Annotated in this window: 56 protein-coding genes and 1 pseudogene (1 of these 57 only partly in view); 31 read left to right on the top strand and 26 right to left on the bottom strand. The window is 71.7% G+C overall.

The genetic code is table 11. From position 1 onward, the window contains the following. Positions 1 to 602: part of an alpha/beta fold hydrolase coding region (locus tag CW362_RS25390; RefSeq protein WP_103551845.1), annotated on the top strand (this coding region is incomplete at its 5' end). Its footprint begins 249 nt before the window's first position; the window shows 602 of its 851 annotated nt. Here CW362_RS25390 and CW362_RS25385 read toward each other — a convergent pair. From CW362_RS25385 to CW362_RS25370, 4 genes are all read right to left on the bottom strand, one after another. After that, entirely contained in the window at positions 571 to 1,155 is a 585-nt protein-coding gene (locus CW362_RS25385; protein WP_103551844.1) for a TIGR04222 domain-containing membrane protein, read from the bottom strand. The genes CW362_RS25390 and CW362_RS25385 overlap by 32 nt on opposite strands. Positions 1,156 to 1,345: 190 nt before the next feature. Further along, entirely contained in the window at positions 1,346 to 1,594 is a 249-nt protein-coding gene (locus CW362_RS25380; RefSeq protein WP_240658032.1) for a hypothetical protein, read from the bottom strand. 219 nt (positions 1,595 to 1,813) lie between these two features. Beyond that, on the bottom strand, positions 1,814 to 2,707 hold the full coding sequence (locus tag CW362_RS25375) for a 2-hydroxy-3-oxopropionate reductase (RefSeq protein WP_103551842.1): 894 nt from the start codon (positions 2,705 to 2,707) through the stop codon (positions 1,814 to 1,816). 64 nt (positions 2,708 to 2,771) lie between these two features. Further along, entirely contained in the window at positions 2,772 to 3,611 is an 840-nt protein-coding gene (locus tag CW362_RS25370; protein ID WP_103551841.1) for a TIM barrel protein, read from the bottom strand. A gap of 227 nt (positions 3,612 to 3,838) precedes the next feature. Between CW362_RS25370 and CW362_RS25365 the strand changes: the two genes are divergently transcribed. From CW362_RS25365 to CW362_RS25340, 6 genes are all read left to right on the top strand, one after another. Then, on the top strand, positions 3,839 to 4,099 hold the full coding sequence (locus CW362_RS25365; protein ID WP_103551840.1) for a YkoF family thiamine-binding protein: 261 nt from the start codon (positions 3,839 to 3,841) through the stop codon (positions 4,097 to 4,099). Next, a complete protein-coding gene (locus CW362_RS25360; RefSeq protein ID WP_103551839.1) occupies positions 4,096 to 4,464 on the top strand; it encodes a helix-turn-helix domain-containing protein in 369 nt (122 codons plus the stop codon). The genes CW362_RS25365 and CW362_RS25360 overlap by 4 nt, the downstream gene beginning before the upstream one ends. Positions 4,465 to 4,721: 257 nt before the next feature. After that, positions 4,722 to 5,252, top strand: a complete 531-nt coding sequence (uraD, locus tag CW362_RS25355) for a 2-oxo-4-hydroxy-4-carboxy-5-ureidoimidazoline decarboxylase (protein WP_103551838.1) — start codon at positions 4,722 to 4,724, stop codon at positions 5,250 to 5,252. A 50-nt stretch (positions 5,253 to 5,302) separates the two neighbouring features. Continuing rightward, positions 5,303 to 5,710, top strand: a complete 408-nt coding sequence (gene uraH / locus CW362_RS25350) for a hydroxyisourate hydrolase (RefSeq protein WP_103551837.1) — start codon at positions 5,303 to 5,305, stop codon at positions 5,708 to 5,710. A 5-nt stretch (positions 5,711 to 5,715) separates the two neighbouring features. Then, positions 5,716 to 6,663: a factor-independent urate hydroxylase gene (gene pucL / locus CW362_RS25345; protein ID WP_103551836.1), complete on the top strand. Its 948-nt coding sequence runs from the start codon at positions 5,716 to 5,718 to the stop codon at positions 6,661 to 6,663. A gap of 179 nt (positions 6,664 to 6,842) precedes the next feature. Next, positions 6,843 to 8,219, top strand: coding sequence for an 8-oxoguanine deaminase (locus tag CW362_RS25340; RefSeq protein WP_103551835.1), 1,377 nt, complete (start codon positions 6,843 to 6,845; stop codon positions 8,217 to 8,219). 130 nt (positions 8,220 to 8,349) lie between these two features. On the opposite strand, the gene CW362_RS25335 is transcribed toward CW362_RS25340, so the two are convergent. Next, positions 8,350 to 9,171, bottom strand: coding sequence for a chitosanase (locus tag CW362_RS25335; RefSeq protein ID WP_103551834.1), 822 nt, complete (start codon positions 9,169 to 9,171; stop codon positions 8,350 to 8,352). 233 nt (positions 9,172 to 9,404) lie between these two features. Here CW362_RS25335 and CW362_RS45345 point away from each other — a divergent pair, with 233 nt between their 5' ends. Next, positions 9,405 to 10,049 (top strand): TMEM175 family protein, encoded by a 645-nt coding sequence (locus CW362_RS45345; RefSeq protein ID WP_103551833.1) that lies wholly within the window; start codon positions 9,405 to 9,407, stop codon positions 10,047 to 10,049. A 15-nt stretch (positions 10,050 to 10,064) separates the two neighbouring features. Here the strand turns inward: CW362_RS45345 and CW362_RS25325 are convergent, their stop codons facing one another. From CW362_RS25325 to CW362_RS25310, 4 genes are all read right to left on the bottom strand, one after another. Further along, positions 10,065 to 10,487: an acyl-CoA thioesterase gene (locus CW362_RS25325; RefSeq protein WP_103551851.1), complete on the bottom strand. Its 423-nt coding sequence runs from the start codon at positions 10,485 to 10,487 to the stop codon at positions 10,065 to 10,067. Positions 10,488 to 10,564: 77 nt separating this feature from the next. Continuing rightward, positions 10,565 to 11,218, bottom strand: a complete 654-nt coding sequence (locus CW362_RS25320; RefSeq protein ID WP_103551832.1) for a hypothetical protein — start codon at positions 11,216 to 11,218, stop codon at positions 10,565 to 10,567. A 54-nt stretch (positions 11,219 to 11,272) separates the two neighbouring features. Then, positions 11,273 to 11,923 carry a histidine phosphatase family protein gene (locus CW362_RS25315; RefSeq protein WP_103551831.1) on the bottom strand — a complete coding sequence of 217 codons (651 nt, stop codon included), beginning with the start codon at positions 11,921 to 11,923 and terminating at the stop codon, positions 11,273 to 11,275. Positions 11,924 to 12,026: 103 nt separating this feature from the next. Beyond that, on the bottom strand, positions 12,027 to 13,244 hold the full coding sequence (locus CW362_RS25310) for a pyridoxal phosphate-dependent aminotransferase (protein ID WP_103551830.1): 1,218 nt from the start codon (positions 13,242 to 13,244) through the stop codon (positions 12,027 to 12,029). An 85-nt stretch (positions 13,245 to 13,329) separates the two neighbouring features. On the opposite strand from CW362_RS25310, the gene CW362_RS25305 reads away from it, so the two are divergent. Next, positions 13,330 to 13,968: a winged helix-turn-helix transcriptional regulator gene (locus CW362_RS25305; RefSeq protein WP_103551829.1), complete on the top strand. Its 639-nt coding sequence runs from the start codon at positions 13,330 to 13,332 to the stop codon at positions 13,966 to 13,968. Between the two features lie 151 nt (positions 13,969 to 14,119). On the opposite strand, the gene CW362_RS25300 is transcribed toward CW362_RS25305, so the two are convergent. The 3 genes from CW362_RS25300 to CW362_RS25290 are packed head-to-tail and all read right to left on the bottom strand — an operon-like array spanning position 14,120 to position 17,796. Then, on the bottom strand, positions 14,120 to 14,968 hold the full coding sequence (locus CW362_RS25300) for a hypothetical protein (protein ID WP_103551828.1): 849 nt from the start codon (positions 14,966 to 14,968) through the stop codon (positions 14,120 to 14,122). Continuing rightward, complete coding sequence (locus CW362_RS25295; protein ID WP_103551827.1) at positions 14,968 to 16,230, bottom strand: VWA domain-containing protein; 1,263 nt, start codon at positions 16,228 to 16,230, stop codon at positions 14,968 to 14,970. Before CW362_RS25295 ends, CW362_RS25300 begins: the two co-directional genes overlap by 1 nt. A gap of 54 nt (positions 16,231 to 16,284) precedes the next feature. Beyond that, positions 16,285 to 17,796: an IucA/IucC family protein gene (locus tag CW362_RS25290; protein WP_103551826.1), complete on the bottom strand. Its 1,512-nt coding sequence runs from the start codon at positions 17,794 to 17,796 to the stop codon at positions 16,285 to 16,287. Between the two features lie 93 nt (positions 17,797 to 17,889). On the opposite strand from CW362_RS25290, the gene CW362_RS25285 reads away from it, so the two are divergent. The 3 genes from CW362_RS25285 to CW362_RS25275 are packed head-to-tail and all read left to right on the top strand — an operon-like array spanning position 17,890 to position 20,656. Beyond that, positions 17,890 to 19,419, top strand: a complete 1,530-nt coding sequence (locus CW362_RS25285) for an IucA/IucC family protein (protein ID WP_103551850.1) — start codon at positions 17,890 to 17,892, stop codon at positions 19,417 to 19,419. A 41-nt stretch (positions 19,420 to 19,460) separates the two neighbouring features. Next, positions 19,461 to 20,375, top strand: a complete 915-nt coding sequence (locus tag CW362_RS25280) for a HipA family kinase (protein WP_103551825.1) — start codon at positions 19,461 to 19,463, stop codon at positions 20,373 to 20,375. After that, positions 20,372 to 20,656 carry an Rdx family protein gene (locus CW362_RS25275; protein ID WP_103551824.1) on the top strand — a complete coding sequence of 95 codons (285 nt, stop codon included), beginning with the start codon at positions 20,372 to 20,374 and terminating at the stop codon, positions 20,654 to 20,656. The genes CW362_RS25280 and CW362_RS25275 overlap by 4 nt, the downstream gene beginning before the upstream one ends. Before the next feature lie 6 nt (positions 20,657 to 20,662). Here CW362_RS25275 and aceB read toward each other — a convergent pair whose 3' ends face one another. Continuing rightward, positions 20,663 to 22,297, bottom strand: coding sequence for a malate synthase A (gene aceB / locus CW362_RS25270; RefSeq protein WP_103551823.1), 1,635 nt, complete (start codon positions 22,295 to 22,297; stop codon positions 20,663 to 20,665). Positions 22,298 to 22,603: 306 nt separating this feature from the next. Further along, on the bottom strand, positions 22,604 to 23,203 hold the full coding sequence (locus CW362_RS25265) for a nucleotidyltransferase family protein (protein ID WP_103551822.1): 600 nt from the start codon (positions 23,201 to 23,203) through the stop codon (positions 22,604 to 22,606). A 237-nt stretch (positions 23,204 to 23,440) separates the two neighbouring features. On the opposite strand from CW362_RS25265, the gene CW362_RS25260 reads away from it, so the two are divergent. Then, on the top strand, positions 23,441 to 23,737 hold the full coding sequence (locus CW362_RS25260) for a DUF5955 family protein (RefSeq protein WP_240658035.1): 297 nt from the start codon (positions 23,441 to 23,443) through the stop codon (positions 23,735 to 23,737). An 82-nt stretch (positions 23,738 to 23,819) separates the two neighbouring features. Here the strand turns inward: CW362_RS25260 and CW362_RS25255 are convergent, their stop codons facing one another. Then, positions 23,820 to 24,623: an IclR family transcriptional regulator gene (locus CW362_RS25255; protein ID WP_103551820.1), complete on the bottom strand. Its 804-nt coding sequence runs from the start codon at positions 24,621 to 24,623 to the stop codon at positions 23,820 to 23,822. Positions 24,624 to 24,988: 365 nt separating this feature from the next. Between CW362_RS25255 and allB the strand changes: the two genes are divergently transcribed. Both allB and alc read left to right on the top strand, forming a co-directional pair. Further along, positions 24,989 to 26,329: an allantoinase AllB gene (gene allB, locus CW362_RS25250; protein ID WP_103551819.1), complete on the top strand. Its 1,341-nt coding sequence runs from the start codon at positions 24,989 to 24,991 to the stop codon at positions 26,327 to 26,329. Positions 26,330 to 26,495: 166 nt separating this feature from the next. After that, positions 26,496 to 27,659 (top strand): allantoicase, encoded by a 1,164-nt coding sequence (gene alc / locus CW362_RS25245; protein ID WP_103551818.1) that lies wholly within the window; start codon positions 26,496 to 26,498, stop codon positions 27,657 to 27,659. Between the two features lie 253 nt (positions 27,660 to 27,912). Here the strand turns inward: alc and CW362_RS25240 are convergent, their stop codons facing one another. Then, positions 27,913 to 28,662: a 3-oxoacyl-ACP reductase family protein gene (locus CW362_RS25240; RefSeq protein ID WP_103551817.1), complete on the bottom strand. Its 750-nt coding sequence runs from the start codon at positions 28,660 to 28,662 to the stop codon at positions 27,913 to 27,915. A gap of 232 nt (positions 28,663 to 28,894) precedes the next feature. Between CW362_RS25240 and CW362_RS25235 the strand changes: the two genes are divergently transcribed. Beyond that, positions 28,895 to 29,188 (top strand): hypothetical protein, encoded by a 294-nt coding sequence (locus CW362_RS25235; RefSeq protein ID WP_103551816.1) that lies wholly within the window; start codon positions 28,895 to 28,897, stop codon positions 29,186 to 29,188. A gap of 496 nt (positions 29,189 to 29,684) precedes the next feature. Here CW362_RS25235 and CW362_RS25230 read toward each other — a convergent pair whose 3' ends face one another. Then, on the bottom strand, positions 29,685 to 30,599 hold the full coding sequence (locus CW362_RS25230) for an aldose 1-epimerase family protein (protein ID WP_103551815.1): 915 nt from the start codon (positions 30,597 to 30,599) through the stop codon (positions 29,685 to 29,687). 314 nt (positions 30,600 to 30,913) lie between these two features. On the opposite strand from CW362_RS25230, the gene CW362_RS43470 reads away from it, so the two are divergent. The 9 genes from CW362_RS43470 (at position 30,914) to CW362_RS25185 (ending at position 42,689) form a co-directional block, all read left to right on the top strand. Further along, positions 30,914 to 31,087, top strand: a complete 174-nt coding sequence (locus CW362_RS43470) for a hypothetical protein (protein ID WP_162684221.1) — start codon at positions 30,914 to 30,916, stop codon at positions 31,085 to 31,087. Next, entirely contained in the window at positions 31,084 to 32,427 is a 1,344-nt protein-coding gene (locus CW362_RS25225; protein WP_240658031.1) for an NAD(P)/FAD-dependent oxidoreductase, read from the top strand. The genes CW362_RS43470 and CW362_RS25225 overlap by 4 nt, the downstream gene beginning before the upstream one ends. Before the next feature lie 82 nt (positions 32,428 to 32,509). Then, on the top strand, positions 32,510 to 33,991 hold the full coding sequence (locus tag CW362_RS25220; RefSeq protein ID WP_103551813.1) for a cytochrome ubiquinol oxidase subunit I: 1,482 nt from the start codon (positions 32,510 to 32,512) through the stop codon (positions 33,989 to 33,991). Then, positions 33,988 to 35,031, top strand: coding sequence for a cytochrome d ubiquinol oxidase subunit II (locus CW362_RS25215; RefSeq protein WP_103551812.1), 1,044 nt, complete (start codon positions 33,988 to 33,990; stop codon positions 35,029 to 35,031). Before CW362_RS25220 ends, CW362_RS25215 begins: the two co-directional genes overlap by 4 nt. Positions 35,032 to 35,065: 34 nt before the next feature. Next, entirely contained in the window at positions 35,066 to 36,886 is a 1,821-nt protein-coding gene (locus CW362_RS25210) for a glycoside hydrolase family 15 protein (protein WP_103551811.1), read from the top strand. After that, positions 36,887 to 37,810: a cyclase family protein gene (locus CW362_RS25205; protein ID WP_376452252.1), complete on the top strand. Its 924-nt coding sequence runs from the start codon at positions 36,887 to 36,889 to the stop codon at positions 37,808 to 37,810. Between the two features lie 842 nt (positions 37,811 to 38,652). Then, a complete protein-coding gene (locus CW362_RS25195; protein ID WP_103551809.1) occupies positions 38,653 to 40,233 on the top strand; it encodes a GMC oxidoreductase in 1,581 nt (526 codons plus the stop codon). 29 nt (positions 40,234 to 40,262) lie between these two features. After that, positions 40,263 to 41,639: a glucose-6-phosphate dehydrogenase gene (zwf, locus tag CW362_RS25190; protein WP_103551808.1), complete on the top strand. Its 1,377-nt coding sequence runs from the start codon at positions 40,263 to 40,265 to the stop codon at positions 41,637 to 41,639. 99 nt (positions 41,640 to 41,738) lie between these two features. Further along, positions 41,739 to 42,689, top strand: coding sequence for a DUF389 domain-containing protein (locus CW362_RS25185; protein WP_103551807.1), 951 nt, complete (start codon positions 41,739 to 41,741; stop codon positions 42,687 to 42,689). Between the two features lie 46 nt (positions 42,690 to 42,735). On the opposite strand, the gene CW362_RS25180 is transcribed toward CW362_RS25185, so the two are convergent. After that, entirely contained in the window at positions 42,736 to 44,523 is a 1,788-nt protein-coding gene (locus CW362_RS25180; protein ID WP_103551806.1) for a cation:proton antiporter, read from the bottom strand. A 437-nt stretch (positions 44,524 to 44,960) separates the two neighbouring features. On the opposite strand from CW362_RS25180, the gene CW362_RS44775 reads away from it, so the two are divergent. Then, positions 44,961 to 45,371 carry a hypothetical protein gene (locus tag CW362_RS44775; protein WP_240658030.1) on the top strand — a complete coding sequence of 137 codons (411 nt, stop codon included), beginning with the start codon at positions 44,961 to 44,963 and terminating at the stop codon, positions 45,369 to 45,371. A 467-nt stretch (positions 45,372 to 45,838) separates the two neighbouring features. Here the strand turns inward: CW362_RS44775 and CW362_RS25170 are convergent, their stop codons facing one another. Together CW362_RS25170 and CW362_RS25165 are read right to left on the bottom strand one after the other, a co-directional pair. Further along, positions 45,839 to 46,258 (bottom strand): DUF6578 domain-containing protein, encoded by a 420-nt coding sequence (locus CW362_RS25170; protein WP_103551805.1) that lies wholly within the window; start codon positions 46,256 to 46,258, stop codon positions 45,839 to 45,841. 116 nt (positions 46,259 to 46,374) lie between these two features. Next, positions 46,375 to 46,965: a hypothetical protein gene (locus CW362_RS25165; protein ID WP_162684220.1), complete on the bottom strand. Its 591-nt coding sequence runs from the start codon at positions 46,963 to 46,965 to the stop codon at positions 46,375 to 46,377. Positions 46,966 to 47,301: 336 nt separating this feature from the next. Between CW362_RS25165 and CW362_RS43465 the strand changes: the two genes are divergently transcribed. The 3 genes from CW362_RS43465 (at position 47,302) to CW362_RS25150 (ending at position 50,114) form a co-directional block, all read left to right on the top strand. After that, complete coding sequence (locus CW362_RS43465; RefSeq protein WP_162684219.1) at positions 47,302 to 47,847, top strand: hypothetical protein; 546 nt, start codon at positions 47,302 to 47,304, stop codon at positions 47,845 to 47,847. A gap of 1,086 nt (positions 47,848 to 48,933) precedes the next feature. Continuing rightward, entirely contained in the window at positions 48,934 to 49,200 is a 267-nt protein-coding gene (locus tag CW362_RS25155; protein WP_103551803.1) for a DUF6959 family protein, read from the top strand. A 99-nt stretch (positions 49,201 to 49,299) separates the two neighbouring features. Beyond that, positions 49,300 to 50,114 (top strand): IS5 family transposase gene (locus tag CW362_RS25150; RefSeq protein WP_162684222.1). Its coding sequence is split into 2 segments (ribosomal slippage): positions 49,300 to 49,642 and positions 49,642 to 50,114, totalling 816 coding nucleotides; the frame shifts between segments, so codons are not numbered across the junction. Between the two features lie 65 nt (positions 50,115 to 50,179). On the opposite strand, the gene CW362_RS25145 is transcribed toward CW362_RS25150, so the two are convergent. Continuing rightward, positions 50,180 to 51,094: a transposase family protein gene (locus CW362_RS25145; protein ID WP_206301056.1), complete on the bottom strand. Its 915-nt coding sequence runs from the start codon at positions 51,092 to 51,094 to the stop codon at positions 50,180 to 50,182. 353 nt (positions 51,095 to 51,447) lie between these two features. Here CW362_RS25145 and CW362_RS25140 point away from each other — a divergent pair, with 353 nt between their 5' ends. After that, entirely contained in the window at positions 51,448 to 51,621 is a 174-nt protein-coding gene (locus tag CW362_RS25140) for an SMI1/KNR4 family protein (protein ID WP_206301054.1), read from the top strand. A gap of 175 nt (positions 51,622 to 51,796) precedes the next feature. Here the strand turns inward: CW362_RS25140 and CW362_RS44770 are convergent, their stop codons facing one another. From CW362_RS44770 to CW362_RS25120, 3 genes are all read right to left on the bottom strand, one after another. Continuing rightward, entirely contained in the window at positions 51,797 to 52,060 is a 264-nt protein-coding gene (locus CW362_RS44770) for a DUF6083 domain-containing protein (RefSeq protein ID WP_103551846.1), read from the bottom strand. 360 nt (positions 52,061 to 52,420) lie between these two features. Then, entirely contained in the window at positions 52,421 to 52,714 is a 294-nt protein-coding gene (locus CW362_RS43455) for a hypothetical protein (RefSeq protein WP_162684217.1), read from the bottom strand. A gap of 1,022 nt (positions 52,715 to 53,736) precedes the next feature. Next, positions 53,737 to 54,540: a DUF1963 domain-containing protein gene (locus CW362_RS25120; protein WP_103551799.1), complete on the bottom strand. Its 804-nt coding sequence runs from the start codon at positions 54,538 to 54,540 to the stop codon at positions 53,737 to 53,739. A gap of 471 nt (positions 54,541 to 55,011) precedes the next feature. On the opposite strand from CW362_RS25120, the gene CW362_RS25115 reads away from it, so the two are divergent. Next, a complete protein-coding gene (locus CW362_RS25115) occupies positions 55,012 to 55,257 on the top strand; it encodes a hypothetical protein (RefSeq protein ID WP_103551798.1) in 246 nt (81 codons plus the stop codon). A gap of 44 nt (positions 55,258 to 55,301) precedes the next feature. Here CW362_RS25115 and CW362_RS25110 read toward each other — a convergent pair whose 3' ends face one another. Further along, the gene (locus CW362_RS25110) at positions 55,302 to 55,550 is read right to left on the bottom strand and encodes a DUF7660 family protein (protein ID WP_103551797.1); all 249 of its coding nucleotides are present in this window, start codon (positions 55,548 to 55,550) and stop codon (positions 55,302 to 55,304) included. Between the two features lie 658 nt (positions 55,551 to 56,208). Next, positions 56,209 to 56,313, bottom strand: a pseudogene (locus CW362_RS25100) (IS5/IS1182 family transposase); the annotation flags it as partial.

Raw genomic sequence — 56,313 nt, 5'->3', positions numbered from 1 at the left:
GCGTGCGGGAGGTCGCCGTGCTCGGCAACAGCGTCGGCGGCTATGTCGCCTGCCGTCTCGCCGAGGGCCCCCGCGCCGCGTCGCTCACCGCGCTCGTCCTGATCGGCCCGGCGGGCTTCACCCGGCACACCGCGCTCACCCGGTGGTTCTGCCGCGAGGTGATGGGCCGCCCCGCCCGTGCCCGTCGGCTCGTCGTCCCGCTGGCCCGCGCCTATCTGGGCCGGCTGGGCACACCGAGCGCGCGGGGGACGTACGCCCGCGCGCGCGGACTGCCGCACGACGAGCGGAGGCTGGCGGTGCACTGCGCGCTGTGGCGAGGGCTCGTGGACCCGGACTTCGGCCTCGTGGACCCCGCTGCCCTCGATCTGCCGATCCTGCTCCTGTGGGGGCGCCGCGACCCGGTCGTCCCCGCGTTCCTCGACGGCCGGCGCGCCCGGCGCGTCCTTCCCGCGGGGACGCCGAGTGTCCGGCTGCCCACGGCCCACGAGCCGTACAACGAACGGCCGGGGCTCTTCCTCCGGCACGTCCTGCCGTTCCTGGAGGATCCGCGGGCGGTCACCGCACGCGGCCTCAGGCCTCCCAGCCGCCCGCGCAGCCGGTGAAACCGCCGCCCTCCCCGCCGCTCCAGGACGGTCCGCGTTCCTGGCGCCCGCCACGGCCCGTCAGTCCGGCGGCCGCGGTGAAGCGCGGCGCCAGCACGGTCAGGGCGGTGTCGCCGTGCAGGGCGACCGCGAGCAGGACACCGGCGGTGGACAGGCCCTCCGGTCCGGCGGGCGGGGGGAACGAGGCGCGCAGCTCCCTGAGAGCGCGCCGGGCGGCGCGCGTCCGGTGAGGGGGCAGGCGGTGCAGCAGTCCGGCCGCGGCGGCCTCGCCCCGCAGCTCCGCCAGCGCGCGCCGCACGCGCGGCCGCTCCGTCAACTCCCGTATTCCCGCAGGGTTGTAGAGGGAGCCGTACACGGCTCTCTCCAGGGTGATCCCCGACTCGGAGGACCTTCCCACGGCCGGGCCCGAGACCCGCACCGTGCCCGGCCGTCCCGCGGCCACGGCGCCCCGCAGATGCAGGGCGAGCACAGCGACCTGCACGGCCGCGCGGGGCCCGCCACGCAGCAGCGCGACGGTCTGAGGCCCGAGCCCGACCGCCGCGCTCCCGCTCATGGTGCTACCCCCGTGTACCCCCGTACCCCCCGTTCGGGACCCGCCGCCCCCGTGCCGGCGGGACCCGTGTGCCGAGAATGTGCCTCATCCGGCGGGAGGTGAAGCCCCCCGGGCGGTGTTCAGAGGTTGATTTGAGGGTTCCGTAGGCGCTCTACGCCCACTTGTGTACGGCCGGAGTCCGGCCGCAGCCTCATCCGTCCGTGTGCTCCGGGTGGACCGTGTGCTCGGAGAGGCCGGGCCAGTCGTCCGGACCGCCGCCCTGCCACTCGATGATGTCGCTCTCCTCGACCTCGATCGCGTCGAGGTCGACGTCCGCCTGGCGCAGGATCTCGACCACGTCGTCGAGGTGGTAGGCGATGCCGAGCACCCGGTCGCCCTCGGTGACCCGCCGCGACCCGTCCAGCCCCGGTGTGTGCACCACGATCCTGGGGAATTCCATGCCGTCAGCCTCCATGCTCCAAGGCTGCTGGCCGCGGCCGGAATCCGCACCCGGAGCCCGTACGGCCGGCTGCCGTCCGACGGAGCGAGGCCGGGCGCGACGGCGGGTCCGTGCCGCCGGACGGGGATCCGGGCCGCGGCGGCGCCTGGGCGCGACAGGACTTGTCGGCGCCGCCGCGGCCCGGACGTCTCGCACGGCCGGGCGGAGCCCCGCCGTGGTTCAGACCCGGGTGCCCGAGAGGCGTTCGACCGCGCGCAGCAGCGCGGAGTGGTCCAGGCCGCCGTCGCCCTGTGCGCGCAGGCCGGCGACGAGCTGGGCGACCACGGCGCCCACGGGCAGCACGGCGCCCACCGCGCGGGCGGCGTCCGTGACGATGCCCATGTCCTTGTGGTGCAGGTCGACACGGAAGCCCGGCTCGAAGTCACGGTTCAGGAAGTTGTCCTTCTTGCGGGCCAGCACGGTGGAGCCCGCGAGGCCGCCGCCGAGGACGTCGAGCGCGGCCCCCAGGTCCACCCCGGAACGCTCCAGGAAGACCACGGCCTCGGCGCACGCCTGGATGTTCACGGCGACGATCAGCTGATTGGCCGCCTTCACGGTCTGGCCCGAGCCGTGCGGACCGCACAGGACGATGGTCCTGCCGAGCGCCTCGAAGACGGGCTTCGCCTCGTCGAAGACGGCCCGTTCACCACCGACCATGATCGACAGCACGGCCTCGACCGCTCCGGCCTCGCCGCCGGACACGGGGGCGTCCAGCACCCGGACACCCTTCTCGGCACCGGCCCTCGCGAGGTCCACCGAGGTCCCCGGGGTGATCGAGGACATGTCGATCAGCAGCGCGCCGGGCCGCACGTTCTCCAGGATGCCGTCGGGGCCGTACGCGACGGCCTCGACCTGCGGGGAGGCGGGCACCATCGTGATCACCACGTCGGCGTCCCGTACGGCCTCGGCGACCGAGGCGGCGGCGGTGCCTCCCGCGGCGGCCAGGCGCTCCAGTTTGTCCCGCTCCAGCGTGTGACCGGTGACGTCGTAACCGGCCTCGATCAGGTTCTCCGACATGGGCGAGCCCATGATGCCGAGGCCGATCCATGCCACCTTGGGGAGGTTGTCGCTCATGAGGATGCCTCTCCGGAATCTCGGTCACGTCGTCGAAATCCCCGTCGCCGCACCGGGGTGCCGTTCAACGGGCGGCCCGGGCCGTGGCGGGCAGCCAGTCGAAGGCCCCCGCGCTCGGCCGGTCGCCAGGCCTGTACTCCAGGCCGATCCGGCCTTCGTAACCGGCGGCGGCGAGCCGGTCGAGGAGCTCCTCCAGGGGGAGCGTGCCGGTGCCCGGCGCGCCCCGGCCGGGGCTGTCCGCGATCTGCACGTGACCGGTCCGGCCGGCGTGGGCGGCGATCACCCCCGGCAGGTCCTCGCCGTTCATGGCGAGGTGGTAGAGGTCCATGAGGAACCTGGTGTTGCCGAGGCCGGTCGCCGCGTTGACCTTGTCGACGACGGCGACACCGGCCGCGGCGCTCACCAGCGGATAGTCCGGCGACTCCCGCTCGTTGAGGGTCTCGACGAGGAGGACTGCGCCGATCCGGTCCGCGGCCCGCGCCGCGAGGACCAGGTTCTCCAGCGCGAGCGCGTCCTGCTCGTCCGGGTCCACGCCGTCGACGCGGTTGCCGTACAGGGCGTTGAGCGCCGTGCAGCCCAGCGACCCGGCGAAGCCGGTGGCCACGTCGATGTTGGCCCGGAACCTCGCGGACTCCTCCCCGGGCAGGGACAGGGCGCCCCGGTCCGGACCGGGCAACCGTCCGGCGTAGAGGTTCAGGCCGGTCAGCCGGACGCCCGCGGCCTCGATCGCGGTCCTCAGGGCGTCGAGTCCGGACGGCTCGGGCGTGGGGGAGGCGGGCCAGGGCCACCACAGCTCGACCGCGGTGAAGCCCGCCGCCGCGGCCGCCGCCGGACGCTCCAGGAGCGGGAGTTCCGTGAAGAGGATCGACAGATTGACGGCGTAGCGCTGGTCCGCGAATCCCATGGGGTCGGCGCTCCCTTCCGTACGGGCGGCCGTGCCGTCGGCCGGACCGGTGATCGAGGGTTCTCGCGTAGCAATTCCGCATTGTGGAAACTTGTTTCTGCTCAATGGAAGATTGCCGTCGGGGTGCGAGGGTTGTCAAGGGGGTGCCGACGGAAAGCCGAGGCCGTGGCCCGATCGGTCCGCAGGGGGCTTGCCGGGGCGTCCGCGGCGCGCAGTAGGTTGACCCCGTGCGATTGAGAGTGGAGTTCACGACCGAGCCCTTCGATCTCGACGAGGCGCCCCGGCACGCGCTGGTCGCCCGTGAGGTCATCGGGGCGGCCGAGCTGGACGCCGTGGACGTCGGCCCGTTCGGCAACACCGCGGAAGGCGGCGCGGAGGCCGTGCTCGCCGCCGTCGACACGCTTCTGCGCAAGGTCCTGGAGGCGGGTGCCACCCGGGTCTCGCTCCAGCTGAACGTCGTGGGCGGGACCGGGGAGGGCGACAGTTGACCGGGTTCGCGGACGACCCCTTCGTCGCGGCGGTCAAACCGCTGGTCGACGCCATGGGCGGGGAGATGCTGCCGCCCGAGCGGGCCGGGGCCGACGACGTCGTCCTGGCCTGGGAGGGTACGGACGTCGTCGCCGTGCGCCTGCCCCAGCTCGCCGACTCGCTCGACCGCATCCTCGCCACCCTGGAGCGCAGGAGCGGCAGGCCGCTCGCGGAGCTCGACCGCAAGGCCAAACAGGAGATCGTGCGCATACTGGAAGCCCGCGGGGCCTTCTCCGTGCGGCACGGCGTGGAGACCGTGGCGAGCGCGCTCGGCGTCAGCCGGTTCACCGTCTACAACTACCTGAACCGCGAGAAGGACGCCTGACCGGCGGCGGCCGGAAGATGCCTGGCCGACGGCCGGAAGGCGCCTGGCCGGCGGTCGCGGGAGGGCGCCTGGCCGGCGGGAACGCGCTTCGGGCCGGTGGGGTTCCGCCGGTCGCGGGCCGCCGCCGTCCGGAGCCGCGGGGCGGTGGTCCCCGTGATCTCCCGTAACCCGAAGTTTTCAACAAAGTGTTGACGTGGTTGTCGCCGAGGGCGTTAGCTGTGCGCAGCCCGTCCCGCACAAGGCCACGGAGGCTCCTCATGACGTCGAGCAGGGCATCCGGCGGCCTCGCCCGCTTCAACGCCCTCGAGGAGGGCGCGGCCCGCGCCGTCCTCCACGAGGTGTGCGCCTCCCGCGCCTGGGCCGAGCGGCTGCTGGCCGCCCGCCCCTACGCCGGCGCCGACGACCTGTACGCCGAGAGCGACGCCGCCACGGCCGGCCTCACCACCGCCGACCTGACGGAGGCGATGGCGGGGCACCCGCCCATCGGACGGCCGAAGCCCGGGGACCCGACCTCGTCCCGCGAACAGCGCGGGATGGCCGGCGCCTCCGCGGAGCTGAGGGAGGAGATGCTCGCACTGAACCTGGCCTACCAGGAGAGGTTCGGCCACGTCTTCCTCATCTGCGCCACCGGCCTGACCGGCGAGCAGATGCGCGACGCGGTCAGGGAGCGGATCGGCAACTCCGCCGAGCGGGAGCGCGAGATCGTCCGCGTGGAACTGGGGAAGATCAATCGCATCAGGCTCGGCGGCCTCGTGCGGGACGGGTCGTCCGGCGCGGAAGGCGGCTGACGGCCACGCACGCAGGACGTGACCGCCGGCCCCGTACAGGAGGAAGAGGCATGAGCACCGACAGCACGGCCTCCGTGTCCACCCACGTCCTGGACACCAGCGTGGGACGCCCCGCCCGGGGCGTCCCCGTCCGGCTCGCCGCCCGCGCGGGGTGCGAGGACGACTGGCGGGCGCTCGGCGGCTCCGCGACCGACGCGGACGGCCGGTGCAAGGACCTTCCGGAGCCCCCGGAGGGCACGACCCACGTACGGCTCGACTTCGAGGTCGAGCGGTACTTCGAACAGGATCCGGCGACAACGGCACAGCGAGCCGAGGCGCGGCAGGACGCCCCCGCGAACCGGGACGGCGAGACGTTCTTCCCCGAGGTGGCCGTCACCTTCGCCGTCAGGCCGGGCGAGCACTACCACGTACCGCTGCTGCTCAACCCGTTCGGCTACTCCGTTTACCGAGGGAGCTAGCAGAGATGACCGAACCTTCCCGCGAGGGCCGCCCGGTGCTCCTGGGCCAGAACCAGTACGGCAAGGCCGAGACCCGCGTCGTCCGGATCACCCGCGACGGCGCCACGCACCACATCAAGGACCTGAACGTGTCCGTCGCGCTGAGCGGCGACATGGAGGAGGTCCACCTCTCCGGCTCCAACGCCAACGTCCTGCCGACCGACACCACCAAGAACACGGTGTACGCCTTCGCCAAGGAGCACGGCATCGAGTCCGCCGAGCGGTTCGGCATCCACCTCGCCCGGCACTTCGTGACCAGCCAGGAGCCGATCGAGCGGGCCCGCATCCGCATCGAGGAGTACGCCTGGGAACGCATCGAGGTCCCGGACACCGGGTCGCGGGCCCCGGGCGCGGACGAGCCGAGGCACTCCTTCGTCCGCAAGGGCCAGGAGACCCGCGTCACCCAGATCACCTACGACGGCGGGGCGTGGGAGGTCGTCTCGGGTCTGAAGGACCTCGTCGTGATGAACTCGACGGACTCCGAGTTCTGGGGCTACGTCAAGGACCGTTACACGACGCTGCCCGAGGCCCACGACCGCATCCTCGCCACCCGGGTCTCCGGCCGCTGGCGCTTCAACTGGACCGGCGACGAGCGGTCGATGCCCGACTGGGACACCTCCTACGAGCAGGTCAGGAAGCACATGCTCCAGGCCTTCGCGGACACCTACTCCCTCTCGCTCCAGCAGACGCTCTACCAGATGGGCGCGCGGATCATCGACCACCGCGACGAGATCGACGAGGTCCGCTTCTCGCTCCCGAACAAGCATCACTTCCTGGTCGACCTGAAGCCGTTCGGCCTGGAGAACGACAACGAGGTCTACTTCGCCGCCGACCGCCCGTACGGGCTCATCGAGGCCACTGTTCTGCGTGACGGCCGCGAGCCGCGCATCCCGGTGGACCTCACGAACCTGTAGAACCGCACCCGGCGGTCCCGCCCGGACCGCCCCCGCGGTACCGCCGCCCCGGCGCGGGCGCCGGTGTCGTGTTTCCGGGGAGAGCGGGGTACCCGCGCAACCACACAGCACCACGGACCCGGCCGTCACCCCGCCCGGCCCCCGGGTCCGTCCGCCGACGGGAAGAACGAGGAACCGCAGTGGCAGTCCAGCGCATCGTCATCGAGAACTGCGCCGTCGCGACCGTGGACGCGGGCGACACGGAGCACGCCTCGGGCCACGTCGTCGTCGCCGACGACCTGATCGAGTCGGTGGGTGCAGGAAAGGCCCCCGACGGCCTGGAGAACGTGGTCCGCCGCGTCGACGGCACCGGACATCTGGCCACACCCGGTCTGGTGAACACCCACCACCACTTCTACCAGTGGATCACCCGCGGCCTCGCCACGGACCACAACCTGTTCGACTGGCTCGTCGCCCTGTACCCGATCTGGGCGCGCATCGACGAGCAGATGGCCTACGCGGCCGCGCAGGGCTCCCTCGCGATGATGGCCCGCGGCGGCGTCACCACCGCCATGGACCACCACTACGTCTTCCCCGAGGGCTCCGGCGACATGTCCGGGGCGATCATCCGGGCCGCCCGCGAGACCGGCGTCCGCTTCACCCTCGCCCGCGGCTCCATGGACCGCAGCGAGAAGGACGGCGGACTGCCGCCGGACTTCGCCGTCGAGACCCTCGAAGGGGCCCTGGCCGCCACCGAGGCGACCGTCGACGAGCACCACGACGCCTCCTTCGCCAGCATGACCCAGATCGCCGTCGCGCCCTGCTCGCCCTTCTCCGTCTCCACCGAACTCATGCGTCAGGGAGCTGAGTTGGCCCGCCGCAAGGGAGTGCGGCTGCACACGCACGGTTCCGAGACCGTCGAGGAGGAGCAGTTCTGCAAGGAACTGTTCGGCATGGGACCGACCGACTACTTCGAGTCGACCGGCTGGCTCGGCGAGGACGTGTGGATGGCGCACTGCGTCCACATGAACGACTCCGACATCGCCGCCTTCGCCCGGACGGGGACGGGGGTCGCCCACTGTCCCTCCTCCAACGCCCGGCTGGCCGCGGGCATCGCCCGGGTCCCCGACATGCTCGCGGCCGGCGTCCCGGTCGGCCTCGGCGTCGACGGCACCGCCTCCAACGAGTCCGGCGAACTCCACACCGAACTGCGCAACGCCCTGCTCGTCAATCGGCTCGGCGCCCACCGCGAGGCCGCCCTGAACGCTCGTCAGGCACTGCGTCTCGGCACCTACGGAGGGGCCCAGGTCCTGGGCCGGGCGAGCCAGATCGGCTCCCTGGAGGCGGGCAAGCTCGCCGACCTCGTGCTGTGGCGGCTGGACACCCTGGCCCACGCCTCGATCGCCGACCCGGTGACGGCGCTGGTCTTCGGCGCCGCCGCCCCGGTCACCCTCTCGCTCGTGAACGGCCGCCCGGTCGTCGAGGACGGTCACCTGCTGCACGTCGACGAGGACGCCGTCGCCCGTTCCACCCGGGACGAGGCACGGCGCCTCGCGAGGATCGCCGGACAGGCCTGACCGCCGGGGAACTCCGGCCGAGGGGGACGGCCCTCGGCCGGTGGCCGCGGACCCGAGCGGGGTCCGCGGCGGCCGCCTCCGGGGCGCGCGCGTCCGCGCGCGCCCCGGAACGGTCCTTCCGCCGCGCTTCTCAGCCGATGTGGTAGCTGTCGCCGTAGACCTTCCAGTCCAGCGGCGTGTCGAGGTTCAGGTTCCGCTTGCGCACGAAGACCCGTTGCTCGGTGTCCACCCGGGTGGTGTCGGAGTGGGCCTCCTCCTGCTTCATGGCCCACACCCGGGCGTCGAGGAAGGCGTTCAGGTACGTCACCTCGTCGCCGCCCTGGGCCGGCGGCTTGGCCTTGGAGAGGGCGCGCCGCCGGATGCTGCCGAAACTGGTGCCGTCGTCACCGTTGCCGTGCATCACGATGGCGTCGTAGTAGGTGAACTGGCCGAGGGTGCCGATGCCGTCGGCCTTGCCCTGCTGGACGGCGGGGTTGAAGTAGACACGGTCCCGCTCGTCGTTCTGGGCCTGCTGGAACGCCGTGTCCTGGGCCGCCCGGCGCCAGTCGGCCGGGAAGCCGGGGTCCAGGCCCTCGTGGGAGTCGCTGCCGTTCACCTCGCGCAGGGCCGGCAGGTACTTGGCCAGGACGTTGCCGGGCTTGCGCCGGCCGTACAGCTCGACGAGGTCGAGCATGTCTCCCGTGCCCGAACAGAAGCCGATGATCCCGGCGGTGTAGCCGCGCCCGTCACCGATGTCCTCGATGTACTTGTACTGCGCCTTCCAGTCCAGCGAGGAGTTCTCCGCGCTGGAGACCAGCTTCATGGCGATCTCCTTCTTCGCCGGGTCGTCCAGACCGGCCGGCGAGGCGGTCGCGGCCTGGGAGGCGATCAGGGGGGCTGCGCCTGCCACCAGTGAGGCTCCGATCAGGGTGAGCAGGGTGCGACGCGAAGTGCGTATGTGGGGGGTGTGCACGGTACCTCCGGTTGGGGGAGCGGTGTTGCCGCGTACTGTTAGGAAAGTTTCCTACCAGAGTTCGGAGGCGACGTACACCCGTTGAGTCAGGGCGAGTTGGCGCTTCGAGCCCCACTGCCGAACCGCGCTGGGCTACGGTCTGAGCGCATGCGGGGCACATGGGGCACACGGGTCGCGCGGTGTGCGCGTGCGGAAACCGGGACGAGGACGCGGCCACGACGGGGGAGTCGGTCATGAACGAGTCGGGCCGTGTGGAGGCCTTCAGCGACGGCGTGTTCGCCATCGCGATCACCTTGCTGATCCTGGAGATCAAGGTCCCCGAGGCCGGTGAGAACGGCGGGCTGTGGCACGCGCTCGGAGAGCAGTGGCCCTCCTACGCCGCCTACGTCGTCAGCTTCCTGGTGATCGGCATCATGTGGGTCAACCACCACCAGGTGTTCAGCTACGTCGCGCGGGTCGACCGCGCCCTGATGTTCCTGAACCTGCTCCTGCTCATGGTGGTGGCCGCCATTCCCTGGCCGACGGCGATGGTCGCGGAGTACCTGCGTGAGGGAAAGGCGTCTCATGCCGCCGCCGCCGTCTACAGCCTGCTCATGGTGGCCATGGCCCTCGCGTTCCAGGCGGTGTGGTGGCATCTGACCCGCACCGGACACCTCTTCGACAGCCGCGTCGACGTGGAAGGCGCCCGGCGCACCCGGGTCCGTTTCGCCCTCGGCTCCCTCGCCTATCCGGCGACCGTCGCGCTCTCCTTCGTCTCGGCGCCGCTGACCCTCGCCGCGCACGGGATGCTGGCGCTCTACTACGGCTTCAACCAGGTGCCGGTGCCGGTCCGTGCACCTGACGGGGTCGGGGCCGGGGCGGGAGAAGGAGAGGCGTGAGGAGGCCCGGCCGGATCAGAGGCCGAGCGGCCCGGGGTCGGCGGCCAGTGACGTGAAGGCGTCCCGTGCCCCCGGCACCAGGCGGCGCTCGGTGAGGTCCATCAGCCCGCCGACCGCCGTGATCTCGGCGGACACCGTGCCGTCGGTCTTCCTGACGGTCTGCTCGATGCGGAAACTCCTGCCCTCGCCCCAGAGGAAGGCGCACGTCACCTCGACCTCGTCACCGGCCCGCAGTTCGCGCAGGTAGCGGATGGTCGTCTCCAGCACCACCGGGCCCACCCCGCGCGCCGCCAGCTTCGCCTGGCTGATCCCGGACGCGTGCAGCAGCGACCAGCGGGCGTGCTCGGCGTACTGGAGGTAGACGCTCTGGTTGAGGTGGCCCTGCACATCGGTCTCGTACCCACGAACGGTCACGGGGACGGAGAACGGCTCTGTCACGACTTTCCCTTCGACGACTGCTGACTGCTTCTCGACGGCGGTCGCCGGGGCGACCGCGGCGCCCGGCGCCCGCGGGCTCACGTCCGCCGGGGCGAGGCCAGGACGTACCGGACGCCCGTGCGCGGCTGCGTGTGTTCGCCGGCCTGCCAGCCCGCCTCCTCCAGGGTGGCCGCACAGGCCCGCAGCGCCGCGGGGTCCGGCTCGTGCACGGCCACGGCCTCCGGCTGCGGTGTCGCCCGTACCCGGTACCCGCCGCCCTCGGCCCTGGCGGGCCGGTGCCCCGCCGCCTCCAGCGCGAGCGCGGCCGCCTGCACCAGATGCGTCCGCTCCCAGGCGCACGGAAGACCGGTCGCGCCGTCCGGACGGGTCATCCGGCGCAGTTCCAGGAGCCCTTGCCAGGCACTGCGCACCTCCCTGCGCCGCGCGGGTCCCTCCTCGGCCGCCTCCTCGCCGCCGATCCGCGCCGCGAACACCCCGGCCGCCGCCGGAGCCGATGCCCTCGCGTCCCCGGCCGGCCCGGGGGCCCCGGCCGGCCCGGGGGTCCCGGGATCCTCGCGCAGCCGGTGCCCGGCCGGTGTCAGGAAGTGGTCGCGCGGGGGGCGCGGATGGCGGAAGGCGAGTCCCCGCTTCACCAGGGCGGCGAGCTGCGCCTCCGTACCCCTCAGCCGCCCGGTCACGGGGTCGGCCGCGTCGACGATGCGCCGCTGCGCGGCGGTCGGCGGTCGTGTCACGGAGCGCTCCCTCCACCACCCGGTGATGCCACGGCGCTCCGGCCCGGCCGCGGCTCAGTGTTCCTCCGGCCCCTCTTCCGCCGGGGAGAGGGAGTCATGGGAACAGTACGCGTCGGGTCTGACATTCCAGCCGGCCACCACGTGTCGGCGGTGCTCCGTGCTCAGCCGGCTCATCGTCCCGGTGCCGAGCTGGAAGAGGGCGCCGGACCGGGCGGTCAGACCGAGCCGCCGCGCGGTCAGCACCCGCAGGAAGTGGCCGTGCGAGACGACCACCACGCTGCCCTCCGACTCGGCGAGCGCCGCGTCGATCCTGGCCAGCACCCGCTCGGCGCGCACCCCGACCTCGTCCGGGCTCTCACCCGGGTGCTCGGGCGGCCCGGGGGCGACACCGTCGGTGAACAGGAACCAGTCGGGCCGCTCCCGGTGGATCTCCAGGGTCGTGACCCCCTCGTACCCGCCGTAGTCCCACTCGCGCAGGTCCGCGTCGACGCGGGCGTGGCCGATCCCGGCCAGTTCGGCCGTCTCGCGCGCCCGGCGCATCGGGCTGACGAACGCCGCCGCGATGTGGTGCCGGGCGATCAGCGGACGCAGCCGCCGCGCCTGTTCGCGGCCGTTGTCGGTCAGCGGGACGTCGGTCGACCCCGTGTGCCGCCCCGACATCGACCATTCGGTCTCACCGTGCCGTACGAGGAGCAGGTCACCCATCGCCGCGCCCCTTCCGTCCCCGTGTCCGCCGCCGTCCCTCGTACGGTGACACCGGGTGGGCGCGGCCGCAGCACCGGATCCTCCGGACGGCCCACCCGGCGCCTCAGACCTTCTCCTGCCGGTACCCGCTCAGGAACCGTCCGATCCGGCTGATCGCCGCGTCCAGGTCGTCGGCGTGCGGGAGGGTGAGGATGCGGAAGTGGTCGGGGTGCGGCCAGTTGAAGCCGGTGCCCTGGACGACCTGGATCTTCTCGCGCAGCAGCAGGTCGAGGACGAACTTCTCGTCGTCGTGGATCGGATACACCGCGGGGTCGATGCGCGGGAACGCGTACAGCGCGCCCTTGGGCTTGACGCACGAGACGCCGGGGATCTCGTTGAGCTTCTCCCAGGCCCGGTCGCGCTGTTCCCGGAGCCGGCCGCCGGGCGCGGTCAGCTCGTGGATCGACTGGCGGCCGCCGAGCGCGGCCTGGATGGCGTACTGGGCCGGGGCGTTGGCGCACAGCCGCATCGAGGCCAGCATCGTCAGCCCCTCCAGGTAGTCGCGCGCGTGCTGCCTGGGGCCCGTGACGACCAGCCAGCCGGAACGGAAGCCGGCCACGCGGTACGTCTTGGACAGCCCGCAGAAGGTGAGGACCACCAGGTCGGGGGCGAGGGCGGCGGCCGAGTGGTGCACGGCGTCGTCGTAGAGGATCTGGTCGTAGACCTCGTCGGCGAGGACCATCAGGCCGTGGCGGCGGGCGAGATCGAGGATGCCCTCGACGATCTCCTTCGGATAGACCGCGCCCGTCGGGTTGTTGGGGTTGATGATGACGACGGCCCGGGTCCGGTCGGTGATCTTCGCCGCCATGTCCTCCAGGTCCGGGTACCAGTCGGACCGCTCGTCGCAGAGGTAGTGCACCGCCTTGCCGCCGGCGAGGGTGGTGACCGCCGTCCAGAGCGGGTAGTCCGGTGCGGGGACGAGGACTTCGTCGCCGTCCTCGACCAGCGCCTGTACGGCCATGGAGATCAGCTCCGAGACGCCGTTGCCGAGGAAGACGTCGTCCACGCCGACGTCCAGGCCCCGGTCCTGGTAGCGCTGGGCCACGGCTCGGCGGGCGGACAGGATGCCGCGCGAGTCGGTGTAGCCGTGCGCCCGGGGCAGCATCCGGATCATGTCCTGGAGGATCTCCTCCGGCGCCTCGAACCCGAAGAGGGCGGGGTTGCCGGTGTTCAGGCGCAGCACGCTGTGGCCCGCCGCCTCCAGTGCGTCGGCGTGCTCGATCACCGGGCCGCGGATCTCGTAACAGACCTCGTTGAGCTTGCTCGACTGCCGGAACTCCATGCGCTGCGCCCCTCCGGTTGTGGTGTTGCTTGGTTTTACCAAGCAGGAGCTTGGAAAGTCCAACAAGATAGCTAGACTGCGTCACATGTCACCGCGCCGAAGCTACGACCAGTACTGTTCCGCCGCCCGCGCCCTCGACGCCGTCGGAGACCGGTGGACCCTCCTGATCGTCCGCGAACTGCTCGGCGGACCGCGCCGCTACACCGACCTGCACGCCGATCTGCCGGGTGTCAGCACCGACGTCCTCGCCTCCCGGCTCAAGGACATGGAGCGCGACGGGCTGACCGCCCGCCGGCGCCTTCCGCCTCCGGGCGCGGCCTACGTGTACGAACTCACCGGCCGCGGAAGGGATCTGCTGCCCGTCCTGCAGGCGCTCGGGGAGTGGGGCGCTCCCGCGCTGGGCGAGCGGCGGCCCACCGACGCGGTGCGGGCCCACTGGTTCGCGCTGCCGCTGCTGCGCGGTCTCGACACCGCCGGGGTGGGGGAGGGACTGGTCGAAGTCCGCCTGGACGAGGGCCTGTTCCATGTGTGGCTGGGCGCCGGGGAAGGACCGCTCTACGGGGACGGGCCCGCCCCGCGGGAGCCGGACGCCCGTCTGGCCCCGGACGCGCGGACGTGCGAGGCCCTGAACCAGGGCGCGTTGACGCTGCTCGACGCGCTGCGCGGGCGGAGCGTGGACGTGACGGGCGAGGGGCCGCTCGCCGAAGCGCTCCGCGAGGCGTGACGCCCCCGGGGCGGGCGCCCGATCGCGGGGCGCACGGGTGTCCTTCCGGCCCCGACCGCCGCACGGGGCCGCCGTGCCCCGCACCACGAGCGAGAGGCCCGCGCCGCCCCCCGACGGGGAGCGGCGCGGGCCTCGGTCCACGGCCTTCGGGTCAGGCGCCCGGCGGAATCCGCGAGGGACGTCCGCGGCCCCGCGTCAGCGAGTAGCCCCAGATGCCGGCGAGCGCCGCGAGGACGCCGCCGAGCGCGGTCCACACCCAGCGGTCGGACCACCAGGCGGAGGTGTCGGGCCGCAGCGAGGACAGCGTCGCCGTCTTCGAGTCGGACGCGTCGTCGGAACCGTCCTCCTCGGAGTCCGCGGACGTCACGGCGATGCCCGGGACCAACGGCTTGGCGAGCGAGCCGTCGACCGCCGCCGAACCGCCGATGTCCTTCGAGTCCACCTGGAGCTGCGCGCTCATCGGCAGACCCAGATCGGCCGTCCCCAGACCGGTGGCGGTCAGCCGGACGTAATAGGTGCCCGGCAGCGGGTCGTTGGCCCAGGTCTCCGACCAGGCGCGAACGGTGCGCAGGGTGCAGGACAGCTCCACGGAGGACGCGTCCGCGCCCGCCGTCCGGGTCTGCGCCCCGTACTGGCAGGCCTGACGGCGCCGCAGCCCGTCGTACACGTCGATCTGCCAGGTCTCGGAGGCGGCGCGCTTGGACGCCTCGGGCAGCTTCACCGTCGCCTTCACGGTGGGCTGCTGTCCCGCGTCCGCGGGGAACTGCCAGTACAGGTAGTCACCCGTGGAGGCGCCGGCGGTGGCCTGCGTGCCCTGCTCGACCTCGGTCGCCGTGCGGAACGACGTACCGGCCTCGGTGGGCGCGGAGTCGTCACCCGAGGGGCTCGCGGACGGCGAGGAGTCGGCGAGGGCCGGGAAGGCGGCCGCGCCGAGCAGCGCGGGCGCCGCGGCGACCCCCGCGAGGAGGGCCGTGGTGCTCAGTACACGTCGGATACGCATCAGTTGGTCCTCCAGACCGAGAACCGCCAGCGGGAGATCCAGCCCCACAGCAGACCCGCGAGGAAGCCGGTCAGCACCAGGGCGCCGAGCAGCCACCAGCCGCGGCCGAGGCCGAAGGAGGCCACGTCGCTCGCCTGGTCCGGCCCGTCGACGACGTCGACCGTCAGTTCCAGGGGCATTCCGGGCGTGGTCTTCACGCCGGGCGCGGCCGAGAAGGAGTTGGACACCTGGAGGCACACGACCTCGGCGGGCGCGTCCTCGTCGTCGCTCTCGGGCTTCGGGTAGCGCAGACCGGTCGAGACGAGGTCGGTGCGGCCGGTACCGGCCGACTCGCCGCGCACGATCTCCCGGCCGTGCACGGTGACGGCACGCAGCAGCACCCCGTAGTCGGGGTGGACCTGACGGTCGGCCGCGATGCTCACCGAGGCGCGCAGCTCCTTGCCGGGCGCGACCTCCACGCGGTACCAGCGGTGCTGGGAGAACTCCTCGCGGTCGGTGTAGAAGCCCGACTTGACGACGGGCGCGTCGGTGCACGAGTCGGCGCCCTTCACGGCCACCGGCTTGACCACCGGATCGGCGGCGCGGTCCACCAACTGGTTGACGCGGTCGCTGAGCTGCTCCTTGTGCTCCACCGAGGTGTACGAGCCACCGGTGGCCTCGGCGATGCAGCTGAGCTGCCTGCTCACCTTGAGGTTGGGGACCAGGCCCAGGGTGTCGATGGTCAGGTCGATGCCCTTGGCCGCGATCTCGCGGGCCACCTGGCACGGGTCGAGCGGCTGGCAGGTGTCCTCGCCGTCGCTGATCAGCACGATGCGACGGGTGCCCTCACCGCCCTTGAGGTCGTCGGCCGCCTTGAGCAGCGCGGGGCCTATCGGGGTCCAGCCGGTCGGGCTGAGGGTCGCGACCGCGGTCTTGGCCTCGGTGCGGTCCAGCGTCCCCACCGGGTACAGCTGGGCCGTGTCCTTGCAGCCCGTCTTGCGGTCGTCCCCCGAATAGTTGGCGCCGAGGGTGCGGATGCCGAGCTGCACCTCCTGCGGCGTCGCGTCGAGCACTTCGTTGAACGCCTGCTTCGCCGCGGACATCCGCGACTCGCCGTCGATGTCCCGGGCCCGCATCGAACCGCTGACGTCCAGCAGCAGTTCGACCTTGGGCGCGGTCGCCGAGATTTCGTCGGCGACCGCCCCGGCCGGGAAGGCGATCCCGGCGGCCAGGAAGGCGAGCAGGGCGCAGACGCCCGCCGCCAGCCGTTGTCTTGTGATCATCGGCGGATCCTATTGATCAAAGGTGCCGATCGTAAAAACGAGAGGTGTCCCGCGTCATGACGAGCCGGGTCCCGCGAGCGGCCGGGGCAGCCGTGTCCACAGGTCACCGGGGGTTCCGGGGGAGAGCCGCATCAGGGTCAGCGCCTTGGCGGGGACCGGCTCGCCGAGGAGCGCGGGGAGGTCCGGCGTGCGCGGGAGATCCGCCGCGACGCTCGCGAGGGCCTCGCGGAGCGCGGCCGCCGAGCCCGCCGTCGCGCCCAGCGCGCCGCCGACGAGGGAGCCGAAGAGCTTGCGGCGCAGGGCCCTCTCGTCGTCGGTCACGATGCGCCCGGACAACTCCGGGACCGGGACGCCGTGGAGGGCCAGCCGGGCCGGACTCACCCGGATGTCGGCCAGGTCGCGGTAGACGAGCCGGACGGGGGAGCCCGCGCGGTCGAGGATCACGAGCAGGTTCTGGCCGTGCGCCTCCAGGGCCACCCCGAGCTCCAGCAGCCGCAGCCCCACGGTGAGGACGAGCCGGGTGAACTCCGCCAGCCAGGAAGCCTTCCCGGGCAGCCCGGTCAGCGGAAGCGCGGCCACCGGGACGCACCGCTCGCCCTCGCCCGCGTACCCGTCCGGGGACTCCCGCACCACCGCCGCGAGATCGGGGGAACCGGCGGTGGCCGCGCCGAGGGTGCGGGTGATGTGCAGCGGCGCGCCCAGACGGGCCGTCGTCTCCTCCATGAACGCCGAGACCGTGTCCGCAGTCCGCACGGAGTACTCCGAGATGTCCCGCACCGACGAGGTCAGCCGGGCGCTCAGCGCCGTCTTCACATGGGTCCCGTCCGGCACCGCCAGGGTGCGCAGGGACATCAACGGGCGGGCGGCGAAGCCCTCCTGGACCGACGCGTCCAGCACGTGGGCGGCCTGCCAGGGATGCACCGGGACCAGCACCCGCTCCCCGTCCCGCAGCCACTTCGGCCACCGGCCCGTGACGAGGACGTCGTCCACCGCCACCAGGCCCAGCCGCACCGACGTCCGGTGCTCCGGCCCGTACGCGAGCTGCTCGGCCACCGAGAACCCGGGCCGCGCACGGCAGTTGGGGTGGTACGGATGCCCGTCGACGACCCGCTGCTCCCACGCCCAGCTCGCCCCGGACGCCCCGGGAAGGTCCTCGGACGTCCGGTTCGCCCGAGACAGCGCCAAGGAGGCCACGCTGTTCCCGAGTTCGGCCGAGAAGGCACCACCGTTCGGCACGCCGAGAGCACCGACGACCGCCTCCGGACGGTCGTACGCCCGCTCGCCGAGCCGCACTTCGGTGACGTAGGCGGAGGTGGCGTACGGGTCCGGAAGCGGTCCGCGCAGCCGCCGGCCGTCCGCGAGGCGGAGCGTCAGCCCCTCACGGTCCGCCTCGCGCCGGGCGATCCAGGGCAGCGGCTCGTACGCCAGCGCGCGCCACAGCCGGGTCAGCACGGCGGCCCGGGCACCGGGCAGGGCCAGCGCGTACGGCGCCGACAGCCCGGGGCGTACGACGCTCAGCTCCTCGGCGAACGCGGCCTCGGTGTCGGGCGTGGAGGGACGGGGCACAGGCGGGCTCCTTGTGTACGGGGACTGCGTCGTGACCGTCCGCCGCGGCGGACATACTGATCACCAGTGCACCGTACGAATCGAATGGACCGGATGGATCGCGTGGACTTCAAGCCGACCGTGTTCTCCCAGCTCACGGCGGGCGACACGGACGAGGCCGCCGACGCGTACGCCGCCGCGCCGTTGCTCAATTGTCTCCTTCGCGAACTGGCGGAGCCCACGGGACGGCTGGACGTCCACCGGCTGCGCGCGAGCGGCCGGGAGCTGCGCGTCCGGGGGAGCCGGCGCCCCTTCGCGCCCGAGGTGCACACCGACGGGGCCTGGCACCGGCTCGCGCACCGGGAGCTGGTCGAACTCGCCGCGGACGAACTGCGCCTGGCCACCGGAGTGGACAACACCCGCCTGCCCGCGGAGATGACCGACAGCCGGGAGGTGGTCGCGGCCCTCCTGCGCGCCCGCGCCGCCGCGCCGCCCCCCGAGGACCCGTACCTGCGCTCCGAACAGTCCCTGATCATGGGGCACCCGTACCACCCGGCACCCAAGACACGCGGCGGCGGCCCGGCTGCCGGCTGGCTGCCGTACGCCCCCGAGGCCCACACCCGCTTCCCGCTGGAACTGCTCGCCGTGCGCGAGGACACGGTCGTCGAGGAGGGCGACACCCGGGCGCTCGACACCCTGGGCCGGGCCCCCGACGGTTACCGGCTGCTGCCCGCGCACCCCTGGCAGCTGGCCCTGACCGGGGACAGCCCGGCGATCCGGGACGCCTTCGCGGACGGCAGGCTCCTGCGCCTCGGACCCACCGCCCGCCCGCTGTGGCCGACCGCCGCCGTGCGTACGCTCCACGCCCCCGAGGACGACCTGTTCCTCAAGTTCAGCCTGGACGTCCGCATCACCAACGACATTCGCCGGCTGTGGCGGCACGACCTGCTGAAGGCGCGGGCCACCGACGCGGCCGCCGCCGCCGCGTTCGCCGCGCAGGACGGGCCCGCCGCCTGGCTGAGCGACCGCGGCTGGCGCACCGCGGGCTTCGCCTTCGAGGAGCTCGCCGTCCTGGTCCGCGACGGACTGCGCGGCCACCTCGTCCCCGGCGCCACCCCGCTGCTCGCCGCCGCCCTGGTGGAGGGCTTCGAGGGCAGTCCGCTCGACCGGCTCACCGACCCCTCTTTCTGGTGGGCCGCCTACCTCCGCCGGACGGTGCCCCCGGTGCTGGAGGCGTTCGCCCGCCACGGAGTCGTCGTCGAGGCCCATCTGCAGAACACGCTGGTGGCCGTGGACGCGGACGGCACGCCCGTCCAGGCCCTGTTCCGGGACGCGGAGGGCGTGAAACTGCTGCCGTCGGTGACCCGCGCGGCCGGCTGGGAGCGGCTCGTCTACTGCCTGGTCGTCAACCACCTCTCCGAGCTGGCCGCCCTCCTCGCCGAACGGTTCCCCGGCACGGACCCCTGGCCCGCCGTACGACAGGAGCTCCACCGCTGCGGCGAGGACCTCGGCCTCCCCGAGACCGCCGCGCTGCTCTCCTCGCCCACCCTCCCGGGCAAGACCAACCTGCTGCTCCGCTGGACGGACGCGGACGGGGCCGACGCCCGCTACGTACCCCTGCCGAACCCGTTGGCCGGTACATGACGCCGGTGAGCCGGAGGACGGGTTGTCCTACAGTGTGACCTGTGCTCCGCGACGTGACCGCTGTTCGATACGTGACCCCGCTGACGGCGGGCGGCTCCGTCCCCGGAGTCGTCGAGGCCGACGACCTGGGGACCTACGTCGTGAAGTTCACGGGGTCCGCCCAGGGCCACAAGGCGCTGGTCGCCGAGATCATCGTCGGCGAGCTGGCCCGGGCCCTCGGACTGCGCTTCCCCGAGCTGGTCCTCGTCCACTTCGACCCGGCCGTCGGCGGGCACGAACCCCACCAGGAGGTCCAGGACCTGCTCAGGGCCAGTGCCGGGCTCAACCTCGGCATGGACTACCTGCCGGGCGCGAAGGACTTCACCCCCGAGGTCGCGCGGACGTTCCCCGTCGACCCGCTGGAGGCGGGCAAGGTGGTCTGGCTGGACGCCCTCACCGTCAACGTGGACCGCACGGTGCACAGCTCGAACCTGATGGTCTGGCCCACCCTCGGCGTCGCGCCGCCGCGCCTGTGGCTGATCGACCACGGCGCCGCCCTCGTCTTCCACCACCGCTGGGACGCCTCGGCGCCGGAGAAGGCCTACGACTTCAGGAACCACGCGCTCGGCGGCCACGGCCCGGACACCCGCGCGGCCGACGCCGAACTCGCCCCCAGGGTCACCGGGGAACTGCTGCGCTCGGTCCTGGCGCAGGTGCCCGACGCCTGGCTGGCGGAGGAGCCCGGCTTCACGGGCCCGGACGCGGTCCGCGAGGCGTACGCCGCCTACCTCCTCGCCCGGGTCCGCGCCTCCGCGGCCTGGCTCCCCACGGACTTCCCGAGCCGTGAACAGCTCGCGGCCGAGGACGCCGACCGCGCGGAGCGGACCCAGCGCGGCCGCCCGGACTGGCTCAAACGCGTCCCGGACCTGCACGGCAAACCGGCGGCGGAACAGGATTGGTCGGTGCATCTGGGATGACGGACGTCCACCGGGTCCAGATCGAGTACTGCACCCAGTGCCGCTGGCTGCCCCGCGCGGCCTGGCTCGCCCAGGAACTGCTCACCACCTTCGAGGCGGAGCTCGACGAGCTGTCCCTGAAGCCCGGCACCGGCGGCGTCTTCGTCGTCCGGGTCGACGACGAGGTGGTCTGGGACCGCCGTGAGCAGGGCTTCCCCGAGCCGACCGCGGTCAAGCGCCTGGTACGCGACCGGGTGGCCCCGGAGAAATCCCTGGGCCACTCGGACCGTACGGCGGACTGAGCCGGGTCAGCCCCTCAGCTGCTCGTAGGCGGGCAGGGTCAGGAAGTCCACGTAGTGCTCGTCCAGCGCGACCTTCAGGAGCAGGTCGTGCGCCTGCTGCCAGCGGCCGGCCGCGAAGGCCTCCTCGCCGATCCCGGCGCGGATGTCCGCGAGTTCCCGCGCGGCGATCTCACGGGTCAGCTCCGGGGTGGCCGCCACCGTCCGGCCGTCGTGCTCGAAGACGACGCCCGCGTTGATCCACTGCCAGATCTGCGAGCGCGAGATCTCGGCGGTGGCGGCGTCCTCCATGAGGTTGAAGATGGCGACCGCGCCCAGCCCGCGCAGCCATGCCTCGATGTAACGGATGCCGACCTGAACGGCGTTGACCAGGCCGTCGTACGTCGGCCGCGCGTCGAGGGAGTCGACGGCGATGAGGTCGCCGGCCGCGACCGACACGTCCTCGCGCAGCCGGTCCTTCTGGTTCGGCCGGTCGCCGAGGACGGCGTCGAAGGAGGCCGTCGCGATCGGGACGAGGTCGGGGTGGGCCACCCACGAGCCGTCGAAACCGTCGGCCGCCTCACGGTCCTTGTCGGCCTTGACCTTCTCGAAGGCGACCCGGTTGACCTCCTCGTCGCGTCGCGAGGGGATGAACGCGGCCATGCCGCCGATCGCGTGAGCGCCCCTCTTGTGGCAGGTGCGGACGAGGAGTTCGGTGTAAGCGCGCATGAACGGGGCCGTCATCGTGACCGCGTTGCGGTCCGGCAGGACGAACTTGGCTCCCCCGTCACGGAAGTTCTTGACGATGGAGAAGAGGTAGTCCCAGCGGCCCGCGTTCAACCCGGAGGCGTGGTCGCGGAGTTCGTAGAGGATCTCGTCCATCTCGTACGCGGCCGTGATCGTCTCGATCAGCACGGTCGCGCGGACCGTGCCCTGCGGGATCCCGACGTGGTCCTGCGCGAAGACGAACACGTCGTTCCACAGCCGGGCTTCGAGGTGGGACTCGGTCTTGGGCAGGTAGAAGTACGGGCCCTTGCCGAGGTCGAGCAGCCTTTGGGCGTTGTGGAAGAAGTAGAGGCCGAAGTCGACCAGCGCGCCGGGCACGGGCGTGCCGTCGGGGGCGACGAGATGACGCTCGTCCAGGTGCCAGCCGCGCGGCCGCATCACGACGGTCGCGAGCTCGGCGTCCGGCCGGAGGGCGTACGACTTGCCGGAGCCCGGGTCGGTGAAGTCGATGTTCCGGGTGTACGCGTCGATCAGGTTCAGCTGGCCGAGGACGACGTTCTCCCAGGTGGGCGCCGAGGCGTCCTCGAAGTCCGCGAGCCAGACCCGGGCACCGGAGTTGAGGGCGTTGACCGTCATCTTGCGGTCGGTGGGGCCGGTGATCTCGACCCGGCGGTCCTCGAGCGCGGCCGGAGCGGGGGCCACCCTCCAGGAGTCGTCCTCCCGGATCGCGGCGGTCTCCGGGAGGAAGCCGAGCGTGGAGGTGCGGGCGATCTCGGCGCGCCGCTCCGCGCGCCGGGCGAGGAGCTCGTCACGCCGGGGAGTGAACCGCCGGTGCAGCTCGGCCACGAAGGCGAGGGCCGCTTCGGTGAGGACCTCCTCCTGCCGGGGCAGGGGCTCGGCGTCGACGACGGTCGGCGAGGACGGCGCTGGTGCGGACATGAGCTGTCACTTCCTTCGGCGAGCTGCGTGCGGGCGAGCGGTCACGGGCGGGTCGCGTACGGGTCGGTCCCGCGGGCGCGCCCCGTGCCGGTCGAACGAGCGAACCACGGACGGCGTCACCGCGCCCGGCACCCGGTGCCGTGGCGTCGCGGGGACGGTGCCCGGCCCCTTCGGCGCGTTCCGGTCCGACGAGACGCCTCTGATCAGTGGATATTAATTTCCTCATGGTGGAAGTTCAATGGTTTGTTGACGTCGAGATCCTCCGGGCCGACGGGAAGTGACGCTCGGTGCCACCCCCGTCCGTTCTCATTCGAGGTGGACCAGGTCGGCCTCCGTGTCGATGTCGTACGCCCGCGCCACGTCCCCGCACTCGACGAGGACGACCGCGTCCGCGTGGGCCCTCAGATAGGCGCGCGCTCCCCGGTCGCCGGTGGCGGCCGCCGCGATCCCGGCCCAGTGCCCCGCTCCGAAGAGCACCGGATGGCCGCGCTCACCGTCGTACGCCGCCGCGGCGAGCGTCAGCGGGGAGGCGTACGCGGCGAGCACCCGGGCCACCGCCTCCCGGCCTATCCCCGGCTGGTCCACCAGGGACACCAGCGCGGCCCGGGCCCCCGAGTCCGCCAGCGAGCCGAGCCCGGCCCGCAGCGAGGAGCCCATGCCCTCCTCCCAGCGGGGGTTGTCCACGAGGACGCACCCGGACAAGGACGCCTGCTCCCGCACGGCGCCGGCCTCCGCGCCGAGGACGACGTGGACACGGGCGCAGCCGCCGGCGCGCAGCGCCTCCACCGCGTGCTCGACGAGGGGCCGCCCCCGGTGGGGCAGCAGCGCCTTGGGGCGGCCCCCGAGGCGCCGTCCGCCTCCGGCCGCCAGCACCAGCCCCACCACCTCGCCCTTGTTCTCCGTCATGCCCCCTGCATACCCGACCGGGCCGGAGCGCGCCCCGGAACCCGGGCCGTCACCCCGGTGTCCCGGGGCTGAATTTCGGTCCGCGCGGTGGCGCTCGGCGCGTCAGGTGGCGTTTACTGGCCCGCGTCCCCCGGCGCCCGACCACCGCCAGGGGGAGTTGGGGCCGACATGGGCGGGACCGGCGCACAGCGGCGCGCGAGGGGGAGAGCTGTGTTGCGGAGCTTGGGACGGACACCGGTGACCGGCAGCGACGAGGATCCGAGGGTGGCGGAACTGCGTACCGCCGTCGCCCGGCTGCGCCGTGAACTCGCCGTGCACCCGGCCGAGTTCCCCGACCGGGGCATCGCCGAGGACGAGCTCGCGTCCCTCGCCGCGATGGCCGCCGGGGGTCTCCCGGAGGTTCCCCGGCTGCGCCGCTCGCTCCTCCTGGTCGCGGGCGCGATCGGCTCGGTGAGCGCTCTCGCGACCCGCCTCGCGGACGTCCGCAGCGCGGTCGAACTCTTCGGGGAGCCCCCGCACCGGGGCAGGCGGTGACCAGGGACGGGACCCGTGCCGCCCGCGGGGCGGAGGTCCTCCGGCCGGACGGGGGCCGGCCGGTCCGGGAACGGGGCCCGGGTCAGCCGACGCCCGGACCCGAGCTGGCCAGGACCTCCGACAGCTCGGCCGCGACCTGCTGGAGCACCGGCACGATCTTCTCCGTGGCGGCCTCGGTGACCCGGCCGGCCGGACCGGAGATCGAGATCGCGGCGGCGGTCGGGGAGTCGGGCACGAGGACGGCCAGGCAGCGGACGCCGATCTCCTGCTCGTTGTCGTCGACCGCGTAACCGGTCCGGCGCACCTCGTCGAGGGCGGCGAGGAAACCGTCCGGCGTGGTGATCGTCTTCTCCGTCGCGGCGGGCATCCCCGTGCGGGCGAGCAGGGCGCGCACCTCGTCGTCCGGGGTGTGGGCCAGCAGCGCCTTGCCGACGCCCGTGGAGTGCGGCAGCACCCGGCGGCCCACCTCGGTGAACATGCGCATCGAGTGCTTGGACGGCACCTGGGCGACGTAGACGACCTCGTCCCCGTCGAGCAGGGCCATGTTCGCGGTCTCGCCGGTCTCCTCCACCAGGCGCGCCAGACAGGGGCGGGCCCAGGCGCCGAGCAGCCGGGAGGCGGACTCGCCGAGGCGGATCAGACGGGGGCCGAGCGCGTACCGGCGGTTGGCCTGCTGGCGTACGTATCCGCAGGCCACGAGGGTGCGCATCAGCCGGTGAATGGTGGGCAGCGGCAGCCCGCTGCTCGCGGAGAGCTCGCTCAGACCGACCTCGCCCCCGGCGTCGGCCATGCGCTCCAGCAGGTCGAAGGCGCGCTCGAGGGACTGGACGCCGCCACTGGAAGCGGACGATCGGGCGTCGGTGGTGCTGGCGCTGGACGGCGGCACGGCGGCGGTCCTTTCGGGGCGCGGGATCGAGCGGGGTGACCCGAAGAGTCTCGAAGGGGAGGCGGGTGGCGGGCGGGCAGAGACGCAGCCTACCCGGCGGCCGATCGGCCGCCGGGTGGTGCGAAGCCGCATTCTGTCCCTCGGAGGCGGTGTTCCGCACTTCGGAAGAATCCGCGGTCGAGCGCATCGAGGGCGTCGAGCGCGTCGAGGGCGGAAGCGGTCCGGGCCGGGGGAGGGTGGAGAAACGGACCCTTGACGGCGCGAAGGGCCGGAGTGAAGACTTCTTCAACAGAAAGTTGAATTCCGTTACGCGGAAACGACCGGCGGCAACGGGATCATCGACGGCGGCGGAGAGAGGGGTCCGGGTGTCCGATGCCGAACTGGTGCTGCGCTCGACGCGTGTCATCACTCCCGAAGGAACACGCGCCGCCTCGGTCGCGGTCGCCGCGGGGAAGATCACGGCCGTGCTGCCGTACGACGCCGAGGTGCCGCCCGGTGCCCGGTCCGAGGACTTCGGCGACGACGTCCTGCTGCCCGGCCTCGTCGACACCCACGTCCACGTGAACGACCCGGGCCGCGCCGAGTGGGAGGGCTTCCGGACCGCGACCCGCGCCGCGGCCGCCGGTGGCATCACCACCCTGATCGACATGCCGCTCAACTCCCTCCCGCCGACGACGACGGTCGCGGGCCTCCGTGCCAAGCAGGACGCCGCCCGCTCCGAGGCGCACGTCGACGTCGGCTTCTGGGGCGGCGCGCTGCCCGGCAACGTCGAGGACCTGCGACCCCTGCACGACGCCGGCGTCTTCGGGTTCAAGGCGTTCCTGTCGCCGTCCGGGGTCGACGAGTTCCCCGAACTGGACCAGGAGCAGCTCGCCCGGTCCCTCACCGAGATCGCCGGCTTCGGCGGCCTGCTGATCGTGCACGCCGAGGACCCCCACCACCTGGCCGCCGCCCCGCAGAAGGGCGGCCGGAAGTACGCCGACTTCCTCGCCTCGCGCCCCCGCGGCGCCGAGGACACCGCCATCGGGAACCTCGTCGCGCAGGCCGGGCGCCTCGGCGCACGGGTGCACGTGCTGCACCTGTCGTCGAGCGACGCGCTCCCGCTGATCGCCGCCGCCAGGGCGGACGGCGTCCGGCTCACCGTGGAGACCTGCCCGCACTACCTCACCCTGACCGCCGAGGAGGTCCCGGACGGCGCCAGCGAGTTCAAGTGCTGCCCGCCCATCCGCGAGGCCGCCAACCAGGACCTGTTGTGGCAGGCGCTGGCCGACGGCACCATCGACTGTGTGGTCACCGACCACTCGCCGTCGACCGCCGACCTCAAGACGGACGACTTCGCGACCGCGTGGGGGGGCATCTCCGGCCTCCAGCTGAGCCTGTCCGCCGTCTGGACCGAGGCCCGCGGACGCGGCCACGGCCTGGAGGACGTGGTCCGCTGGATGTCCTCCCGCACGGCCGGACTGGTCGGCCTCGGCGACCGCAAGGGCGCCGTCGAGGCGGGCCGCGACGCCGACTTCGCGGTGCTCGCCCCCGACGAGACCTTCACCGTCGACCCCGCCGCGCTCCAGCACCGCAACCGGGTGACGGCCTACGCGGGCAGGACGCTCAGCGGCGTCGTGAAGTCGACGTGGCTGCGCGGCGAACGCATCTTCGCCGAGGGCCGGTTCACCGAACCCACCGGACGACTCCTCACCCGCCGGCCGTAGTCCGTGACCCCGGCCGCCGATTCACGTCGGCGGTCCGCGCTCCGGCCGCCGCACCGTACCTCGCCCGCCGCACTTCGCCCCCTGGCCCGACCCGTATCCGTTCTTCTTCACGTCCGTCCGCATCCGTGACCGCGACGGCCGACCCCCGAAAGGAAGACCGATCATCGTGACGGCGCAGCACCCGACCGCTCCGGCCGCCTTCACCGGAGACGCGAGCCCCTACGGAGGCGGCGACCCGTACGCGGACTACCGCACCGCCGACTTCCCCTTCACCCGGTACGCCGACCTGGCGGACCGGCGGCTCGGCGCCGGGGTCGTCGCCGCCAACGACGAGTTCTTCGCCCAGCGGGAGAACCTCCTCCTGGCCGGGCCCGCCGAGTTCGACCCCGAGCGCTTCGGTCACAAGGGCAAGATCATGGACGGCTGGGAGACCCGGCGGCGCCGCGGTGTCTCGGCCGAGCACCCGTGGCCGGCCGCCGAGGACCACGACTGGGCCCTGGTGCGCCTCGGTGCCCCCGGTGTGATCCGCGGGATCGTCGTCGACACGGCCCACTTCCGCGGCAACTACCCGCAGGCGGTGTCGGTCGAGGGCGCCTCGGTGCCCGGTTCGCCCTCGCCCGAGGAACTCCTCGCGGACGAGGTGAGGTGGACGGTCCTGGTGCCGCGCACGCCGGTCGGTGGTCACGCGGCCAACGGATTCGCCGTCTCCGTGGAGCGGCGCTTCACGCACCTGCGCGTCAACCAGCACCCCGACGGGGGCATCGCGCGACTGCGTGTGCACGGCGAGGTCGTGCCCGACCCGCACTGGCTGTCCGTCCTCGGCACCTTCGACGTGGTCGCCCTGGAGAACGGCGGACAGGTCGAGGACGCCTCCGACCTCTTCTACTCACCCGCCACCAACACCATCCAGCCGGGCCGCTCGCGCAAGATGGACGACGGCTGGGAGACCCGCAGGCGGCGCGACGACGGCAACGACTGGATCCGCTACCGGCTCGCGGCCCGGTCCGAGATCCGCGCCGTCGAGATCGACACGGCGTACCTGAAGGGCAACAGCGCCGGATGGGCCTCGGTGTCGGTGCGGGACGGCGACGGAGGCGGCGCGGGGGAGCGGGACGAGGGCGGCGCGGGGGAGTGGACGGAGATCCTGCCCCGCACCCGCCTCCAGCCCGACACCAACCACCGCTTCACCCTTCCCGCCCCCGCGGTCGGCACGCACGCCCGCGTGGACATCTTCCCGGACGGGGGCATCTCCCGCCTGCGCCTCTTCGGCTCCCTGACGGAGGAAGGGGTGTCACGGCTGACGGCACGGCACCGGGAACTGGACGGCTGAGCCGCCCGGCGGCCCGGAGGCGTGTCCGCTCCGGGCCGCCGGGCGGGCTGTCCGCGCCGGCGCGCGCCGGACCGGAGCCGTGTCCCGTCCCGGAACACCGGGTGCGCGGCCGGTCCGCGCCGGGGCCGCACCGGTCCGCACCGGTCCGCACCGGTCCCCGTCCGGTCCGTGCCGCGACGGTTCCGGGCCCGGTGTGTTCCCGGTGGGGCCGCACGGGGACGGTCCGGTGCGGCCCCGGTGCGGCCCCGGTGCGTCACGCGGCGTGTCCCCCGTCCACCGCGAACTCGGCCCCCGTCACGTACCCCGCCTCGCTCCCCGCCAGATACGCGACCATCGAGGCGACCTCGTCGGCGGCGCCGAAGCGGCCCACGGCGGTCATCGCGCTCTGGGGCGGGGCGTACGGGCCGTCCGCGGGATTCATGTCCGTGTCGACGGGACCGGGGTGGACGATGTTGGCGGTGATCCCGCGGTCGCCCAGTTCCCGCGCCAGCGCCCTGGTCAGGCCGATCAGCGCGGACTTGCTCATCGCGTAGAGCGTTCCCCCGGGACCGGGGACCCGCTGTGTCATGCAACTGCCGATCGTGACGATCCGCCCGCCGTCCCCGAGGTGCGGCACGGCCGACCGGGAGACCAGGAAGACCCCCCGGACATTCACGTCGAGCACATGGTCCACGTCCGCCGGGGACAGGGACTCCAGCGGCCCCAGGACACCGACCCCCGCATTGTTGACGAGTACGTCGAGCCGCCCGAACTCCGCGACGACCCGGTCGGCCACCGCGCCGGCCTCCGCCGCGTCGGAGGAGTCCGCGCGCAGGGCGAGCCCCCTGCGCCCGAGCGCCTCGATGCCCCGCACCACGTCCTCCGCGGCCTCCTTGCCGCTCACATAGGTGACGGCCACGTCCGCGCCCTCGCGGGCCAGACGCAACGCCGTCGCGGCCCCGATACCCCGGCTGCCACCGGTCACGAGGGCCACCTTGCCGTTCATGGTTCCTTGAGAAGTCATGCACCCATCCCAGCGGCCGCGCGCACCCGACGCTGGCGGCAAACGGACACGCAATTCGCCGGGAGCCGAGGAGCAGCGCCGCGGCGGCCCCTCGGGGCCGACCGGCGGAATGCGGTGACCTGCTGCGACGCGGCTCGCCGCGCACGGGCGTCCGTGAGGAGTTCCGGGCTCACACGGCGTATCGCGGAGTGGCGTCGTCGTGTTCGCGAGCCACATGCCTCATTGTTCGGGCATGATCAAGATTCTCGGCCGAGCCCTCTGCACCGCCGCCGTCGCCGGCATCGCCGTCCTCGTGGCCACCGCCCCTTCCTCCGCCGCCTCCGCGCCCACGGGCGCCCTCGGGAACAAGCCCGGGGGGACCGTCCTCGCGAGCCGGGGCCCGGACGACGGGACCGGAGTCACCACCATGTCCGGCAACCCCCCGCAGAACGCCCTGAACAGCTCGCTGTCCGACGTCGTCGGCGTCCAGGAGATCCAGTACCTCGGCCAGGCGGCCACCCGGGCCAACCAGAACCTCAAGGTCTGAGACCCGCTCCTGGAAACGCGAGACGTGCTTTCCAGGACGTGAAACGTCTGCTCCTGCCACGCGGGTACGGACGGAGTCCCCGAGCCCCGTGCGGGATGGACGCCTCGACCGACCACGTACGGGTGCCGGCCGCCGTCGCCGCCGACGGGGCCACCCGTGTCCGGGACGGCCGCGGGAGCCGTGTCTGCGTGGCACTCCTGCCGGAGGTCTCCGGCCTGTCGGTCTCGGCCGGCGGACTCGACGAAGGGACGGACGTCCCGCTCTTCGCCGGCGACGGCGAAGGAGACCGCTTCGGCGAACGCCGTGACGAAGGCCGTCCTCACGCCGGGGGACCGTGCTCGCCGCCCAGGTCCTGCTCGCGCTGTGCCTCGTCAGCGCCCAGCAGCCCCTCGTGCACGGAACACGCCCTTCGGCGTGACCGGGCCGCCCTCGCCCGTGGTCGCCGCGGTGGCGCCCGGAGCGGGGCCGGCCCCGACCTCCTGTCCGCGCGGCGCGGTCAACCGCGCCACGGGGTGACGCCCCAGCGCATCGTGTGGTGCCCACCGGGCTCCAGGGCGACGACCGAGACCCCGTCGGCGAACGCGTTCGGCGGGCACGACATCGGCTCGACGGCGAGGGCCCGGCGCCTCTCCGGTTCCGGAAGCGTGTCACCGGTGTAGAGCTGGAGGTACTCCGTGCCCTCTCCCAGCCAGACGTCCACACCGTGTTCGCCGGAGGGGTGGGCCAGCCGGACCACCGCCCGTCCGCGCGCGTCCCGCACGAGCGAACCGAACGGGGTGTCCAGCCGCGCGGCGCCGATGACCCGCGGCTCGCGGAAGTCGTACGGGGTCCCGGTGACGGGCTCCTCCGCGACCGGGAGCCCGTTCTCGTCGGTGCGCAGCCACGTCCGCGCCGGCACGGTGAGCGACGCGTCGTCCACGGTGCCGGTGCCGACGGTGAAGTAGGGGTGCTGGCCGACGCCGTACGGCGCGGTCTCCTCGCCCTCGTTCCACGTGGTCAGGGCCACCTCGAGGCCCGTGTCGTCCACCACGTACCGGCCGCGGACCCGGAGGTGGAACGGATAACCGGGCTGCGGCCACAGACCGGTCTCGAGCACGGCACGGCCGGTGTCGGACTCGACGACCCGCCAGGGGGTCCAGCGGAGCAGCCCGTGAATGGCGTTCCCGTGCTCGGGCTCGGTCAGCGGCAGTTGCAGGTCCTCCCCGCGCCACCGGTAGCGTCCCGCGCCGACCCGGTTCGGCCACGGCACGAGGATCTGGCCGCGCCCGCCGGTGACGGGGTCGTCCGGGCCGAACCCCTGGAGCACCTCACGGCCTCCGAAGGAGTACGAGCGCAGGGCTGCTCCGAGTTCCACCACGACGGCGGTGTGGTCGCCGTGCCGCAGGGTCAGTTGGCGTCCGGTCTGGCTCATGTGCACGCGTCGAGGGTGCGAGCCGTTCCGCGCCGGCGCAAGCGGGACACGGCCGAACCGCGAGGTCGTCACCCCGCGACACCTCATCGGGCCGGTGAACGCCGGTGAGGCTTCGTCCGTCCCGGTGACGCGGCCGGGGAAAGACACCGGTCCGGCGCGCCGGGTCCGCCCGCCGCCCGCGCGAGGTGCTTGGGTCTGAATCCCGCGCCGCGACGGGTCGTCCGTCCGTCCCGAGCGCGTCCGACCGACAGTGTCCACCGGAGGCCGTCGTGCGCATGGACGCGATCCCCTCCGGTCCGCCCGGAGGAAGACGCATGGTCGCAGGAACGGCCGACGGGTCCCGGGGAACGCACCCGGAGCACGGCGTCGACGCGGTCGCCGCCCCTCCGTCCGGTCCGCCCGACCACGCCGTGGCCGCGACCCCGTCCACCGGTGGCCGGACGGCACTCCTCCCCGGCCCCGGCCCGGCCGCGGGAGCCGAACGATGATGGAGGACCACGTCACGCCCCGCCGGGTGGTGATCATCGGCGGCGGTTTCGCCGGACTGTTCGCCGCCCGTGCCCTGCGGCACGCGCCGGCCGCGGTGACGGTCGTCGACCGCCGGCCCCACCACCTGTTCCAGCCGCTGCTCTACCAGTGCGCGTCCGGGATCCTGTCGGAAGGCCAGATCGCGCAGCCGCTGCGCACGGTCCTGCGCCGCCACCACAACGTGAACTGCCTGCTCGCCGAGGCCACGGACGTGGACCCCGGCGCGAAGACGGTGCGGGCGCGGCGGCCCGACGGCGGGCTCCTGGAGCTGCCCTACGACGACCTGATCGTCGCCGTCGGCATGCGCCAGTCCTACTTCGGGCACGACGAGTTCGCCGCGCACGCACCCGGGATGAAGACCCTGGACGACGCCCTCGGCATCCGCCGCCGCATCTACCAGGCCTTCGAGATGGCCGAGACGGCCACCGACCCCAGGGAACGCCGACGGTGGCTCACCTTCGCGCTCGTCGGGGGCGGTCCGACCGGCGTGGAACTCGCCGGACAGATCAGGGAGATCGCGGGCCACACGCTCGACCGGGAATTCCGGGCCGTCGACTCCGCCGAGGCACGGGTGCTGCTCTTCGAAGGGTCCGAGGCCGTACTGGGCGCGTTCGGTCCCCGCCTCGCCGAACGCGCGGCCCGGACCCTGCGCGACCTCGGCGTGGAGATCCACCTCGGCACGACCGTGACCGGCGTCGACGCGAACGGACTGACCGTGAAGGACGGGAACGGCGCGAGCACGCACTTCCCGGCGCACACGGTGCTGTGGACGGCGGGTGTCGAAGCCCCGCCCGTCGCCGCGGCACTGGCGCGGGCCACCGGAGCGGAGCAGGACCGGGCCGGGCGCATCGCGGTCGAACCCGACCTGACCCTCCCCGGGCACCCGGACATCCGCGTGACCGGGGACGTGATGGGCCTCGACCGGCTCCCCGGCCTCGCCGAGGTCGCCATGCAGACGGGCGCCTACGCCGGCCGCGCCGTGCGGCACTCCATCGAGGGCAGGAAGAAGCGGCCGAAGCCCTTCAAGTACGTGGACCTGGGCAGTGCCGCCTACATCTGCCGCGGGAGGGCCGTCGTCAAGGCCGGTCCGGTGCACCTGTCCGGCCGGACCGGCTGGCTGGCCTGGCTCCTGATCCACCTCGTCTTCCTCACCGGATTCCGCAGCAGGTTCGGCGCGCTGCTGAGCTGGGCCGTCGTGTTCGCCTCCGGCTCGCGGCGCGAACGCGCCTTCACCATGCCCGACCGGGAGCCGTCCCCGGATCCCCCCGCCGGAAGGAAGCCGCCGGCCACCTCTTCCTGACGCCCCGGCCGGTCCGCGCCGGCCGTACCTTCGCCGTTCCCCCTCAGCCCCGTCGCACGCGGGGCAGACAACCGAGGCGCACATGCTCAGCATCGCCGTCCACCTGGCGAACACACCTCCCCAGCTCCTGCCGGCCCGTGAGCAGATGGCCTTCACCCTGGCCATGCACATCCTGCTGGTGCCGTTCGGCGTCGCGCTGCCGTTCATCACGGTCCTGATGCACTACCGCGCGCTGCGCCGCGACGACCCCGTGGCCCTGCTCCTCGCCCGGCGGTGGTCCGCGGTGATGGCGGTGCAGTTCGCCATCGGCATCATCACCGGCACCGTGCTGTCCCTGGAATTCGGGCTGCTGTGGCCGGGGATGATGGGGCGCTGGGGCGACGTCTTCGGCCTCGGCTTCGGCGTGGAGGCGTGGGCGTTCTTCCTCGAGGCCATCCTGATCGCCGTGTACCTCTACGGGTGGCGCCGGCTCAAGCCGTGGACCCACTGGTGGCTGGCCGTGCCGCTGCCGTTCACGGCGGCGATGGGTGCGTTCGGCATCATCGCCGCGAACTCCTGGATGAACACCCCTCAGGGCTTCACCCTGGACGCGCAGGGCAACCCCGAGAACGTCGACGTGCGGCAGGCGATCTTCACGCCGATGTTCGGCCCCCAGTACTGGCATTTCATCGTCGCCATGTTTATGACCGCCGGCTACGTGGTCGCCGGCGTGTACGCGGTCGGCTGGCTGCGCGGACGGCACGACCGTTACCACAAGCTCGGTTTCACCGTGCCGTTCACCGTCGCCGCGATCCTCACCCCCGTCCAGTTCTTCCTCGGTGACAACGCCGCGCGCGCCGTCTTCCACAAGCAGCCGGTCAAGTTCGCCGCCATGGAGATCGTCTGGAAGACCGACAGGCACGTGCCCGAGTACATCTTCGGCCGGCTGCACGGGAACGGGACGATCTCCGGTGGGATCAAGATCCCGCAACTGGACTCCATCCTCGCCGGGTTCAAACCCAGCACCCAGGTGACCGGACTGACCGCCGTGCCCGCCTCGGACCGCCCGACGCCGACCGAGGCCACCATCGTGCACTGGGCCTTCGACATCATGGCCACGATCGGCAGCGTGCTGATCCTGCTCGCCCTCTGGTACGCCTGGATCTGGTGGCGGCACCGGGACCTGCCGCTGAACCGCTGGTTCTTCTCCTGCGCCGCGCTCGCGGGAGCCGCGTGCCTGATCACGGTGGAGTGCGGCTGGATCACCACCGAGGTCGGCCGCCAGCCGTGGATCGTCTACAACAACATGCGGGTGTCGGAGGCCGTCACCACCACCCACGCCGGCGGGATCTGGACGATGCTCGGCATCGTCGTCGTCCTCTACGTGACCGTGTTCTCGGCGTTCCTGGCCGTCGTGCTGAAGATGCGGACCCGCTGGCGCATCGCCGACGAAGGGGCGGCGGCGCGAGGGGCGCACGGTCCCGAGACCGACATCCCCTACGGGCCGAGACGAGAGCCCGTACCCGGTGAGGCCGGGGCGGCGACCGGCGGCGGGTCCGGCACGCCATCCGGCGGTGCCCGATGATGGCCGACGTCATCGCCTGGCTGCTGGTGATCGTGATCGCGGCCTACGCCTGCGCCGGCGGCACCGACTACGGCGCGGGCTTCTGGGACCTGACGGCCGGCGGCGCCGAGCGCGGCAAACGCCCCCGCTGGCTGATCGACCACGCCATGGCACCGGTCTGGGAGGTCAACAACGTCTGGCTGATCTTCGTCCTGATCATCATGTGGACCGGCTTCCCCGTGATGTTCCAGGCGGTCTTCGAGGCGCTGTGGCTGCCGCTCGCGCTCGCGGCCGTCGGGCAGGTGCTCCGGGGCGCCGGGTTCGCCCTGCGCAAACCGACCCGCAGGATCGCCCAACGGCGCGTCTACGGCGCGGTGTTCGCGATCTCGTCGCTCCTCACGCCGTTCTTCCTCGGATCGGTCCTGGGAGGTGTCGCCTCCGGGCGGGTCGCGGTGGGCACCGAGGCGTCCGCGGACGCCTGGGCCAACCCGACCTCGCTCATGGCCGGACTGCTGGCCGTCGCCGCCACCGCCTTCCTCGGCGCGGTGTTCCTGTGCTCCGACGCCCGGCGGTTCGGGGCGGACGACCTCGTCGGCTACTTCCGGCTGCGGGCCTGGACCGCCTTCGCGGCCCTCGTGGTCCTCGCCCTCGTCGCCCTGCCGGTCACCCGGGACGACGCGCGGTACGTCTGGGACGGCCTCACCAGCGGCCTCGGACTGCTGATGGCGCTCCTGGCCGGGGTCTGCGGCCTGGCCGCGGTGCTCCTCCTCGCGCGGCGGATGTACGGCTGGTCCCGCTGCTCGGCCGTGGCGACCGTCGCCCTGGCCGTGCTGGCCTGGGGCTTCGCCCAGCGGCCTTACCTCCTGCCGACCACGCTGACCGTGTCCGAGGCCGCCGGGGCCGCGCACAGCCTGCGCTGGCTGGGGATCGTGACGCTCATCGCGGTCGTGCTCGTCGGACCGGCCCTCGTGCTGGTCTACCGGCTCGACACCATGGGCCGGCTGGAACCGCTCACCGACACCGACACCTCGGCCGCGGGGCTGCCGGGGGACGACCAGTAATGCCGATCATCGATCCCGGACCCGGAGTGTGCTGATGGACCGCTACCCGCCGATCGCCGACCACGGCCTGGTGGGCGACCTCCAGACCGTCGCGCTCGTCTCCGCCCAGGGCGTGATGGACTGGTTCGCCGCGCCCCGGGTCGACTCGCCGAGCATCTTCGCCGCCCTGCTGGACCACGACCGCGGCGGTCACTTCCGCATCGCCCCCGACGCCGAGAACGTGACCCACCGCCAGTTGTACTACCCGGACACCGCCGTCCTGGTCACCCGGTTCATGTCCCCCGAGGGCGTCGGCGAACTGATCGACTGGATGCCGCCCGACACCTCCGCGACCCCCACCGACCGGCACACGGTGGTCCGCGCGATCCGCGTCGTCCGCGGCACCGTCACCTTCTCCCTCGCGTGCAACCCGCGCTTCGACTACGGCCGCGCGTCCCACGAACTCCGTCTCGACGACAGGTACGCCGCCTTCCGGGCCCCCGGCATCGCCCTGCACCTGCGCACCACCTTCCCGGTGGAGCGCGTCGGCGACGACGTGACCGGCACCGTCACGCTCGGCGCCGGCCAGACGGCCGGTGCCGTGCTCACCGTCTGCGCCGCGGACGGAGCCGCGCCGCCCCCGGTGAACGAGGAACAGATCACCGAGGACCTCTGGGACGCCGTCAACTTCTGGCAGGACTGGGTCCGCACCTCCAACTACCGAGGCCGCTGGCCCGACATGGTCCGCCGGTCCGCGATCACCCTCAAGCTGCTCACCTACGCCCCCACCGGCGCGCCGATCGCCGCCGCCACCATGGGACTGCCCGAGCAGGTGGGGGGCGAGCGCAACTGGGACTACCGCTTCACCTGGGTACGGGACGCCTCGCTCTCGGTGCGCGCGCTGATCGACCTCGGTTTCGTGGAGGAGGCCGGCGCGTACACCCGCTGGCTGAACGACCGTCTCCACGAGCGGCTCGAACTGCCCGGCGAGCGGCTGCAGATCATGTACCGGGTGGACGGCGACCCGGAGCTGACCGAGGAGATCCTGGAGCACTTCGAGGGGTACCGCGGCTCGTACCCCGTCCGCGCGGGCAACGCCGCCATGGACCAGTTGCAGCTCGACATCTACGGCGAGGCGCTGTACGCGCTCGCCGAGGGGCGCAACGTCGGCATCCAGCCCGGCTACCAGGGCTGGCAGGAGACGGCGCGGATGCTCGACTGGCTCAGCGACAACTGGGACCGGCCGGACGAGGGCATCTGGGAGACCCGCGGCGGCCGCAAGGACTTCACCTACAGCCGGGTGATGACCTGGGTCGCGTTCGACCGGGGCATCCACCTGGCCGAGCACTTCAGCCGCCCCGCCGACATCGCGCGCTGGCGCGACACCCGCGACGCGATCCTGGAACAGATCATGACCCGGGGCTGGAGCGAGAAGGAGAAGGCGCTCGTCCAGCACTACGACGGTGACGTCCTGGACGCCTCGCTGCTGCTGATCCCCCGGGTCGGCCTGCTCGGCCCGCGCGACCCGGCCTGGCTGTCCACCCTCGACGCGATGGACCGCAAGCTCGTCTCCGACAGCCTGGTCTACCGCTACGACCCCGCCGCGTCGCCCGACGGACTGCGCGGCTCCGAGGGCACCTTCAGCCTGTGCACCTTCCTCCACGTCGACGCGCTCGCCCGCGCCGGACGGCTGCGGCAGGCTCGCTACGCCTTCGAGAAGATGCTGACCTACGCCAACCACGTCGGCCTGTTCGCCGAGGAGATCGGCCCCTCCGGCGAGCAGCTCGGCAACTTCCCGCAGGCCTTCACCCACCTGTCCCTGATCATGGCGGCCACCACACTGGACGACGTGCTGGACGCGAAGAGGGGGTCCTGAGTGGCCGTCGGCCCGGTGACCGCGACGACGGGCGCCGCCGAGTTCCGCGAGCTGTACCGGCGGTTGCGCCGCGACCGTCCGGACGGCGCCCTCGCGGAACTCACCCCGCGACGCGTGGCGGCCGCGGCACGCGAGGTGCGGTCGGGACTGCGGGTCTCGCTGGCGGCACCGGTGGAGACCCGCCCCGGGCCGGACAACCCCGAGCCCGCCGTCCACCGGATGACCGGCGCGGTGGCGGGCCGTCTGCCCGCCGAGGGCCTGGACTTCGCCCGGGACCGCGTCGCCATGAACGTGCACGGCGACGCCGACAGCCATCTGGACGCGCTGTGCCACGTGGTCTACGACGGCACGCTCTACGGCGGCGTGGACGCGGACACCCTCACCACCGACGGGGCCCGCGCGCTCTCGGTGGACCTGGTCCGGGACGGCATCGTCGGCCGGGGCGTCCTGCTGGACATCCCGCGGCTGCGCGGGGTGCCCTGGCTGGAGCCGGGCGACCAGGTGGGCGCCGGGGAACTGGCCGAGGCCGAGGCCGTCCAGGGGGTCCGGGTCGGCCCGGGCGACCTGCTGTTCGTCCGGGTCGGACACCGTCTCCGCCGTGCCGAACACGGCCCCTGGGACGCGGCGGCGGCCCGCGCCGGACTCCATCCGGGCGCGATGGAGTTCCTCGCCGAACGACGCGTCGCGGTCCTCGGCAGCGACGGCAACAACGACACCGCGCCCTCCCGGACCGAGGGCGTGGCCTTCCCCGTCCACGTGCTCGCGGTCCACGCGATGGGCCTCCACCTGCTGGACTACCTGCAGTTCGAGGACCTCGTGCCGCACTGCGCGCGCGAGGGCCGCTGGTCCTTCCTGTGCGTGGTCGCGCCGCTCCGCCTGCCGCACGCCACCGGCTCCCCGGTCAACCCGATCGCCGTCCTCTGACGGACCTCGGCCCCGTTTCCCGAGTACCTCGCACCGGAACGGGGCGGGGCGGGCCTCGACGGCGGCCCCGATCGCCCCCTAGCCCGGCCCCAGCCCCAGCCCCAGCCCCAGCACCGTCCGGTCGCGACCGGCGCGGGGCGGAAGCCCGCCGCCGCGCCCTCTGCGCCCTGACGAGCCCGGGGATCCCGCGCAGCGCGGCGAGCAGCAGCGTCACCGCGTGCTCGGCCGTGCTCGTGTCGTGCACCCCGCGGGCGTTGCGGAGCGTGACGCCCGCGGGCACGTGCGGCAGCAGGCCCCCACCCCGCGCTCAGCGACCGCACCACCCGCAGGGCCAGCAGCCGGCCCGGCACCGCCGCGTCCGTGCGGGTGCACGGGACGACGAAGAACTCGACGGCCTCCAGCACGGCGTCGGGCGGGGCGGGACCACGGCCGTCCCGCCCGACGGCCCGCCGGCCCTCGGGCGGCCCGCCGAGTTCGGACAGCTCGTACGGCGGCATCGCCCGCGCCCCGGCGGAACCGCCGACCGCGACCGTCGTACGCGCCTCCGGGCCGGCCGACCGCGTCGCGTCGGTGTGCCCGGCGCCACGGTGGACGCCCCCGGCGGCACGGAGAAGACCGTGGAGGCGGCGCTGCGCGCACTCGCCCGGCCCTCCCGCGGTCCGGTCCCGCCGGGGGGCCGCCACCGTTCTTGAGATGCCGCCCGGCCCGGCCGGTTGTAGCTTGCTGAGGACGGGACTTGTCCTGCCGGGGCGGTGGTGTGGGGATGCCACCCCGCCTCCATGACCCCCGCGGGGTGAGCAGACGCCGCAGGCCGAGCAACGACTCCAGATCGGAAACCCTCCGTGGCAGGCGATCAGCACTACGACGTCATCATCATCGGCACCGGTGCGGGTGGCGGCACCCTCGCCCATCGGCTGGCACCCACGGGCAAGCGCGTCCTCATCCTCGAACGCGGTGACTACCTGCCCCGCGAGCGGGACAACTGGGACTCCACCGCGGTCTTCGTCAAGGGCAAGTACCGCGCCCCGGAATACTGGTACGACAAGGACGGCAACGCCTTCCCGCCCGAGGTCAACTACTACGTCGGCGGGAACACCAAGTTCTACGGCGCCGCCCTGTTCCGCCTGCGCCCCGAGGACTTCGGCGAGCTGCGCCACCACGGCGGGATCTCCCCCGCCTGGCCGATCGACTACACCGACCTGGAGCCGTACTACTCCCGGGCCGAACAGCTCTACCGGGTCCACGGCCGTCACGGCGAGGACCCGACCGGGGGCCCGGCGAGCGCCCAGTACCCCTTCCCGCCCGTCGAGCACGAGCCGCGCATCCAGCAGCTCAGCGACGACCTCGAGAAGCACGGACTGCACCCCTTCCACCTGCCGATCGGTGTCGACCTGACCCAGGACGACCGGGGCCGGGCGGTCCACGGCAGCGCCTGCATCCGCTGCGACCGGGTCGACGGTTTCCCCTGCCTGCTGGGCGCCAAGTCCGACGCGCAGGTGATCTGTGTCGACCCCGCCCTGGAGCACGACAACGTCACGATGATCACCCGTGCCGACGTGCGCCGGCTGGAGACCGACCCCACCGGCCGGACCGTCACCGGGGTGGTCGCCGAACTCGGCGACGGCACCACCGCCACCTTCGCCGCGGACATCGTGGTGGTCGCCTGCGGCGCCGTCAACTCCGCGGTCCTGCTGCTGAGATCAGCCGGCGACCGGCACCCCGACGGACTGGCCAACAGCTCCGGCATGGTCGGCCGCCACTACATGCGGCACAACAACCTCGCCCTGATGGCCGTGTCGAAGGAACCGAACCCCACCCGGTTCCAGAAGACGCTCGCCCTGCACGACTGGTACCTCGGCGCCGACGACTGGGACTACCCGCTCGGCGGCATCCAGATGCTCGGCAAGTCCGACGCCGACCAGATCCACGGCGAGGCCCCGCGCTGGGCCGGCGCCGTCTCGCCCGACATGCCCTTCGAGGTCATCGCCCACCACGCCGTCGACTTCTGGCTGTGCGGCGAGGACCTGCCGGACCCGGACAACCGGGTGACCCTGGACGCCGACGGCGACGTCCACCTGGTCCTGGACGAGAAGAACAACATCGCCGGCCTCAAACGGCTGCGCCACAAGCTCCAGGGGATGCTGGGCGAACTCGGGATGCACGAGCATCACCTGCTCTCGCACAGCATCTACCTGCACAAGGGCATGCCGATCGGGGCCACCGCCCACCAGGCGGGAACCGTCCGCTTCGGCACCGACCCGAGGACGTCCGTCCTCGACGTCGACTGCCGCGCCCACGACCTGGACAACCTCTACGTCGTGGACACGGGCTTCTTCCCCAGCATCGGCGCCGTGAACCCGTCGCTCACGGCCATCGCCAACGCGCTCCGGGTGGGCGACCACCTTGCGGGCCGGCTGAACTGACCGCCCGGACCCCACAGGAGAGTTCAGAGATGACGGCACGACAGATGGACGCGTTGGTGATCTTCGGTGCCACCGGTGACCTCGCCAAACTGGAGACCTTCCCCGCTCTCGTGGGACTGGTCGAACGCGGCGTCCTGGACGTCCCGGTCGTGGGCGTGGCCAAGGCGGGCTGGGACCTGGAGCAGTTCCGCGCCTACGCGAAGGCCTCCCTCACCCTCAACGGCATGGACCCCGGGTCTCCCGCCGCGACCAAGATGCTCGGCCTGCTGCGCTACGTGGACGGCGACCTCGGCGACGACGCCACCTACAGCGCCATGTCCGAGGCGATGGGCCCCGGCGGGCGTGCCCTGTACTACCTCGAGGTCCCCCCACCGCTGTTCGGCCGGATCGCCCAGGGCATCGCCGGCGCGGGCCGGGCCAAGGGCGCCCGCATCATGGTCGAGAAGCCCTTCGGCACCGACCTCGTGAGCGCCGGCGACCTCAACGCCACCATGCACCGGTACTTCTCCGAGAACGCCATCTACCGCGTCGACCACTGGCTCGGGCTCGACCCCGTCGAGAACGTCCTGTTCGCGCGGTTCGCCAACTCCGTGATCGAGCCGCTGCTCAACCGCACCCACGTCGAGAGCATCCAGATCACGATGGCCGAGGCCTTCGACGTCGCGGACCGCGGCCGTTTCTACGACCGCACCGGCGCGGTCCGCGACGTGATCCAGAACCACATGCTGCAGGTCCTCGCCACCGTCCTGGCCGACCCGCCCTCCGGGCACGGCCTGAGCGCCTGGCGGGACTCCAAGGCGGTCACCGTCGCCTCCCTGCGCCCCCTCACCCCCGACCACATCGTGCGCGGACAGTACGACGGCTACCGCGACGTGGACGGCGTGGACCCGAAGTCCACCGTGGAGACCTTCGCCGCGGTCCGGCTCGCCGCCGACTCCTGGCGCTGGGCCGACGTCCCGATCCTCATCCGCGCGGGGAAGTGCCTGCCGGTGACCGCCACCGAGGTCGCCATCCGCTTCCGCAGGGCCCCTCACGACGTGTTCGAGCTGCGGCCGGCACCCGCCACCAACATGCTCCGCTTCCGGATCTGGCCGGAGACCCAGGTGGCGCTCACCCTCGCCGGCAAACGGCCCGGCGGCGGCTGGGAGGCCAATCACGAGGAACTCGCCCTCACCGAGGTGCCCGGTTCCGACATGCGCCCCTACGACCGGCTGATCGGCGCCGCCCTGGACGGGGACCGCTGGCTGTTCGCCAGACAGGACACCGTCGAGGCGGCCTGGCGGATCGTCGACCCCGTCCTCGGCGACACCGTCCCCGTCCACCCGTACGCCCGCGGCACCTGGGGACCCGAGGAGGCCGACGTCCTCCTCCCCGGCGACGACACCTGGTACGACCCCACGGGCTGAGACGGCCCGGCCGCCCGACTCGCCCGGGCGGCCGCGACAGGGCCGGCCTCCCACCGTCCTGCGCACGACCGCGAGGGCTTCGGCAGGAGCGAGGACGCGATGGACCTGATCCACTTCCGGATGGTGATGCCGCCCTCGCTCACCCGGCGGACGATCGACCTGCTCTCCGCGGACGATCACGTCCTCAACCTCGTGGTCCTGCGGTCGGTGTCGAACGCGCCGGACGGCGACGCGCTGGAGTGCGACGTCATGAAGGGCGCCGCGAACGAGGTGCTGGCCGGCCTGCGCGGGCTGGGGATCGACCGGTCGGGGTCCATAGCCGTCGACGACGTCGAGATGATGTTCTCGCGGCACGCGGAGCGGATCGAGGCCGACCAGCCCAGCACCCTCGTCCACACCCCCCTGTGGGCCGCGGTCGAGGCCCACATCCGGGCGGAGGGCACCTACCTGCCCTCTTTTTACCTGTTCCTGGTCATCGCGGGGCTCATCGGGGCGGTCGGCATCATGTCGAACTCCCAGATCCTCATCGTGGCCGCCATGGTGGTCGGCCCCGAGTACAACGCGATCGTCAGCATCGCCCTGGGGATCGACCGCGGCAACCGCCGCCGGGTCCGGGAGGGCGCGCGCGCACTGACGGCCGGGTTCTCACTGGCCATCGTCGTGACGCTGGGCTTCTCGGCGCTGTCACGGGCCTTCCACTTCGAGTCCGACGCGTTTCAGCGGGGCCTGCGTCCCGTGTCCCAGCTCATCGACACGCCCAACTTCTTCTCCCTGGTCGTGGCCGCCCTCGCCGGCGTCGTCGGCATCGTCTCGCTCACCGAGGCACGCGCGAGCGCGCTCCTCGGCGTCTTCATCTCCGTGACCACGATCCCCGCCGCCTCGGACATCGCCGTCTCGATCGCCTTCGCCGACTGGTCCGAAGCCCGGGGATCACTGTTCCAACTTCTTCTGAACGTGGTCGTCCTCGTGATCGTCGGCGTTCTCACCCTCCGCCTGCAGCGGCGCTTCTGGCGGCGCGCGGAGCGCCGGGCCGGAACACAGGAAGGCTGACCCGGCGGGGCGTCTCCGTCCGGACCTCCCCGAACGACGCGCACGGTCAGCCCCGGCCGGGCGCACCGCCGGACGGTGCGGAAGCGTGCGGTGCGGGGCCGAGGAGCACGAGCGTGCCGTCGTCCGCCGGAGCGGCCTCCTGCGCCTCGGTGACCGGTTCGAGCCGCCCGTCGGCCCGTACGACGAAGAGCAGCTCGTGGTCCGGCGGGGGCGGGTCGGACGCCGGCCGCACGACGAAACGCGCTCCCCGCCCGTGGCGGTCCTCCAGCGCGCTCCGGACGAGACCGGGCCCGAAGAGGACACCGCCGCCGGTGTACGGGGCGACGATGCCCTCGCCGCCGGGCGCCGGGCCGACCCGGTACACCGGGCCGTCGATGCTGTCCTGCACGACCACCGAGGCGAGCGCGTTGAGGTCGTCGTCGTCCGTGAGCAGCAGCGCGGTCGTGACGCCCTCCAGACGCGCCTTGGGATCGGTGGCCGTGGCCAGGAGTTCCCCCGCGGCCAGCTCGATCCCCGCGTCCCTGATCCGGTCCCGCTCCCGCGGGAGACCGGCCCACATGAGCACGTCCAGGCCGGCCGCGCCGAGCGACCGCGCGAGGTCGATCACCCACGGGGCGCCCCCCACCAGCAGGGGCCGTGAGCGTGCCGACCGGCCGACCCCCAGCCGCACCACGACCGGCCTGGCGGTCAGCGCGTAGACCAGGACGGTTCCGACGATCACCAGGAACGTGATCGGCAGGATCTTGTCGGCGCCGGACAGGCCCTTGTCGACGAGCGCCGCGGAGAACGTCGCGGCGGTGGAGGCGGCGACGATGCCCCGGGGCGCCATCCACCCGATGAAGGCCCGCTCCCCGGGGCCGACGTCGGTCCCCGCCGCCGAGACGAGGGACACCACCGGCCGCACCACCAGGACGAGCGCCACGACGAGCACCAGCGAGGGGAGCAGCACCGAGGCGACGGCCTTCGGCGCGACCGAGGCCGAGATGGAGATGAACAGGAGACCGATGACGAGCTGGACGACGGTCTCGAAGAAGGGGCGGCGCGCCGGCATGTCGAATCCGGGCAGGTTCGCCACGGCGATGCCGGTGACGATCGCCGCGATGAGCCCGGTGTCGTCCAGGACCATGTCGCAGCCCGCGGACACCGCGACGACGGCAGCCAGCTGCGCGAGCGTCCCGAGCGTCCCGCCGAGCCGCAGCCTGCGCAGCGTCAGCCACAGCAGGCCGACACCGACCAGGCCGCCGATCAGTCCCACGGCCATGCTCCCGAAGAACGTGCCGAACCGGAAGCCCTGTCGGTCCTGGGACCGGACGATGACGTGGAAGACGACCGCGCCGAGAATGCCCCCGAGGGGGTCGACGAGGGTCCCTTCCCAGGTCAGGATCCTCCGCACCCGGTCGGCCGGTCTGGCATGGTCGAGCAGCGGGCCGACGACGGTCGGTCCGGAGACGACGAGGATGATCCCGATCATGGCCGCCACGGGGAACGGGACGTCGAACAGGGCCGCGACCAGTCCCAGACAGGCTCCCGCGGTGACGGGGATCCCCAGCACGATCAGCCGCGTCACCACGCTCCGGGTCTCGCCCTTCAGCTGCTGCGGATCGAGACCCAGCCCCGCGTCGTAGAGGATCACGGCCACGGCGAGCGACACCAGGGCCGTGAAGTCGGGCACCAGACGGTCGGGACGGACGACGTCGGTGAGCGCCCCGGCGGTGAATCCGACGGGCAGCAGCACGATCAGCGAAGGGACGTGCAGCCTGCTCGCCAGGATCTGCGAGCCCACCGCGAGCGCGACGGTCAGACCGACGCCCAGCAGGATCTGATCCTCGGTCACGGCCTCCCCGCCCCCTCCGGACGCGAAGGAGGCTCCGGTCCGTTCCGGTCCCGCGCGCTCATCGTGTCCCCGTCCTCCCGGCTCCCGGCGCCGCAAGTGACCCGGACGCCCGCCGCCGGCCTCCCGGGGGCCGCGTCCGGAAGCCCGGACGCCAGGCAATCACCACGCGCGGGAGGCGGCACCTCGGAGGGACAAGCCTTGCGCCACCTGGTCGACGACATCGCTCCGCCCGGGGGAGCGGCGCGCGACGACGACCTCACCGGTCCGTCCGACCGGTCCCGTCCGGCTCCGTCCTCAGCAGAACCGTCCACCCCGTGAACGACGACCTGATCGAGGCCGCGCCGGCCGTACGGGGACGGAAGCCTTGTCGCCACGCGGTCGGACATTTACCGCCCGCCGCGGAACCGCGCAGGCCGTGTTCGATGTCGTGCTGTGTCGTGGACACAATCAAGCCGAGTTCCGGCTCCTGCCTCCCCTGGGCGGGTTCCGCGTCGTTCGGAGCCGCCGTGGGCTTCGTCGTCTGGTCGCTGACCGTCTGGGCGCGCGCGTACTGCGACGCGGGTTTCGACGCCGGCGGACGCTTCGAACTCAACCTCCTGCTCCTTCCGGTGGTGGGGGCCGAGGCATGCGTCGGGCTCGTGGCGCACGCCGCCGGCCGACGCCTGGCCCTTCGCGCACCGACGGCGGTCCGCGCCTTGCTGCCGGCACTGCTGGTGGTCGGTACGACGGTGTGGGCAGCATGGTGGTTCTTCGCGACCCGGGGGACGCTGGACGGCTACCCCGGCGACTCCGGCCTCTGCCCCGCGAGCAACGTCCCACCGCAGTGGCCCGACTGGATTCCCGCCTGAGCGGCCACGACCGACCTCAGGAAGAGGTGACCTGGGACCGTCAGGTCCTCCTGGTACGGCACGTAGTGGTCCCGCCCCGATGCCCCCATCGGTCCTCGTCTCCCTTCCGTTCCTCCGGGACGGCGGAAACCGGCGGTCGGAACCGACGACCAAGCCCTCGGCTCGGCGAGCGCCACGGCCTCCGGAACTCCGTCGACCCGGACGAAGACGCCGAAGGGCTGAACGAAGACGCCGATGGCTGACGCTCGATCATGTCTCCCGCGACGGAGACCCCCCGCGAGCAGATCTGCGAGCACCGTCACTCGGACCTCCTCCGGTGACCGCCCCGGCCCGTCGGGCGGCGCACCGGCCGGTCGTGCTCGTCCACAGGCAGGCGGAGGGACGCTGCCGGACGGGTTCGGTGGCCGGGGCCGCGGTACGGAGCAGCTGTACATCGACCGGACGGGAAGCCCGTCCCGCCGGCTCCGTCATCGACCGCGAGCAGCCGCGCCTTCCGGTCCGTCTGCGGCGCGCCGGGCCGTCACCAGGTAGCCCGCGAAGCCGACGTCCGGCAGGGCCGTCGCCCACCCGTCCGCCTCCTCGACCGGAACCAGCACGGTCGTGCCCGGAACGGGGTGGTTCACCTTGTCCGTGGCGCCCGGGGGCACCCCGTAACGGCAGTGCACCTCGGCGATCGACACGACTTCCACGGAAGTGGGTGCGTGTCCCCCCTCCTGGCCGTGATGCTCCTCGCGGAAGTCGATCCGATCCGCACGCTCGCCGCCGACGACGTCGGCGTAATCCTCCGGATCGACCTCCAGCAGCGTCCAGGAGACGACATCCCCTGGCGCGAAGCTCGGTCCGCAGCACTTGATCTGCCAGTCATCGACCCAAATCGTCACCGTCATGCCGCCATTGTCCGCCGGGTGACCTGAGCTCATCGGAAGCCTTGCGCCTGGTGTGTGACACCCGCTTCAGGAGTCCGAGCCCAGCTCGACGCCACCCGGCGGAGTCGCCGCCGACGTCAGATGGAGACGGCAGAAGTGACTGACGTACCGTCCCCGAGGAGGAGTTGGAGCAGGGCGGCGTCGTGGTGACGCAGCCAGTAGGACCCAGTGCCGAGATCCACAGCCACGGTGAACCCCGTTCGGGCCTGGGCGGCATTCTGCTGCCGGCGCTCCCGCATTGCGGCCACCGGGCCCTGAAGGCTGATCGGCTGGTCGGTACCGCTCTTCCCGCGCTTGCGCCAGGCCAGCGAGATCTCGCCGTTCGAGGACTGCCGCAGGAGCACGTGGCCGAGGGTCTGACTGCCGTCGCGCAGGCCGTACGAGAGCATGCTGAGACGCGTTCCTCGCCGAAGCCGCGCAGCGTCGGCCTCGACAGTGCGGGAGGCCCCCAGCCCGAGGCGGGCGGTCAACTCCGCGGCCCAGCCACGGTACAAGGCGCAGGTCGCCTGCGCCCCCTGCGGAGCCGGGAGGAAGGAAGCCGGGAGCAGCGCCCGGATCAGCGGCTCAAGAACAAAAAAGAAGATCACCAAGCCCAGCAGACCGAGCGGCATCCCGCCCAACGCCTGGCCGGAGAAGAACAGGCCGAGGCCTATGGCGATCGTGGTCAAGAGGTGTATCTGAAGACGGACGTTCACGGTTCTCCCCAGCGCGCTTCCTGTTCCAGGAAGATGAACCGGCAGGCTACCTGAGGACAGGACGGTGGCTGCTCCCCGGCGTCCCGCATCTCCAGCGGGCCCTCCCCGGCCGGATCCACCCCCGGCAGCAGTTCCGGACACCCGCGAGACCTGGGTACCTCGGCGGTGACTCTCATCCGATCAGGCACGCGACCGACACGGCATGTCTGCCGAAGGGAGACCTGCTGGGCTACCGACTTTGCCGACGCTTGGCTGATCAAAGCTGACAGTAAGGTCGTCCCGGGAACGAACCGATCGACAGGGGGGGCCATGTCGGGGCAACTGTTCACGTTGATAGGCGTGCTCGTCGGTGCTGCGGCGTCCTACCTGGGCGGAGCCCTCATGGAGAGGTCGCGCTGGCGTCGCCAGCTCTCGACGCGGTGGGACGAACGTCGTCTGGAGTCCTACCTCCGGTACGCGGACGCGATCAAGAGGTTCACCTCCTTGGCGGGGCGCCTGGCTGCGGGCAAAGGGCTGTTCGATCTTCCCCAGCCGCTCGGACAGGAAGCCGGCTTGACGATGCTGGCTGACGCCGAACTGGAGCGGGGCTACGCGTTCGAGGCCGTCCTCCTCATGGGGGACGCCGAAACCATCTCGGCGGCCAGGGCGCTGCAACGCCACGCCTGGGTGCTGGAGCAGTTCGCTCGTGACCAGCGTTCGGGAACACCGGAGGACTGGACGCGGGCTTTCAGGCAGTTCCAGGAGAAGCGTGACCTGTTCTACCTCACCGCCCGAAAGAGCCTGGGCGTAACCGCAGAGTTTCGATTGCGGTCCGAGGACCCCGCCGTCCTGGGGGCAGACCCGCGGCAGTTGTAGCAGCCGGCGGAGCCGCAAGGGGCAAGTGCTGATCCGTCTTCTTGCCCCGGGGCTTGCCAGAGCTCTTGGCGACCTGTGTTTCCGCTGCTCAGAGACGGCGGGATCGTACGCCTGGTGGCCGTCGTCGGTCGTCATCGGCCGCTGTCGAGCAACCTCGGACGGCCCAGAGACGGCCCGGCTTCGGCCCGCGCGATCAACGGCCAGGACCTTCGAGACACCCCGTCCGAATCTCAGCCGACGACAGTCGGCCACGACGGAGGGTGCGTCGACCGACCACGCACGCGTGTGCCTCGCTGCACCCCCATTGGCCTCAACCACGTTGTCGGTACCGTCGACCAGAGCAAGCCATGGTGGCCGGCCCGTGACGGCAGGGCCCGAACTCTCAGCTTGGGAAGCTGCGAGCATGCGAGGCCGGTACGGGTGCTGAACCGGGTGAACGCTCGATCCGTGCTCCTTCCGGGCTCGGCCGCTCTCGCCGTGGTTCCCCGCTGTTGCCCGCTCGTTCTGGTGCGGTAGTGGTGCGGAGCTCCGGCGACCATGAGGTGATGAGGCGGGTACTTGCCATTCATCGAGGAGGATCTTCACCTGACAGTTGTGGTCCGCGTGCCAGATCACCTCACCGGTCACGGTGGTGCCCAAGGCGGGCAGCTTCATGTCGTGGGGCGTGGCGGTGATTTCGGCAAGACCAACTGCATTTGGCACACCGTCGAGGAGCAGGAAGACGCCGAACGGCTGTCGGCCGATGACCCGTCCGCTGACGTGAGATCCAAGAGGGAGTGCGGAAACTGTTGCGGGCCGGCTCCGGTTTATGGCATCTCCGGCCGGGACCAGGGAGCGGTCCGGCCAACTGAACTCGGGCATTGACCCATCATGGTCAGAGCGACACGCGTTGGCGACAGGAGGTGGGACACCTCACCCCTCGGCCGCCCAACACGCTTTCCAAGTCTGTTGATGCCGCAGAGGGCTGTGTACGACGCTGTTCACCTACGTTCGCGCGGAGGCAGCGGCACAGCCGGTATTGGCTCCGGTCCGCTCTGAACCCTCGCGAACGGCTCTGAACGAGACGGAAACCGAGACGGGGCTCCGATGGAACGAGTAGAGGCCGAGCTGTTCACCGATGGCGGTAACGATGCCGTGGTGCGCCTTCCGGGACGGAACTTCCCTGGAGTCCTGATCCAGGGGGACACCCTCAGCACCCTCCAGGCGGATGTGGCCGAGCTTGTCGAGCTGTGCGCAGCCGGCGACCTGGAGGAGGCCCGATACGTGGCGAGCCTCCTCCATGCCGATCTGGGCACGAAGCTCGTGCGCTACACCGAAGCGCTCGAAGCCCACGGGATCTCCCGACCCTTCTGATCCGTAGCTCCATGCGGATCGGTCGGTGGCGGCCGTACCGGTAGCGCTGAGGTCCTTTAACACCGTGTCCTACATGGTCAGTTGGTCGTTGGCCGGGTCATGGGGAGTGGGCGGTGGGGATGGATCGTGCCGGAGGGGCTCTGGGAGATCGCCAGGCCTTTGCTGCCGCCGGCGCGGGTGCGTCCGCAGGGCGGCGGGGTGGCCAACATCGATGACCAGGCGGTATTCGCGGCCATTATCTACGTCCTGGTCAGCGGCTGTGCCTGGCGCGCTCTGCCTCCGTGTTTCGGGGCGTCGAAGTCGACGGTGCACCGCCGGTTCTTGATCTGGTCGCGTGCGGGTGTCTGGGGACGGCTGCATCAGAAGGTGCTCGAACTACTCGCCGGCCAAGGCCTGGTCGATCTGTCCCGGGCGGTGCTCGACTCCGCTCACGTCCGCGCCAAAAAGGGGGCGAACTTGCAGGCCCGTCGCCCGTGGACCGAGGCAAGCCGGGTTCCAAGATGCATGTCCTGCCGGACGCGAACGGATTGCCTCTACGTGTTGGTCTCTCTGCGGCGAACACTCACGACAGCCTCGGGCTGAAGCCGATGGTCGCCCATTTCCACATAGGACACGAATCCCACAGCGACCATTCCAAGCCCCAGCGACTGCACGCCGACAAAGCGTACGACGTTCCTGACCTGCGGCGATGGCTGCACAGCCAGCAGATCGGCGTCCGCATCGCCCGCAAGGGAATCGACTCCAGCCAACGGTTGGGCCGCCGCCGGTGGATCATCGAGCGCACGATCTCCTGGCTGACCGGCTACCGCCGCCTGTCACCCCGCTACGAGCGACATCCCCGCAACTACCTGGCCTTCCTCGGCCTCGCCGCAGCCTTCTGCTGCTACAAACGCCTCGGCAAACTGACCATGTAGGACACGGTGTAACGAGTTGGTGCGTGATAGCGGGTGAGGCGTGCTGGTCCGTGGAGGACCGCTGTTCAGGCTTGAGCGGTGCGGTCGGAGACGAGGCCGGCGATGGCGCGGTAGGTGTCGGGGAGGCGGTCGCGGCGATGGGTCCAGCGCATCAGTTGCTTCCAGCGTTTGTGGTCGGCGAGGGCGTGTTCGACGGTGATGCGGTCGGAGGAGTGGCTGTGGCGGTCGCGTTCCCACTGTTCGACTCTGCCGGGCAAGGCTCCCGGGCGGGGTTTTCTCGGCGGTGTGATTGCTTGCCCGCGGTGGTCGCGGCTCAGGCACAGGTAGCCGTCGTCCAGGAGGACCTCGACATCGGGGAAGTGCCGGAAGCAGACGGCGATGCCTTCGTTGCGGGCGGCCGTGGCGTCGTGCATACGTCCAGGGCGCAGGGCATCGGTCCACAACGTGCGGCCCCGCCAGTCGGCGATCACGGTGGCTTTCATCGTGTTCTGCTTCTTCTTGCCCGAGACGAACGCACGGCGTCCGCCGCGGTTGGCCGGGGGTCGGCGGACCTGGATCTCGGTGGCATCCAGCCGCAGCTCGACGCCCTCGGCCCGTGCGTAGGCGAACACGTCCGTCAGCGTCCGTAGCCGCAGGCCGGGACGGTCGGGGACCGCGCACCCCCGCTCGGCCAGGAGCGTGCGTATCTCTGCGATCGCCCGGGTGATGGTGGACCGGTCGACGCCGAACAACACTCCGAGCACCGAGTGCGGCAGGTCGTGCCGCAGATGGATCAGCGTGGCCGTCAGCCGGTCGACGAACACCAGCTGATGACGGGCGCCGGCACCTTCGGCCCGCTTCCGGACTCCTCCCCGTGCGGCATGGCGTCGGCCCTCGAGTCCGGCCTGCCACGGTGCGGCCAACTCCTCGACCAGACAAGCAAGATGATGCTGGGAGATCCCCGTGAACAGCCGATGCGTCAGCACTGTCCGATTAACCATGATCGCCACAGCGGGATCATGCCACCTGCCTGGCACAACGCCTCACCCGCTATCACGCACCAACTCGTAAGTGCGTTGTCGACCGGGGACGGTTGCTGTATCTCACTGCTGTACAGCGCCTGTCGCCGGGGTGGTCAGCCCTTCGACCTAAGCTGCGCCTATGTGGAAAGAAGCCGCTGCCGAAGCCTTGCCCGAGGCTTGCCGGCGCAGCTGACTGCTCTGCTGATGGAGACCAAAGGAATGGTCGGCGAGTACGGAACTGACGTCGTGTGGCCCCTCGATCGGATCGTGGAGCAGAACTTCCTGTTCTGGTCCCCCGACACGTTCCCGGGCTTGTACATGTCCTTCGATCCGTGCTGTTCTTCGGCGACAACGGCGGGGGTGACCAGTTCGCCTTCGTGCTGACGCATGAGCGTCCGGACATCTTCGTCTGGGACCACGAGAATGACAGTCGGCTGTGGGCTGCGCGCGAGCTGGAGGACTACCTGCACCGTTCCCTCGCGGGCGATGGCGACTGGTACTGGTAGCCACCTTCCACGTCCCTGGTTCGGAAGATCGCGTATGCGGATCCGGACTGAACCGGCGAGATGCTGACGTGCGGGTTCTCGCGCTGTTCGCCGACGCTCCCCGTGGCTCCCCGTCGGGTGGGCACGCTACGGGCACGACGGTCCACTGCCGTTCCGCTGTGATCGATGCCTCACGCTACTCCGTGACGCACATCATGCGGTGGGTCGGCACGACGGGCTCACCCGGGAGCGGATCGATTCCACGGACCCGTACAGCGACGATGTCCGTGACGACGGGGGATCGGACCGGGAGCTTCGTCAAACGCCACCGGAAGGGCTCTGGGACGTCCTTGGCGGGCAGTTCCACCGTGGCGAGGCTGACCCAGCGATCGTAGTTCGTGGGGCATGTTCGAACCAATGCTCCGCAAGTGGGGCAAGTGGGTGGCTCGATCCATGACATGTCGTCGGGGTCCGGCTCGGGTCGCGGGGCGGCCGCGGCCCCGTCGGCTTCGGCCATCTCGTTGGCGATGGTGTTCCAGCAGACATCGCAGAGCTTGGCCATGAGGTCGATGCGCCCTCGCTCGCACACGGCGGCGCTTATGGCGCCACAGCGATCACATGCGAACTGGGATTGATCGGATACCCCCCCATGCGTTCAAGTGTGGTTGATTGCGGTCGGATCCGAGTAGGTCGCGATTTGGCCTTGTTCGATGGCTGCGCCTTCGCGCGCGGCGAGCCTCAACGGCCGACTGGCCGGCACCCCTCTTCATCGGTATCGCCCGATGTGGCATGCGCTGCCAGGGAGCGCGAGCTGGAAAGGTCAAGGCTTGAGTTTGCCTGTGCGGATCTTCTCGACGCAGGCCGGGCAGTACGCCTTCGATGAAGGCTTGACGCGCTGGCAACCTTTGCACGTCGCCTTCTTCGCGGCACCCGGATTGTTTGCGGAGGCAGGGGCGAGGTTCGCAATCTGCTGGCGCCATGCCGGGAAGTGGGCCTCGTCGATCTCTTTAATGGCTTCCGCGTCGGAGTCCGGGGTAGCGAACCTGGCACCGCGGATCTTCCGGACGGGGGAGGCGATCCGGTTATTGCGGGAATGCGCACGCTTGCCTGCCACTTGAGTCCTTCCACCCGTGTGGTTGTGGCTGCAACATATGCGACCAGGTTCCGGTATGGGAGTGGGTCTGATGCAGGTTCTGGCGCGACCGCTTCGTCCCGAACTATCGGCTGGGTGGTCATTACGGTTGAGTGGGCGGGCCAACTGGCCACTGAGGGGCGCTGGCGGTCAGTTGCGGTTGCGGTGGTTGCTGTACTCCGCTGCTGTACAGCAGGGAGAGAAGGAGCGCGGCGTGAAGAGCTTTCGGGCGGGTATGTCCTAGGCGTCGCAACATCTGGACAGGGCCGACCGGGGGAGAGGCTTCGAGATGGCGCTGGTTGACCAAGTCCCCACACTGCTTGGAGTGGTGGTGGGTGCTGCCACCTCCTACCTGGTCACTGTGACCACTGAACGCTCTCGCTGGCGTCGCCAGCAAGCGGTCAGGTGGGATGAACGCCGTCTGTCGGCGTATGCGGACTACGCCAGGGCCGTGAAGGAGGTTTGCATGATCAGTCTCCGACTTGGTGCCGGTCGCGGTCTCACCGACTACCCATCGCCATTGGAACCTACGTCAGCGGTTCTCGGTGAGGCGGCGGCTGCCGAAGACCGGCGCGGTCACCTATTGGAGGACCTTCGGCTCTTGACCGACACGGACACGATCACGGCTGCACGTGTCCTCAACCACGCCCTGTGGCAGTTGTCCTGGATGGCACACGGCAAGGTCCCGGCCACACGAGAAAGCTGGGCTCAGGCGTGGCGCGAATATCGTGATGCGCGAGATGAATACCATCGCTGCGCACGAAAAAGCTTGGGGATCGCCGGGAGTGCCGTTGCCCGTGATCAGACCTGGCCGCCACGGTGGATGGCCGCTGGCCGACAGGAGTGAGCAGCCATCAGCTTGGGAAGCTGAGGGTATTCAGGGTTGCTTCGTGGCTGACCTGCGGGTGAGCAGCGTCGAGGCGTGGTGGGCGGTCGACTGGGTCCCCGGTGTTCCCCGTGTGATCTGGCACGGATTTGGCACGCCTGTCGTCGGTGGTTGCGCTTCAGCAGTCGTAGCGGTGGGCGTAGGGGAGTTCCGGGCACTGGCGACAGAGGAACATGTAGATGCCGCCGAGGTCTCCCATGGTCATGTCCAGGTCTTCCTCCGGCGTGACGCTGAGCAGATGTTCCATACGGTGGCCGCTGTCGCAAGTTGGCCAGTCGGGGGGCTGGTTCCAGGCGGGGTAGCCGCCGACCTTGTTCTGCAACGCACACGCCAACTGGGTGTACTCCATGTCGAAGCGCTCTTCCGGCTCCTCGATGCGGGGCTGCAAGGTCTGACGAAGTTTCCGTGGCAGGTCCCAGTTCGGGTACTCCACCACCGAGGTGGGGGACACCGTGCACGGATTGGGCATGAACTCTTCTTCGTACTCGCCTTCCTGGGGGGCTGGTATCTCCTGGAGCCGGCCGGTGGTGAGCACGTCTGCCTCGTTGCGCCAGTACAGCCTCGGAAGAGCGGCGCACGCTCGGTCGTGGGGATGGATCAATGGGCACCAGACCAGCTGGAGTACGTCCAGACCTTCAGGGAACGGCAGCTCGGGTACGTCACGCGCGAAGAGCTGGACCACCGGGACCATGGGAACTGTCCCGGCCGGCGTCTTCTCGTTGGGCCAGGCCCAGTGCCCTGATTGCCCGCAGGAGGGCCAGGGTTCATCGGCGGGCCAGAGCATGGGGCCGCCCAGAGAGCTCTCCCGGACCTCGGGAGATCCACTCTTCGGCAACAGCAGCGTCGTCCGTCGGCCGAGAACCGCGAGCTCGGGTATCAGGTCATCCAGGCCGTACGGCGGACCAGCAAAGCTCTGCGTCACGAGCAGGGCCTCCTTGAATCAACATGCATGTTTGTGGGCAAGTTACCTGCCGGCGCTCACGCGGGCCGTCATGCGGATACCTGTCCCGAAGCTTCTTCTTGCCCTGGGTCTTGCCGGGGATCTCGGCGACCTGCTGCTTCCCAGCTCAGGGACGGTGGGCCCGTGCGCCTGGTCGTTATCGTTGGTCGTCATTGGCCGCTGTTGAGCAACGTCGGACGGCCCAGGGACGGCCCAGCCCTGACGCACCCGGCTGACGGCGCCACCTTCGACACACCCCGTTCGAACCCCAGCCGACGACAGTCAGCCACGACGGCGGGCGCGCCGACCAACCGCGCACGCGTATGCCTCGCTCCGCCCCCACAGACCTCAGCCACGCCATCGGCGCCTCGACCAGAGCAAGCCGCGACGGCCGGCCCGTGACGACAGAGCCCTCGACGTGTTGCGGCCAAAGGGCTCGCATACCTTCAGGTCATGGACTTCAACATCACCGCGAGGGAGGAAGCCGTCGTGTTCCACATGGCGAGCCTCGTCCAGGATGGCCTCTCCCCCATGGATGACGACTTGGCGAAGGAGCTGGGTGAAGAGATTCGCCCAGTGCTGCAATCGCTCCTGGACAAGGGTTGGCTAGTGGTTGACGACGATCGCGAGCTGGCCTTGTCCACGATCGCACGGCATGTCGTGTCCAGCCGCAGGGACGCCGAGGGGCCGTCGGCCTAGCAAGAGAGCTTGCCGTCGCCCTGGTTCGTTCGCCACAGCGCGGACTACTCGTAGATGGACGCGGCCTGCAGAGCTCGTGCGAAGAAGGTCCAGTCGCCACTGACCGGCAGCTCGCGGCTGGCATTGCCGTACCAGCCATCGGCGTCATCGACCCATGCAGCCAAAGCCTCCAAGAAGCTCGGGAGGTCCGCGTTCTCCCATGAGCCTCCGTCCTCGGCGTGGCTGCGCTGCAACGAGCGAACGAAGGCTGCCAGGGCCTCTCTGCTGTCGACGTGCTCAGGAGAAACAGTCACCCGGGGGACCCTACTTGGCCCATCGCCCGCGCGGCTTGGTGGGCACCGCCTTCGACATCGGTCTCCGAACAGCGGCCCAGGCCGGGCCCAACTCAGCTCTACCGTAGGCAGAATGAGACCATGGATGCTGGACTCACCGCATTGCTCGGCGCCGCCGTAGGATCACTCGCCACGCTCGGCTCCGCGATGGTCACCGGGCGGGGGCGGCGCGCTCGCAGTTCGGCCAATGGCGCAGGCAGCACCGCCGGGATGCCTACGCGAACTACTTGGGCGCGGTGTACGACCGTGATGTCGCCTTGGACGCCGTGCGCGACGCGCTACAAGCGGACCGGCCCGACATGCGGGAGGTCGACGAGAAGATGGAGCGCTTCGCCGCTCAAGTCCGCGGTGTTCACCGGGCCGCAGAATTCGTCATTCTCGAAGGCCCGATGTCCGTGGTGGAGGCGCTCTACCATGTGGTCCACGCGTCCGACGATCTCGCCCAGGTCGTGAGGGGCATGGTGCGTGACGCCCACGCGGGTGACACCTCCCGCAAGGCCGCGGACATCGCGCTCACCGTTCAGCGAGAGCACCTCTTGTACCAGGCCGTGAAGCGCCTCCGCGCGGTGGCGGCCGCGTCCTCGGCGACAGTCGGATACGCGCCTACCAGTGAGCGTTTTCAGCGTTGCTTCTCCAGGGTGAGGACGGCTTTGGTGATGACGCTCATGCGGTTGGGGCTGATGCGGGATCTGCGGAAGATCTGCCAGGACTTCAGCCGTGCCAT

It is taken from the genome of Streptomyces populi, assembly GCF_002911015.1.
GTDB lineage: Bacteria > Actinomycetota > Actinomycetes > Streptomycetales > Streptomycetaceae > Streptomyces > Streptomyces populi.
The sequence above is the reverse complement of the archived record's forward strand: the minus strand, read 5'-3'. Positions and strand labels throughout refer to the sequence as shown.

Bases quoted from the DNA above. Each gene is read 5' to 3' on its own strand.
- CW362_RS25115 (WP_103551798.1), top strand. From the start codon at position 55,012: ATGGACTTCAACATCACCGCGAGGGAGGAAGCCGTCGTGTTCCACATG.
- CW362_RS44770 (WP_103551846.1), bottom strand. From the start codon at position 52,060: ATGTCATGGATCGAGCCACCCACTTGCCCCACTTGCGGAGCATTGGTT.
- CW362_RS25315 (WP_103551831.1), bottom strand. From the start codon at position 11,923: ATGGGTGACCTGCTCCTCGTACGGCACGGTGAGACCGAATGGTCGATG.
- CW362_RS25385 (WP_103551844.1), bottom strand. From the start codon at position 1,155: ATGAGCGGGAGCGCGGCGGTCGGGCTCGGGCCTCAGACCGTCGCGCTG.
- uraD (WP_103551838.1), top strand. From the start codon at position 4,722: ATGACGTCGAGCAGGGCATCCGGCGGCCTCGCCCGCTTCAACGCCCTC.
- CW362_RS25230 (WP_103551815.1), bottom strand. From the start codon at position 30,599: ATGAGCCAGACCGGACGCCAACTGACCCTGCGGCACGGCGACCACACC.
- CW362_RS25145 (WP_206301056.1), bottom strand. From the start codon at position 51,094: ATGGTTAATCGGACAGTGCTGACGCATCGGCTGTTCACGGGGATCTCC.
- CW362_RS25305 (WP_103551829.1), top strand. From the start codon at position 13,330: ATGTCACCGCGCCGAAGCTACGACCAGTACTGTTCCGCCGCCCGCGCC.
- CW362_RS25265 (WP_103551822.1), bottom strand. From the start codon at position 23,203: ATGACGGAGAACAAGGGCGAGGTGGTGGGGCTGGTGCTGGCGGCCGGA.
- CW362_RS25155 (WP_103551803.1), top strand. From the start codon at position 48,934: ATGGAACGAGTAGAGGCCGAGCTGTTCACCGATGGCGGTAACGATGCC.
- pucL (WP_103551836.1), top strand. From the start codon at position 5,716: ATGACCGAACCTTCCCGCGAGGGCCGCCCGGTGCTCCTGGGCCAGAAC.
- CW362_RS25275 (WP_103551824.1), top strand. From the start codon at position 20,372: ATGACGGACGTCCACCGGGTCCAGATCGAGTACTGCACCCAGTGCCGC.
- CW362_RS25210 (WP_103551811.1), top strand. From the start codon at position 35,066: ATGGACCGCTACCCGCCGATCGCCGACCACGGCCTGGTGGGCGACCTC.
- CW362_RS25220 (WP_103551813.1), top strand. From the start codon at position 32,510: ATGCTCAGCATCGCCGTCCACCTGGCGAACACACCTCCCCAGCTCCTG.
- CW362_RS25310 (WP_103551830.1), bottom strand. From the start codon at position 13,244: ATGGAGTTCCGGCAGTCGAGCAAGCTCAACGAGGTCTGTTACGAGATC.
- CW362_RS45345 (WP_103551833.1), top strand. From the start codon at position 9,405: ATGAACGAGTCGGGCCGTGTGGAGGCCTTCAGCGACGGCGTGTTCGCC.
- CW362_RS43465 (WP_162684219.1), top strand. From the start codon at position 47,302: ATGTCGGGGCAACTGTTCACGTTGATAGGCGTGCTCGTCGGTGCTGCG.
- CW362_RS25300 (WP_103551828.1), bottom strand. From the start codon at position 14,968: ATGCGTATCCGACGTGTACTGAGCACCACGGCCCTCCTCGCGGGGGTC.
- CW362_RS25295 (WP_103551827.1), bottom strand. From the start codon at position 16,230: ATGATCACAAGACAACGGCTGGCGGCGGGCGTCTGCGCCCTGCTCGCC.
- CW362_RS25285 (WP_103551850.1), top strand. From the start codon at position 17,890: ATGGATCGCGTGGACTTCAAGCCGACCGTGTTCTCCCAGCTCACGGCG.
- aceB (WP_103551823.1), bottom strand. From the start codon at position 22,297: ATGTCCGCACCAGCGCCGTCCTCGCCGACCGTCGTCGACGCCGAGCCC.
- CW362_RS25215 (WP_103551812.1), top strand. From the start codon at position 33,988: ATGATGGCCGACGTCATCGCCTGGCTGCTGGTGATCGTGATCGCGGCC.
- CW362_RS25185 (WP_103551807.1), top strand. From the start codon at position 41,739: ATGGACCTGATCCACTTCCGGATGGTGATGCCGCCCTCGCTCACCCGG.
- CW362_RS25370 (WP_103551841.1), bottom strand. From the start codon at position 3,611: ATGGGATTCGCGGACCAGCGCTACGCCGTCAATCTGTCGATCCTCTTC.
- CW362_RS25235 (WP_103551816.1), top strand. From the start codon at position 28,895: ATGATCAAGATTCTCGGCCGAGCCCTCTGCACCGCCGCCGTCGCCGGC.
- zwf (WP_103551808.1), top strand. From the start codon at position 40,263: ATGACGGCACGACAGATGGACGCGTTGGTGATCTTCGGTGCCACCGGT.
- CW362_RS25375 (WP_103551842.1), bottom strand. From the start codon at position 2,707: ATGAGCGACAACCTCCCCAAGGTGGCATGGATCGGCCTCGGCATCATG.
- CW362_RS25170 (WP_103551805.1), bottom strand. From the start codon at position 46,258: ATGACGGTGACGATTTGGGTCGATGACTGGCAGATCAAGTGCTGCGGA.
- uraH (WP_103551837.1), top strand. From the start codon at position 5,303: ATGAGCACCGACAGCACGGCCTCCGTGTCCACCCACGTCCTGGACACC.
- CW362_RS25380 (WP_240658032.1), bottom strand. From the start codon at position 1,594: ATGGAATTCCCCAGGATCGTGGTGCACACACCGGGGCTGGACGGGTCG.
- CW362_RS25225 (WP_240658031.1), top strand. From the start codon at position 31,084: ATGATGGAGGACCACGTCACGCCCCGCCGGGTGGTGATCATCGGCGGC.
- CW362_RS25240 (WP_103551817.1), bottom strand. From the start codon at position 28,662: ATGACTTCTCAAGGAACCATGAACGGCAAGGTGGCCCTCGTGACCGGT.
- CW362_RS43470 (WP_162684221.1), top strand. From the start codon at position 30,914: ATGGTCGCAGGAACGGCCGACGGGTCCCGGGGAACGCACCCGGAGCAC.